Source organism: Streptomyces azureus, from assembly GCF_001270025.1.
Taxonomy (GTDB): Bacteria; Actinomycetota; Actinomycetes; order Streptomycetales; family Streptomycetaceae; genus Streptomyces; species Streptomyces azureus.
The window spans coordinates 1-50,771 of record NZ_DF968300.1 but is presented as its reverse complement, the minus strand read 5'-3'; the positions used below and the strand labels follow the sequence as shown (position 1 = coordinate 50,771).

Annotated in this window: 42 protein-coding genes and 4 pseudogenes; 18 read left to right on the top strand and 28 right to left on the bottom strand. The window is 70.8% G+C overall.

Features of this window, described 5'->3' with window-relative positions; genetic code table 11:
* The 5 genes and pseudogenes from afsQ1 to AOQ53_RS20400 all read left to right on the top strand — a co-directional run.
* Positions 1-330: pseudogene (afsQ1, locus tag AOQ53_RS20420) on the top strand (two-component system response regulator AfsQ1); the annotation flags it as partial.
* Positions 327-1,934, top strand: a complete 1,608-nt coding sequence (locus AOQ53_RS20415) for a sensor histidine kinase (protein ID WP_059419303.1) — start codon at positions 327-329, stop codon at positions 1,932-1,934. The pseudogene afsQ1 and the gene AOQ53_RS20415, both read left to right, overlap by 4 nt.
* Positions 1,934-2,551: a hypothetical protein gene (locus AOQ53_RS20410; protein ID WP_059419301.1), complete on the top strand. Its 618-nt coding sequence runs from the start codon at positions 1,934-1,936 to the stop codon at positions 2,549-2,551. The genes AOQ53_RS20415 and AOQ53_RS20410 overlap by 1 nt, the downstream gene beginning before the upstream one ends.
* A 95-nt stretch (positions 2,552-2,646) precedes the next feature.
* On the top strand, positions 2,647-3,231 hold the full coding sequence (locus AOQ53_RS20405; RefSeq protein WP_059419299.1) for a VanZ family protein: 585 nt from the start codon (positions 2,647-2,649) through the stop codon (positions 3,229-3,231).
* A gap of 63 nt (positions 3,232-3,294) precedes the next feature.
* Entirely contained in the window at positions 3,295-3,507 is a 213-nt protein-coding gene (locus AOQ53_RS20400; protein ID WP_059419308.1) for a PspC domain-containing protein, read from the top strand.
* Positions 3,508-3,591: 84 nt separating this feature from the next.
* Here AOQ53_RS20400 and AOQ53_RS20395 read toward each other — a convergent pair whose 3' ends face one another.
* Both AOQ53_RS20395 and AOQ53_RS20390 read right to left on the bottom strand, forming a co-directional pair.
* Complete coding sequence (locus AOQ53_RS20395) at positions 3,592-3,948, bottom strand: hypothetical protein (protein ID WP_059419297.1); 357 nt, start codon at positions 3,946-3,948, stop codon at positions 3,592-3,594.
* A 139-nt stretch (positions 3,949-4,087) separates the two neighbouring features.
* Positions 4,088-5,245 carry an adenosine deaminase gene (locus AOQ53_RS20390; RefSeq protein ID WP_059419295.1) on the bottom strand — a complete coding sequence of 386 codons (1,158 nt, stop codon included), beginning with the start codon at positions 5,243-5,245 and terminating at the stop codon, positions 4,088-4,090.
* Between the two features lie 123 nt (positions 5,246-5,368).
* On the opposite strand from AOQ53_RS20390, the gene AOQ53_RS20385 reads away from it, so the two are divergent.
* A complete protein-coding gene (locus AOQ53_RS20385; RefSeq protein ID WP_059419293.1) occupies positions 5,369-6,127 on the top strand; it encodes a dienelactone hydrolase in 759 nt (252 codons plus the stop codon).
* A 95-nt stretch (positions 6,128-6,222) separates the two neighbouring features.
* Here the strand turns inward: AOQ53_RS20385 and AOQ53_RS20380 are convergent, their stop codons facing one another.
* The gene (locus AOQ53_RS20380) at positions 6,223-7,185 is read right to left on the bottom strand and encodes a LysR family transcriptional regulator (protein ID WP_059419292.1); all 963 of its coding nucleotides are present in this window, start codon (positions 7,183-7,185) and stop codon (positions 6,223-6,225) included.
* A gap of 63 nt (positions 7,186-7,248) precedes the next feature.
* On the opposite strand from AOQ53_RS20380, the gene AOQ53_RS20375 reads away from it, so the two are divergent.
* From AOQ53_RS20375 to AOQ53_RS20365, 3 genes are all read left to right on the top strand, one after another.
* Positions 7,249-8,520, top strand: a complete 1,272-nt coding sequence (locus tag AOQ53_RS20375; protein WP_059419290.1) for an MFS transporter — start codon at positions 7,249-7,251, stop codon at positions 8,518-8,520.
* 99 nt (positions 8,521-8,619) lie between these two features.
* The gene (gene dnaN / locus AOQ53_RS20370; RefSeq protein WP_059419289.1) at positions 8,620-9,768 is read left to right on the top strand and encodes a DNA polymerase III subunit beta; all 1,149 of its coding nucleotides are present in this window, start codon (positions 8,620-8,622) and stop codon (positions 9,766-9,768) included.
* A 119-nt stretch (positions 9,769-9,887) separates the two neighbouring features.
* Positions 9,888-10,904, top strand: a complete 1,017-nt coding sequence (locus AOQ53_RS20365) for a sigma-70 family RNA polymerase sigma factor (protein ID WP_059419288.1) — start codon at positions 9,888-9,890, stop codon at positions 10,902-10,904.
* Here the strand turns inward: AOQ53_RS20365 and AOQ53_RS41330 are convergent.
* Positions 10,788-11,120, bottom strand: coding sequence for an STAS domain-containing protein (locus tag AOQ53_RS41330; protein ID WP_148640357.1), 333 nt, complete (start codon positions 11,118-11,120; stop codon positions 10,788-10,790). The two genes, AOQ53_RS20365 and AOQ53_RS41330, sit on opposite strands and share 117 nt — an antisense overlap.
* Before the next feature lie 197 nt (positions 11,121-11,317).
* Between AOQ53_RS41330 and AOQ53_RS20360 the strand changes: the two genes are divergently transcribed.
* Positions 11,318-12,943 (top strand): IS200/IS605 family element transposase accessory protein TnpB, encoded by a 1,626-nt coding sequence (locus AOQ53_RS20360; protein WP_059419286.1) that lies wholly within the window; start codon positions 11,318-11,320, stop codon positions 12,941-12,943.
* A 190-nt stretch (positions 12,944-13,133) separates the two neighbouring features.
* The gene (locus tag AOQ53_RS20355; RefSeq protein ID WP_059419284.1) at positions 13,134-14,054 is read left to right on the top strand and encodes an AEC family transporter; all 921 of its coding nucleotides are present in this window, start codon (positions 13,134-13,136) and stop codon (positions 14,052-14,054) included.
* Positions 14,055-14,057: 3 nt separating this feature from the next.
* Here AOQ53_RS20355 and AOQ53_RS20350 read toward each other — a convergent pair whose 3' ends face one another.
* The 10 genes from AOQ53_RS20350 to AOQ53_RS20305 all read right to left on the bottom strand — a co-directional run bounded on the left by AOQ53_RS20350 (position 14,058) and on the right by AOQ53_RS20305 (position 27,359).
* A complete protein-coding gene (locus tag AOQ53_RS20350) occupies positions 14,058-14,642 on the bottom strand; it encodes a Uma2 family endonuclease (RefSeq protein ID WP_059419306.1) in 585 nt (194 codons plus the stop codon).
* Positions 14,643-14,733: 91 nt separating this feature from the next.
* Complete coding sequence (gene ltrA, locus AOQ53_RS20345) at positions 14,734-16,497, bottom strand: group II intron reverse transcriptase/maturase (protein ID WP_059419282.1); 1,764 nt, start codon at positions 16,495-16,497, stop codon at positions 14,734-14,736.
* A 769-nt stretch (positions 16,498-17,266) separates the two neighbouring features.
* Positions 17,267-18,544: a thymidine phosphorylase gene (locus AOQ53_RS20340; RefSeq protein ID WP_174523320.1), complete on the bottom strand. Its 1,278-nt coding sequence runs from the start codon at positions 18,542-18,544 to the stop codon at positions 17,267-17,269.
* A gap of 91 nt (positions 18,545-18,635) precedes the next feature.
* Positions 18,636-19,040, bottom strand: coding sequence for a cytidine deaminase (locus AOQ53_RS20335; RefSeq protein ID WP_059419279.1), 405 nt, complete (start codon positions 19,038-19,040; stop codon positions 18,636-18,638).
* Complete coding sequence (locus AOQ53_RS20330) at positions 19,037-20,302, bottom strand: ABC transporter permease (RefSeq protein WP_059419277.1); 1,266 nt, start codon at positions 20,300-20,302, stop codon at positions 19,037-19,039. Before AOQ53_RS20330 ends, AOQ53_RS20335 begins: the two co-directional genes overlap by 4 nt.
* Positions 20,299-21,420: an ABC transporter permease gene (locus AOQ53_RS20325; RefSeq protein WP_059419276.1), complete on the bottom strand. Its 1,122-nt coding sequence runs from the start codon at positions 21,418-21,420 to the stop codon at positions 20,299-20,301. The genes AOQ53_RS20330 and AOQ53_RS20325 overlap by 4 nt, the downstream gene beginning before the upstream one ends.
* The gene (locus AOQ53_RS20320) at positions 21,420-22,991 is read right to left on the bottom strand and encodes an ABC transporter ATP-binding protein (RefSeq protein WP_059419274.1); all 1,572 of its coding nucleotides are present in this window, start codon (positions 22,989-22,991) and stop codon (positions 21,420-21,422) included. Before AOQ53_RS20320 ends, AOQ53_RS20325 begins: the two co-directional genes overlap by 1 nt.
* A gap of 212 nt (positions 22,992-23,203) precedes the next feature.
* Positions 23,204-24,250, bottom strand: a complete 1,047-nt coding sequence (locus tag AOQ53_RS20315; RefSeq protein ID WP_059419272.1) for a BMP family lipoprotein — start codon at positions 24,248-24,250, stop codon at positions 23,204-23,206.
* Positions 24,251-24,556: 306 nt separating this feature from the next.
* The gene (locus AOQ53_RS20310; RefSeq protein ID WP_063888918.1) at positions 24,557-25,600 is read right to left on the bottom strand and encodes a BMP family lipoprotein; all 1,044 of its coding nucleotides are present in this window, start codon (positions 25,598-25,600) and stop codon (positions 24,557-24,559) included.
* A 526-nt stretch (positions 25,601-26,126) separates the two neighbouring features.
* The gene (locus AOQ53_RS20305; RefSeq protein ID WP_059419267.1) at positions 26,127-27,359 is read right to left on the bottom strand and encodes a M20 family metallopeptidase; all 1,233 of its coding nucleotides are present in this window, start codon (positions 27,357-27,359) and stop codon (positions 26,127-26,129) included.
* Positions 27,360-27,659: 300 nt separating this feature from the next.
* Here AOQ53_RS20305 and AOQ53_RS20300 point away from each other — a divergent pair, with 300 nt between their 5' ends.
* Positions 27,660-28,340, top strand: a complete 681-nt coding sequence (locus AOQ53_RS20300; RefSeq protein WP_059419266.1) for a class I SAM-dependent DNA methyltransferase — start codon at positions 27,660-27,662, stop codon at positions 28,338-28,340.
* A gap of 330 nt (positions 28,341-28,670) precedes the next feature.
* Here the strand turns inward: AOQ53_RS20300 and AOQ53_RS20295 are convergent.
* From AOQ53_RS20295 to AOQ53_RS20280, 4 genes and pseudogenes are all read right to left on the bottom strand, one after another.
* Positions 28,671-29,729 (bottom strand): annotated as a pseudogene (locus tag AOQ53_RS20295) (hypothetical protein); the annotation flags it as partial.
* Between the two features lie 48 nt (positions 29,730-29,777).
* The gene (locus AOQ53_RS20290) at positions 29,778-30,716 is read right to left on the bottom strand and encodes an N-acetylneuraminate synthase family protein (RefSeq protein WP_059419262.1); all 939 of its coding nucleotides are present in this window, start codon (positions 30,714-30,716) and stop codon (positions 29,778-29,780) included.
* A 13-nt stretch (positions 30,717-30,729) separates the two neighbouring features.
* Positions 30,730-31,995, bottom strand: a complete 1,266-nt coding sequence (locus AOQ53_RS20285) for an N-acylneuraminate cytidylyltransferase (RefSeq protein WP_059419260.1) — start codon at positions 31,993-31,995, stop codon at positions 30,730-30,732.
* A 44-nt stretch (positions 31,996-32,039) separates the two neighbouring features.
* Complete coding sequence (locus tag AOQ53_RS20280) at positions 32,040-33,410, bottom strand: DUF6716 putative glycosyltransferase (RefSeq protein ID WP_099054644.1); 1,371 nt, start codon at positions 33,408-33,410, stop codon at positions 32,040-32,042.
* A 198-nt stretch (positions 33,411-33,608) separates the two neighbouring features.
* Here AOQ53_RS20280 and AOQ53_RS20275 point away from each other — a divergent pair, with 198 nt between their 5' ends.
* The 4 genes from AOQ53_RS20275 to AOQ53_RS20260 all read left to right on the top strand — a co-directional run bounded on the left by AOQ53_RS20275 (position 33,609) and on the right by AOQ53_RS20260 (position 38,243).
* The gene (locus AOQ53_RS20275) at positions 33,609-34,595 is read left to right on the top strand and encodes a glycosyltransferase family 2 protein (protein ID WP_059419255.1); all 987 of its coding nucleotides are present in this window, start codon (positions 33,609-33,611) and stop codon (positions 34,593-34,595) included.
* Positions 34,595-35,926, top strand: coding sequence for an alpha-2,8-polysialyltransferase family protein (locus AOQ53_RS20270; RefSeq protein WP_059419253.1), 1,332 nt, complete (start codon positions 34,595-34,597; stop codon positions 35,924-35,926). Before AOQ53_RS20275 ends, AOQ53_RS20270 begins: the two co-directional genes overlap by 1 nt.
* A gap of 178 nt (positions 35,927-36,104) precedes the next feature.
* Positions 36,105-37,259, top strand: a complete 1,155-nt coding sequence (locus AOQ53_RS20265; RefSeq protein WP_059419251.1) for an acyltransferase family protein — start codon at positions 36,105-36,107, stop codon at positions 37,257-37,259.
* Positions 37,260-37,322: 63 nt separating this feature from the next.
* On the top strand, positions 37,323-38,243 hold the full coding sequence (locus AOQ53_RS20260; protein WP_059419250.1) for a class I SAM-dependent methyltransferase: 921 nt from the start codon (positions 37,323-37,325) through the stop codon (positions 38,241-38,243).
* 9 nt (positions 38,244-38,252) lie between these two features.
* On the opposite strand, the gene AOQ53_RS20255 is transcribed toward AOQ53_RS20260, so the two are convergent.
* Positions 38,253-38,903, bottom strand: coding sequence for a TetR/AcrR family transcriptional regulator C-terminal domain-containing protein (locus AOQ53_RS20255; protein ID WP_059419249.1), 651 nt, complete (start codon positions 38,901-38,903; stop codon positions 38,253-38,255).
* 74 nt (positions 38,904-38,977) lie between these two features.
* Here AOQ53_RS20255 and AOQ53_RS20250 point away from each other — a divergent pair, with 74 nt between their 5' ends.
* The gene (locus AOQ53_RS20250; protein ID WP_059419247.1) at positions 38,978-40,375 is read left to right on the top strand and encodes an FAD-dependent monooxygenase; all 1,398 of its coding nucleotides are present in this window, start codon (positions 38,978-38,980) and stop codon (positions 40,373-40,375) included.
* Positions 40,376-40,540: 165 nt separating this feature from the next.
* Here the strand turns inward: AOQ53_RS20250 and leuE are convergent, their stop codons facing one another.
* Both leuE and AOQ53_RS20240 read right to left on the bottom strand, forming a co-directional pair.
* Positions 40,541-41,188: a leucine efflux protein LeuE gene (gene leuE / locus AOQ53_RS20245; protein ID WP_059419246.1), complete on the bottom strand. Its 648-nt coding sequence runs from the start codon at positions 41,186-41,188 to the stop codon at positions 40,541-40,543.
* Positions 41,189-41,227: 39 nt separating this feature from the next.
* Entirely contained in the window at positions 41,228-42,808 is a 1,581-nt protein-coding gene (locus AOQ53_RS20240) for an acyl-CoA mutase large subunit family protein (RefSeq protein ID WP_059419245.1), read from the bottom strand.
* Positions 42,809-42,954: 146 nt separating this feature from the next.
* Between AOQ53_RS20240 and AOQ53_RS20235 the strand changes: the two genes are divergently transcribed.
* The gene (locus tag AOQ53_RS20235) at positions 42,955-43,803 is read left to right on the top strand and encodes a L,D-transpeptidase family protein (protein ID WP_059419304.1); all 849 of its coding nucleotides are present in this window, start codon (positions 42,955-42,957) and stop codon (positions 43,801-43,803) included.
* A gap of 202 nt (positions 43,804-44,005) precedes the next feature.
* On the opposite strand, the gene AOQ53_RS20230 is transcribed toward AOQ53_RS20235, so the two are convergent.
* The 7 genes and pseudogenes from AOQ53_RS20230 to AOQ53_RS20205 form a co-directional block, all read right to left on the bottom strand.
* Positions 44,006-45,010, bottom strand: a complete 1,005-nt coding sequence (locus AOQ53_RS20230; RefSeq protein WP_059419243.1) for a hypothetical protein — start codon at positions 45,008-45,010, stop codon at positions 44,006-44,008.
* On the bottom strand, positions 45,010-45,684 hold the full coding sequence (locus tag AOQ53_RS20225) for an RNA polymerase sigma factor (RefSeq protein WP_020273752.1): 675 nt from the start codon (positions 45,682-45,684) through the stop codon (positions 45,010-45,012). Before AOQ53_RS20225 ends, AOQ53_RS20230 begins: the two co-directional genes overlap by 1 nt.
* 449 nt (positions 45,685-46,133) lie before the next feature.
* Positions 46,134-46,471, bottom strand: a pseudogene (locus AOQ53_RS46385) (ABC transporter permease); the annotation flags it as partial.
* 57 nt (positions 46,472-46,528) lie between these two features.
* Positions 46,529-47,299, bottom strand: coding sequence for a twin-arginine translocation signal domain-containing protein (locus tag AOQ53_RS20220; protein ID WP_059419242.1), 771 nt, complete (start codon positions 47,297-47,299; stop codon positions 46,529-46,531).
* On the bottom strand, positions 47,296-47,754 hold the full coding sequence (locus AOQ53_RS20215) for a hypothetical protein (RefSeq protein ID WP_063888916.1): 459 nt from the start codon (positions 47,752-47,754) through the stop codon (positions 47,296-47,298). The genes AOQ53_RS20220 and AOQ53_RS20215 overlap by 4 nt, the downstream gene beginning before the upstream one ends.
* 10 nt (positions 47,755-47,764) lie before the next feature.
* Entirely contained in the window at positions 47,765-50,002 is a 2,238-nt protein-coding gene (locus AOQ53_RS20210) for a glycoside hydrolase domain-containing protein (RefSeq protein WP_059419238.1), read from the bottom strand.
* A gap of 471 nt (positions 50,003-50,473) precedes the next feature.
* A pseudogene (locus tag AOQ53_RS20205) lies at positions 50,474-50,771 on the bottom strand (hypothetical protein); the annotation flags it as partial.

The following is a 50,771-nucleotide window of genomic DNA, read 5'->3' as shown; positions in this document are numbered from 1 at the left end:
CGGCGCGGCGAGCGGGAGTCCAACGACGCGGCGACGTTCGGCAGCCTCGTCATCGACCGCTCGGCGATGACCGTGACGAAGAACGGCGAGGACCTCCAGCTCACGCCGACCGAGCTGCGGCTGCTGCTGGAGCTGAGCCGGCGGCCGGGGCAGGCGCTGTCCCGGCAGCAGCTGCTGCGGCTGGTGTGGGAGCACGACTACCTGGGCGACTCGCGGCTGGTGGACGCCTGTGTCCAGCGGCTGCGCGCCAAGGTCGAGGACGTGCCGTCGTCCCCGACGCTGATCCGTACCGTGCGTGGTGTCGGCTACCGGCTGGATCCGCCTCAGTGACACAGCGGCACCACCAAGGGGGGGACCGCGGCTGGACCGCGGCGCGCAAGGGAGTTCTGTCGCGGCTGCGCTTCACCAGCCTGCGACTGAGGCTGGTCGTCGTCTTCGGCCTGGTGGCGCTGACGGCCGCCGTGTCCGCGTCCGGCATCGCGTACTGGCTCAACCGCGAGGCCGTGCTCACCCGCACCCAGGACGCCGTGCTGCGCGACTTCGAGCAGGAGATGCAGAACCGGGCGGGCGCGCTGCCCGAGCACCCGACGCAGGACGAGCTCCAGCACACCGCGGGCCAGATGGCGGGCAGCGACCAGCGCTTCAGCGTGCTGCTGGTCGCGAGCAACGCCGACGGCAGGACCGTCTACGGCAGCTCCGGCGGGCTGAGCGGCTTCTCGTTGCGGGACGTGCCGGTCTCGCTGCGCACGGCGGTGAACAAGACGCAGAAGGCCGACGGGGCCGACAAACACCCGCACCACCTGTACTGGCAGCGGGTCGTCGATCACGACACGCCCTACCTCGTGGCCGGGACGCGGGTGATCGGCGGCGGTCCGACCGGTTACATGCTGAAGTCGCTGGAGCCGGAGGCGAAGGACCTCAACTCGCTGGCCTGGTCGCTGGGGATCGCCACGGGGCTCGCGCTGATCGGCTCGGCGCTGCTCGCGCAGGCCGCCGCGACGACCGTGCTGAAGCCGGTACAGCGGCTGGGGACGGCCGCGCGGCGGCTCGGCGAGGGCAAACTGGACACCCGGCTCCGGGTGTCCGGGACCGACGAACTCGCCGACCTGTCCCGGACGTTCAACAAGGCGGCAGAGGCGCTGGAGAAACGGGTCGCCGACATGGCCGCGCGGGACGAGGCGTCCCGGCGGTTCGTGGCCGACATGAGCCATGAGCTGCGCACGCCGCTCACCGCCATCACCGCCGTGACCGAGGTGCTGGAGGAGGAGCTGGAGGCGGAGACCGGGAGCATGGACCCGATGATCGAGCCCGCCGTGCGGCTGGTGGTCAGCGAGACGCGGCGGCTGAACGACCTGGTCGAGAACCTGATGGAGGTCACCCGCTTCGACGCGGGCACGGCCCGGCTCGTCCTGGACGACGTCGACATCGCCGACCAGATCACCGCGTGCATCGACGCCCGCGCCTGGCTGGACGCGGTCGAGCTGGACGCCGAGCGCGGCATCCACGCCCGGCTGGATCCGCGTCGGCTGGACGTCATCCTGGCCAACCTCATCGGCAACGCGCTCAAGCACGGCGGCTCCCCGGTGCGGGTTTCCGTCCGTGAGGAGGGCGACTCGCTCGTCATCCAGGTGCAGGACCACGGGCCGGGCATTCCCGAGGACGTCCTGCCGCACGTCTTCGACCGCTTCTACAAGGCCAGCGCCTCCCGGCCGCGCTCCGAGGGCAGCGGCCTGGGCCTGTCCATCGCCCTGGAGAACGCCCACATCCACGGCGGCGAGATCACCGCGGCCAACTCGCCCGACTCGGGCGCTGTGTTCACACTGCGGCTCCCGCGCCACACGTACGCGCCGGGGGAACAGCCCGCCGAGGGCGAGCGGAAGGACGGGGACGACACCGGCCAGGACCAGGGCGAGGACTCGAAGGGGGACGCCTGATGACCACACGTCTCGTGTCCAGGGCTCGGATCGGTGCCGTGTCGGTGCTCGCCCTGCTGCTCGCCGGCTGCGGGATCCGGGCCACGGAGGTGCCGACGAACTTCGGGCCCGCGCCCTCGCGAGTGCGGTGTTCGCTCGCCGAGCCGGACGTGTCGACGCAGGCCGCCCGGGGGCTGCCGGTGCAGGTGTTCCTGCTGTGCGGGTCGTCGCTGGTGACCGTCGACCGGACCGTACGGGTCCCGGACGGCGCGGCCGACTCCGAGCGGCGCATGCTGGTGGCGCAGGGCCTGCTCGACCAGCTCGCGGCGCCGCCGTCGCCCGCCGAGAAGGAGGCCGGCTACAGCACGGACGTACGCGGCGGCATCACCGTGAGCGGGCCGCGGCCCGGCGACCCGGAGGACACGCTGCGGCTGAGCATGACGCCGGACAGCCTCACCTCGTACGCCCTCGCCCAGATCGTCTGCACCTTCGCCGACTCGGCGGCCGCGCAGGGCGACGGCTCCGTGGTCCTGGGCGGCCCCGGCGCCGGGCCCCCGCGCCGCTGGGAGTGCACCGACGAGGTGCGGGCCCGCCCGGGCAGCAAGGAGCCGCCGTCCAAGGACGTGGCCGGGGAGTGAGCGGGCCGGGGCTCCGCCGGGCTGTGGCGCATGCCTCACAGGCGTACCGGGGGCATCCCGGAACCGATTCCGCCGGAGACCGCGTCTACGGGGGCGTGCAGCGTCAAGGCTCCATCGGCGGCAGCGCCGCGTTCCGCATCCGTGTGACAGGAGGTGTCCTCCTCGTCGCACACCTCGCGTTCGTCGCCTGGTTCACGCTGCGGCCGCTGGACGTGCCCTGGGTGATGCCCGCCAATCTGCGGCCCTTCGACGGCATCCGGGCCGATCTCGCCCTGGGCTGGCTGGAGGCGGCCCGGCACATCGGCGAGAAGCTGGGGTTGCTCGCCCCGCTGGGCGTGCTGCTGCCGATGGCGAGCGGCAGACTGGTCGTCTCACCGCTGGCGTCCCTGCTGCGCACCGTCACGGCCGGCGCCCTGCTGTCGCTGGGCATCGAACTGCTCCAGACCGGCGTTCCGGGTCAGGTCGTCGACGTCGACTCGCTCTTCCTGAACACCGCGGGCGTGGCTCTCGCGCATCTCGCGCTCGTCCCGGCCGGCCGCTCCTGGCTGCGCCGCCGCACCACCGTCGGCCCGTCCCTCACGCCCCTCCCCGTGGAGGAGCCGGCTCAGGGTCGGACCCCGACGATTCCCAGGGTCGGGATCGCCCCGTGGAGCGACGCTTTGCCCCCTTCGTCTCCGTAGCGTGGAGTGCAGATGGGGTACTCGGACGAGAAGCCTCACGCCCCGACGCTGAAGGAGACGCACATGTCCCGCCTCGCCCGCCCCACCCACGGCCGCATGATCGGCGGAGTGTGCGCCGCACTGGCACGGCGCTTCGGCACCTCCACGACGACGATGCGGGTGATCTTCCTGGTCTCGTGCCTGCTGCCCGGCCCGCAGTTCCTGCTGTACATCGCGCTGTGGATCCTGCTGCCCTCGGAGAACAAGGTGCAGAACAAGGCACAGGCAGCCTGGTGACGACCGTTCACGAGAACGCCGATGGGGCGCACCCTGTTTCCAGGGGTGCGCCCCATCGGTGTGTGTTCCGCCCGGGCGGGAGGTTCAGCCGACCGGAACGCCGTTCACCGGCAGGCCGTGCGTGGGCAGGCCCTCCACCGGCAGACCGCCGAGCAGCCCGGCGGCCGACCCGGTCGGCCCCTCGGCGAGCAGCTGGGCGGCGACCGGCTGGGCGGCGGCGAGACCGGCACCGGCCGCCGTCTGACCCTGGCCCAGTGCCTCGCCCGAGCCCGGCAGCGTCGGGGAGAGCTGATCCGCCGGGAGCGCCTGGGTAACGGTCTCCAGCGTCTGAGCGGTGTCCGGGAGGGCCGGGACGGCGGCGTTGGCGGCGCCCGCACCGGCGGCGGCGAAGGCGGCACCGAGAGCGGCGACACCGAGGGACTTGGCAGCAGACTGCTTCATGAAATGCGTCCTCATAATGGGATGACGGGGTGTGAGCGGTCCAGCGACCGTAATCACTCGGCGCCATCCGCCGCAAACATCGAAATGCGGACGGAGTGTGAACACCGCCCGCATTCCCTGTGCGCCGAGGATTCTCGGATCAGCTCTCCGAGGGCGACAAACCGCTGGTGGAGGCGGTCTGCCGGAACAGCCATTCGGATTTCAGCTCGGCATATCCGGGCTTGATCACGTCATTGATCATGGCCAGCCGTTCATCGAATGGAATGAACGCCGACTTCATAGCATTGACAGAAAACCATTGCATGTCGTCGAGCGTATAACCGAATGCCTCGACCAGGTGCTCGAATTCCCGGCTCATGCTGGTGTGGGACATGAGGCGGTTGTCGGTGTTCACCGTGGCCCGGAAGTGCAGCCGGCGCAGCAGCCCGATGGGGTGCTCGGCGTACGAGGCCGCCGCCCCGGTCTGGAGGTTGGAGCTCGGGCACAGCTCCAGGGGGATGCGCTTGTCCCGGACGTACGAGGCGAGCCGCCCGAGCTCGACGCTGCCGTCCTCGTGGACCTGGATGTCGTCGATGATCCGCACGCCGTGCCCGAGCCGGTCGGCGCCGCACCACTGGAGGGCCTGCCAGATGGAGGGCAGCCCGAAGGCCTCGCCGGCGTGGATGGTGAAGTGGTTGTTCTCGCGCTTGAGGTACTCGAAGGCGTCCAGGTGCCGGGTGGGCGGGTAGCCGGCCTCGGCACCCGCGATGTCAAAACCCACCACTCCGAGGTCCCGGTGGCGGTTGGCGAGTTCGGCGATCTCCAGGGCGCGGGCCGCGTGCCGCATGGCGGTGAGCAGGGCTCCGACGCGGATGCGCAGGCCCCTCTCCCGGGCCCGGCGCTCCCCTTCCCGGAAGCCCTCGTTGACGGCCTCGACGACCTCTTCGAGACCCAGACCGCCCTCCAGGTGCTGCTCGGGGGCGTAGCGCACCTCGGCGTACACGACGCCGTCCTCGGCGAGGTCCTCGGCGCACTCGGCGGCGACCCGGACCAGGGCGTCGCGGGTCTGCATGACGCCGACGGTGTGCGAGAAGGTCTCCAAGTACCGCTCCAGGGAACCGGAGTCGGCGGCCTCGCGGAACCAGACGCCGAGCTTCTCCGGGTCGGTCTCGGGGAGCTGGGAGTAGCCGGTCGCGTGGGCGAGTTCGACGATCGTGGCGGGGCGCAGGCCGCCGTCGAGGTGGTCGTGCAGCAGAACCTTGGGCGCCCGGTGGATCTGGTCCGGTGTCGGGGTGTTCGCGGTGGTCTGGCTCGTCATTTCCGCACTCTAACTCCTACGCGCGTAGATGGCGCGTCCTCGTGTGCTTTACGTTTCCGTCGATACGTAACGGTGACCCCAAGGACGGGTCGAGTACACCCGCGCTTCTGACACTGTTCTGTCATGGCACACCAACCGACGCCGGTTCGCAGGGCCCGGCTGGGCAGGAGATTCGGTCCGGAGCCGTCGGCGGTGAGCGGCGTGGTGCTGCTGCTCCCCGGCGGCGACGAGGTCTCCGGCCGCAGGCCGTCCCCCATGGTGGCGACCGCCTCCGTACGCGCCCTGGGGCGCCGCCTGGCCCGCGCGGGCCGGGACGAGGGTCTCGTCACACACGTCGTGCACTACCGCTGCCGCGGCTGGAACGGCAGCGAGGCCAACCTCGCGGCCGACGCGGCCTGGGCCGCCGACGAGGTCGTACGGCGTTACGGAGACGTTCCCGTCTGCCTCGCCGGCATCGGGATGGGCGGCCGGGCCGGGTTGCGGGCGGGCGGGCACGAGGCCGTCAACTCCGTGCTGGCGCTCGCCCCCTGGCTGCCGGAGGAGGATGTGGCCGCGTCACCCGAACCGGTGAAGCAGCTGGTGGGACGGCAGGTGCTGATCGTGCACGGCACGAACGACGAGCGGACGGATCCCGAGTTGTCGTTCCGGCTGGCGGCACGGGCGAAGAAGACGAATCGGGATGTGTGCCGGTTCGAAGTGCACGCGGACGGGCACGGGTTGAGCCAGTACCGGGATGAAGTCCTCGCGTTGTCCGAGGACTTCGTGATGGGGGCCTTGTTCGGGCGGGCCTTGTCCCGGCCTGTGCGGGATGCGTTCGCCGCGCCGCCGCCGTTGGGGTTGCGGATGCCGCTGGCCGCGGGGTTCAGTCCTTCGAGGCGGTAGCGCCGTTTGAGGTGCCTGTGGTTTTCGGGGTGCGGGTTTGCCTTGGTTGCTCGCGCCCGGGCGGCGGAGCCGCATATCGACACGGCCCCGCACCCCTAGGTCGGCAGCAGACTGCCCCTTCTTGAGAGCAGGAACCTTTTGAAGGCCGCCACCGGGGGTGTGTCCGGGTGGCCGTTCAGCCAGGCCACTCCGATTTCGCGGGCCGCTCTGGGGGACGTCACCGTCAGTTCCACGACCCCGGGGCGGGGAACGGCCGGTGGGGGCAGGAGAGCGACTCCGAGGCCCGCTGCCACCAGGCCCCGCAGGGTTTCCGCCTCCTCGCCCTCGAAGGCGACGCGGGGCTTGAAACCGGCCTCCTTGCAGAGGTCGTCGGTGATGCGGCGGAGGCCGTAGCCGGGTTCGAGGGTGACGAACATTTCGTCCGCTGCCTCGGCGAGGCGGATGCGGCGGCGGGTGGCGAGGGAGTGGTCCGCGGGGACGACGAGGCGGAGCTTCTGTTCGTCGAGGCGGCGGGCGACCAGGTCGGGGGCGTCGGGGACGGGGGACGTCAGGCACAGGTCCAGTTCGCCGGCGCGGAGGCGCTCGAGCATGGCCTCGCCGTAGTTCTGGACGAGGCTGAAGCGGACGCGCGGATGGTCGGCGCGGAAGGCCTGGAGGAGGCCCGGGACCGTCTCGGCGCCCATGGTGTGCAGGAAGCCGAAGGCCACCTTGCCGGTGGCGGGGTCGGCGTCGGCCCGGACCTCCTCGGCGGCGCGCTCGACCTCGGCCAGGGCCCGCTCGACGGAGGTGAGGAAGGTGCGCCCGGCCGGGGTGAGGGAGACCGTACGGCCGTGGCGGGCGAAGAGGTCCACGCCGAGGTCCTGCTCCAGGCGGGCCATGGCCCGGGAGAGGGTCGACTGGGGGACGTTCATCTCCTGGGCGGCGCGGGTGACGTGCTCGGTGCGGGCCACGCCGGCGAAGTAGGCGAGGCGGGGCGCCAGCACCTTCGACATCTCCGCCATGTCTTCTGTGTCACTGGACGGTGACAGTCGACCCGTTGAACTGTGTTGATGCGTCATAGGAACGATTATGGCCGTTTCATGCATTGGACGGATCAGTGGGCGCGTCCGTAGGTTCGAAGCATGTCTCCCGCCAGTACCGAGGCGTCCACCACCGTGGGCGCCGATGTCCCTGTCCCTGCCGCCGACTCACGTATGTCCCCGGGCGGGCCCGGCTACCGCCGGATGAGCCTCGCCCTCTTCCTCGCGGGTGTCGCGACCTTCGCGCTGCTGTACTCCACGCAGGCGCTGCTCCCGCTGATCTCCGGCGAGTTCGGGGCGGCGGCGAGCGACGCGAGCTGGACGGTGGCCGCGGCGACGGGCGGGCTGGCGCTGTTCGTCCTGCCGATGAGCGCCCTGTCGGAGCGCTTCGGACGGCGTGCGGTCATGACGGCCTCGCTGGCCGTGGCCGTGACCGTCGGACTGCTCGTGCCCTTCGCCCCGTCGCTGGGTGTGCTGGTCGTGCTGCGGGCGCTCCAGGGGGCGGCCCTGGCCGGGCTGCCCGCGTCGGCGACGGCGTACCTCGCGGAGGAGGTCAGCCCCAAGGCGCTGGTCACCGCGATCGGACTGTTCGTCGCGGGCAACAGCGTCGGCGGGATGAGCGGCCGGGTCATCACCGGCTGGGTCGCCCAGGAGTGGGGCTGGCGGGTCGCCGTCGGTGTGATCGGCGCGCTCGCGGTGGCGTGTGCGGTGGCGTTCCGGATGCTGCTCCCCGCCCCGAGGAACTTCAAGGCCGGCTCGCTGCGGCCGCGCGTGCTGGCCCGGACGGTCCGTGACCACCTGTCCAACCCGCTGCTGTGCCGGCTGTACGCGATCGGCTTGCTGTTCATGACGGTGTTCGGCGGCGTGTACACGGTCATCGGCTACCGGCTGACCGAGGCGCCGTTCTCGCTGCCGCAGGGCATCATCGGCTCGGTCTTCCTGGTGTACCTCGTCGGCACGGTGTCGGCGTCGACGGCCGGCCGCCTGGTGGGCCGGCTGGGCCGCCGGGGCGCGCTGTACGCGGGCGGCGGTACGACGGCGGCGGGTCTGCTGCTGTCCCTGGCCGGCTCCCTCCCGTTGGTCCTGCTGGGCCTGGTCCTCATCACGGCGGGCTTCTTCGCGGGCCACGCGGTGGCGTCCTCGGCGGTGAGCAAGACGGCCACGACCGGCCGCGCGCAGGCCTCGGCGCTCTACCAGTCGGCGTACTACATCGGCTCCAGCGCCGGCAGCACGGTCGGCGCGATCGCCTTCCACGCGGGCGGCTGGGCCGGGACGGTCGGGGTCGGCCTGCTGGCGGTCCTGGGCGTCGTCACGATCACGGTCTTCGGGACGCGGGCGGCACGGATGCAGCGCCGGCTGGCCACGGCCGCCTGAGCCCGGAGCCTGGCCGTTCCCCCTGGTCGGGGCCGGTTGTCAGTGGGTGCGGATAACGTCCGCCTCCGCTGACCACCGGATCCGAGCAGGGGGATTTTCATGGAGTTCCGCATCGACCGTACGGCGTTGACCGAGGCCGTGGGCCGGGCGGTACGGGCGCTGCCCTCGCGGGCGCCGGTGCCGGTGCTGGGCGGGCTGCTGCTGGAGGCGGACGCGGGACGGCTGGCCGTGACGGGGTTCGACTTCGAGGCGGCGGTACGGGTGGAGGCCGAGGCGGAGGTCGCGGTGCCCGGGCGGGTGCTCGTCCTCGGGCGGCGGCTGCTGGACGTCTGCCGGGTGCTGCCGGACGGGCCGGTGAGCTGCGCGCTGGAGGCGTCGCGGTTCACGGTGGAGGCGGACGGCACGCGGTTCGGGCTGTCGACGCTGCCCCTCGCCGAGTACCCGGCCCTGCCGGCGCCGCCCGCGCCGTACGGCACGGTGGACGCCGTCGCGTTCGCGACGGCCGTCGCCCAGGTCGCCGTCGCGGCCGGGCGCGACGACACGCTTCCGCTGCTGACTGGCGTCCAACTGCGCCTGGAGGACGGACAGATGACACTGGCCGCTTCGGACCGCTACCGGTACGCCGTGCGGCGGCTGGAGTGGCAGCCGGGGGCCGCGGCCGACGGTGTGGTGGAAGCGTTGCTGCCCGCGCGGCGCCTGCTGGACGTCGCACGGTCGCTGGGGCGCTGCGGGGACGTGCTGATCGGGTGGGACCCGGCCGCCGGCGGCGGGCTGATCGGCTTCCAGGGCGGGCGGACGCGGACGGCGCTGCGGCTGCTGGACGGGCGGCTGCCGACGTACAAGTCGCTGTTCGACATGGCGGGGGCCGCGGTCGCCGAGGTGGCGTGCGAGGGGCTCGCGGAGGCCGTGCGGCGGGTCGCGGTGGTGGCGGAGGCGAGCAGTCCGGTGCGGCTGGACTTCTCGTCCGACGGGTCCGTCACGCTCCGCGCCGGCTACGGCGACGACGTGGCGCTCCAGCGGCTGCCGGCCACGCTGACCGGCGCCGACGAGGTGCCGGTGGCCTTCAACCCGGCCTATCTGCTGGACGCGCTGACGTCCTTCGAGAGCCCGCGCGTACGGCTGGAACTGCTGGGGGCGGGGCAGCGGGCGCTGCTGCACGCGGTGCCGGGCGACGGGGCCGCCGAGGGGGCCGGGGAGACGGCCGGGGGGCACCGGCACCTGCTGATGTCGGTGAAACAGCTGGTCTGAAGCGCTGCTCCTGCCTGCGCTTTTGTGTGCTCGGGGGGCCGTTGTCAGTGGGCTGCGGTAGCTTCCGAAGTGCTGGGCGCGATGGCGAGTGACAGAAATTCCACAGGGGTGGGTGGACGATGACGAACGGCACGGCGGCACCAACGGATCTGGACACCAGGCTGGAGGCACACCGGACCGAGCTGACGGGGTACTGCTACCGGATGCTCGGCTCCTCCTTCGAGGCCGAGGACGCGGTGCAGGACACGATGATCCGCGCCTGGCGCAGCTACGACAAGTTCGAGGGCCGCTCCAGCCTCCGCTCCTGGCTCTACCGCATCGCGACCAACGTGTGCCTGGACATGCTGACCGCGGGCAACAAGCGCGCCAGGCCCATGGACCTGACCGAGTCCACCCCGCTCGCCCAGGCGGCCCTCACCCCCCGCCCGGACAACACCTGGCTGGAGCCCATGCCGGACGCCCGTGTGCTGCCCACGACCGACGACCCGGCGGAGGCGGCGGTAGCCAAGGAGTCCGTGCGGCTCGCTTTCATGGCCGCCCTCCAGCAGCTGCCGGCCAAGCAGCGGGCCGTGCTGATCCTGCGCGAGGTGCTCGCCTGGAAGGCCAGCGAGGTCGCCGAGCTGCTGGACACGTCCGTGGCGTCGGTCAACAGCGCCCTCCAGCGGGCCCGCGCGACCCTGGCCGAGCGGAAGGAGCCGGGCGCCGACGCGACCCTCTCCGACCCGCTGGACGAGGACCAGCAGAAGCTGCTGGACCGCTATGTGGCGGCCTTCGAGGGCTACGACATGACGGCGCTGACGGCCCTGCTGCACGAGGACGCGGTGATGACGATGCCGCCGTTCGACCTGTGGCTGACCGGCGTCGGCGACATCACCGGCTTCATGACCACCCTGGGCGCGCCCTGCGCGGGCTCCCGGCTGGTGCCGGTCCAGGTCAACGGCCTGCCGGGGTTCGCCCAGTACAAGCCCGACCCGGAGAAGGGCGGCTTCACGCCGTGGGCGGTCCAGGTGCTGGAGATCTCAGACGGCCGGATCACCGGGTTCCACTGCTTCCTCGACACCCAGCGCTGGTTCCCGCTCTTCGACCTGCCCCTCCACCTCGAAGCGGAGACCGACCAGGTCGAGAAGGGCGCATAGGGCCGGGTCGGGATCGCGCAGCCTGATCCGGCCCCCGGCCCGGCGGGCGGCGAGCTGGAGCCGCGCGAGCAGGTCGACGGCGGCGAGCCCCGGCGGCCCGAGGCCTCCGACATCGCACACCACGACCCGGGCAGGGCCGGCTCGCAGCAGTGCCCGTACGTCGTCGCTCAGTCCGCTCACCTCGTCCCGGGCGACAGGGCCGGGGAGCACGAGCACGGGGGGGTATGAACTGGTACGGGATGGCTGTGCAGGTGTGCGTTCTGACGTGTGTGAGTGCGAGTGTCCGGGCCCTGTGGGGCGTCGCTCGCGGCGGGGGAACGGGAGTTCTTTCATCGAATGAGTGACCTTTGCGGGTGGTGGTCGTTGGACGCGGCGGGAAGGTCGTGGGTCTGCAGGCAAGGGGGTGGTCGGGTTTGGGCGTGCTGCGGGAGGTGGCGGCACCGTTCGTGGTGCCCGGCCCGTCCGGGGTCGCCGTCCGGGACCGGCTCAAGCAGCTGACCGCCGCCGATGAACGGGTACTGCGGCTGGTGGGTGACCATCTCGGCTCGCTGGCCTCGCGCGATCTGAGGGTGCGGTGTGCGGCCGGGCCGGAACACGACAGCGCTGCGTGGGCGGACCGTAAGCGGGCGCTGACGGGGCAATCGTCGGCGCGGTGGGCGGGGTCGATCACGAAGGCCAGCAACGACCAGTGGGGTCTGGCGCGGCGCGCCCAACTCGCACACATCCAGGGCCTCGAGGCTGGGGTGCGCACCATTGCTCGTCGGCTGTCTCTGCCGGTGGGTGAGAAGGGCAGAAAGGGCACGCCAGGGGGCTATAGGTCGCGGCGGGAGTGGCATTCCAAGTCCCGCAGGCTGCGTGTGCTGGAGAACCGGCTGGAGGCGGTGCGAGCCGACTGGCGAGCCGGTGTCGTGCACGTGGTGCGGGGCGGGAAGCAGCTGCTGAACAAGCGGCATCACCTGGATGCGGCCGGGCTGAGTGAGGCGGGGTGGCGGGCCCGGTGGGAGGCCGGGCGCCGGTTCCTGGCTGCGGACGGGGAGTCGGGCAAGCGGTACGGCAACGAGACCATCCGCGTCAGTCCCGACGGCGAGGTCTCTGTCAAGCTGCCCGCCCCGCTCGCCCACCTGGCGAACGCGCCGCACGGCCGGTACGTGCTCACCGCACGCGTGGCGTTCGCGCGCCGGGGCGAGCAGTGGCGCGACCGCATCACCGCTCACCGGGCCGTGGCGTACCGCATCCACGAAGACGTGCTCCGAGGCCGCTGGTACCTCACCGCCTCCTGGACCAACCCGCCAGTGAACTGCGTGCCGCTGGCAGCGGCACGCACGCGCGGGATGCTCGGAGTCGACACCAACGCCGACCACCTCGCCGCCTGGCGCCTGGACACCCACGGCAACCCCGTCGGCGCACCGCTGCGCTTCGGCTACGACCGCACCGGTACCGCTACCCACCGCGACGCCCAGATCCGGCACGCCCTGATCCGGCTGCTGCACTTTGCCAAGCGCCATAGCCTTGCCGTCGCCGTCGAGGACCTCGACTTCGCCGGCGAGAAGACCCGGGAGAAGCACGGCGGACGCAAGCGGTTCCGCAAGCTCATCTCCGGCCTGCCCACCGCCAGATTGCGGGCCCGGCTGGTCGGCATGGCCGCCGAACTGGGCATCCCCGTCGTCGCGGTTGATCCCGCCTACACCAGCAAATGGGGCGCCCAGCACTGGCACAAGCCCCTCACCAGCATCAATCGGGCCACCACGCGGCACGACGCCGCCGCGGTGGCCATCGGACGACGCACCCTCGGGCACCCGATCAGGCGACGGACGGCACCGCCCCTGCAGCACCAGAGTGATGCTGCAGGGCATCGGACCGTCCAGGCCGGACACGGGTCCCGGGCGCGTGAGGAAACCCGCCCCCGCATTCCCGGACCACGCACAAGATGCGTGTCGCCGGATGCGGAGCGAAAGCGGGCGACCAGTGCATCCAAAACCGTTCGGGATGCGCCAGATGCGCAGGTACGGGTCCAAGACTCACTCCTGCTCACGGAATAGGAACGGTGTCATGGCGTCCACGATCGGTAGACCGGGCGGGCGGCGGTAACTCATCGCGGCGGTCCGTCCTGTCGGCGCCGTAAGGATCACATTGACCTCGGGACGGCCTTCCCCGGAGGGTTGGCTGTATGCCCCATGCACCTGCCCCTCCGGTGCTGTCCGATGCCCGCCTCGCCGGTGAGGGGGTGTCGTGCAGGGGGTGCTGAGCGGGTTCGCGGTGATCGCCGGCGTCATCGGGGTGGGCTATCTGATCGGCCGCCGTGGGTATCTGGGCGACGGCGGACGCGAGGTCCTCACCAGGCTGGCCTTCCATGTGGCGTCCCCGGCGCTGCTCTTCACGACACTCGCCCGGGCCGACCTGTCGGTGATCTTCTCCGACCGGCTGCTGGTCACGGCGATGAGCACGGCGGCGGTGGCGGGTGTCTTCGTGGCGGTGGGTGCCGCGCGCGGCTGGGGTGTGGGCCGGACGACGATCGGCGCGCTGTGCTCCAGCTACGTCAACTCGGGGAACCTCGGCATCCCCATCGCGGTGTACGTGCTGGGCGACGCGTCACTGGTCGCGCCGGTGCTGCTGTTCCAGCTGGTCGGGGTCACGCCGGTGGCGCTGACGGTCCTGGACCTGGCGAGCGGCGGCGAGAAGCGGCCCCTGTGGCAACGCCTGCTCACGCCCCTGCGCAACCCGATAGCGCTGGGCTCCCTGGCCGGTGTGGCGGCGTCGGCGTCGGGCCTGCACGTCCCCGGCCCCTTGATGGACCCGCTCACCCTGATCGGCAACATGTCGGTCCCGGCGGTCCTTCTGGCCTTCGGCATCTCCCTGCGCGGCAGCACGCTTCCGCTGCGCGGCGCGGAACGGGCCCCTGTCCTCCTCGCCGTGGCCCTCAAGGCGGTCATCCAGCCCCTGGTCGCCTGGGCCCTGGCAGCGGGCGTCTTCGGGCTCCACGGCGCCTCCCTGCTCGACGTGGTGGTGACGTCGGCACTTCCGGCGGCACAGAACCTGTTCACGTACGCGAGCAGCTATCGGGTGGGCGAGGTGCTGGCGAGGGAGTCGATCTTGTTGTCGACGGTGTTGGCGGTGCCGGTTCTGGTGGTGGTGGCGGCGTTGCTGGGGTGACGGTCAGTCGACCGGGAACTCACCGGTGTCGATCGTCACGTCGAACGGGTCCGGCAGCTTGATGGGATCACCGAACTTCACGGCACTCAGGACACGGTAGACATCGCCCTTCGGCTCCCCGTAGAGCGTCGCGGTGGGGCCTCCGGGAGCCCAGCGGTCGACGAGGAGGTAGAGCGGAATTCCGGCCGTGGCGTAGGCGGCGGGCTTGCTGACGCGGTCGTGACGGGCGTTGGCTTTGGAGGTCACCTCGACGACGAGTTCGGCCAGGGCCGCCGGGATGTGGGAGCCCGCCTCCGCGCATTCCTGCACGGGCGCCACGAGCAGGTCCGGGATGAGCATGCCCAGACGTGACGGTACGGCGATCGCCAGTGTCTGGAAGATCTCCCAGTCCTCTGGGATCGCGGAGTAGAGGCGACGCTGGATGCGGGCCGCGATCACGTTGTGGCGGGACGCGGGAGCAGGGGACACGGTGATGATCCCCTCGATGATCTCCACCTTGCTGCCCTCAGGCCATTCCATGTCCTCCCAGAACCGGACGAGGTCGTCCCAGTTCTGGTCGGGGTCCTGGCTCACGGTGAGTGCGCTCAGTCGGGTAGCCGGAGGGCGTTGCCGCCCTCCGGCCCCCTCAGAACCGGACGTGCGGCTGTTCACCGCATCCGGCTCAAGCGGGCCCCTGGAGTCACGCGGGTCGGTCATCTTGCTTGGCCCTTCTGTGGTCGCCGGCGTGGTGCTGGCGATGGCAGTCGGCGTGTACGAGGCGAAGGTTCGTCCGCTCGTCCGAGCCGCCGTCGCGCCGGTAGATGAAGTGGTGCTTGTGCAGCGGCTTCATCGATGCCGAGAACCAGGCGGCCCACTCGCGTGGGTTGTCCGGTGTGTACTCGGCATCGGGGATCAGGGGCTGTTCACACAGCGGGCAGATCCCCTTCTGACGGGATGCGAGAGTGATGGTCCACCTGTCGGCGGTCCCGGGCATCCTTATGCGTCGGCGGTTCGCCCAGTACTCGGCCAGCGATGGATCGTCAGGGGAGTTGCCTTCCTTGACGATCACGTGCCGGACGATCCTGGTCCAGTTGAACTTGTAGAGGTAGGTGCCGGTGTCCCGGTCACCGAAGACCCACTGGTCCTTCCGGGTCGAGTTGAAAGCGCCGTAGTGCCTGGCCAGACGCCAGCCCTTCGGCTTGTTCGGGTGGGAGTGTTTGACCCACTTCTGCGTGAGCGTCCACACATAGAAATCCAGGGCCTTGAAGGTCTCCTTGGACACCACCGTCCGGTAGTAGGTGGCCCATCCCTTGATAATCGGGTTGAGCCTTCTCACCACAGCGCCAGCGTTCGACCCTCTCAGACCGACCACTTCACTGCGGAGCCGTTCCCGGACCCTCTTCACAGCCGCCTTGCTCGGCTTGATCAACAGGATGCCCTTGTATCTGCGGATGTTGAACCCGAGGAAGTCGAAACCTTCTTCGAGGTGGATGACGGATGTCTTCTCCTCGTTGAAGGCGACCCCGCGCGGGGCCATCCACTGAGACAACTGCTCCCTGACCCGGTGCGCTTCTTCCTCGCTGTGGCAGAAAACAGCGAAGTCATCCGCGTACCGAACCAGCACCGGGGCATCCCTTCGGGACCTGTTGGAGCGTCCGTCCGTGATATGTCCGGCCGCTGTCTCCATGCCGTGCAAGGCCACGTTGAGCAGCAGCGGGCTGATCACACCACCCTGGGGAGTTCCCTCATCGGTGGGCGAAAATCGTCCGCAGTCCATCACTCCCGCCTTGAGCCATCCTCGGATCGCTTCCCGTGCCGGGAAGGTACCGATGAGGCTCATCAGGTGGTCGTGGGAAATACGGTCGAACGCCGCTGTCAGATCAGCATCGAGCACCCATAACCGCTTGGCGCGTTTCTGGCCCGCGATATTGAAGATGGCGCCGATCGCGTCATGACAGCCCCGGCCGGGGCGGAAGCCGTAGCTTCGTTGCTCGAACCGGGCTTCCCACTCGGGTTCCAACGCATTCTTGACGCGGGCCTGGCGGACCCGGTCACGGATGACTGGAACGCCCAAGGGGCGCTGCTTTCCGTTGGCTTTGGGAATGTACACGCGCCGGACGGGCAGGGGCTTTCCAGGACAACGCTCCGCTGCGATTTCAGCGGCCAGTCGCCCTCGCGCGCTCGGAGTGAGCGCACGTTCTTGGTCAATCCCTGCTGTCCGACGGCCTGTGCTCTGCTGCGTCACCCGTTTCACGCTCACGAGCGTGTTCGAGTAAGACCGCAGCAACAGCTTCTGCAAGTTCCGGACCTTCTTCAGGTCCCCTTCCTGCGTGGCTGTGAAGATGCGCTGCCTCAGTCGCCGTACCGACGCCTCCGCCTTGGCCCAGTCGATGCTGTGCCAGGTCTGGGCGTAGTCCTCCGGTCCGTTCGCCGTCGTGGGAGGCATCGCCGTCATAACGGTCATTGCCACACCTGCCTTCGGCATCCAACTTGCCCTTCGGTTCAGGGTTCTTCGCAGTTCTTCATCACGGGCCTACCTGATCCGCGTGGGCTCCCTTTCGGGCCGGGGCATCGGCCCCGTATCCGACGAGTTATGGGACGCGGCGGAGGATTCCGCGTCCTTTTCCCCTGGGCTTTCGCCCTGTCGGCGTTCGCTTCTCGGATCATCCTGTCCCGCTGGAGGGTTGGTCCTTCGTTACCTCCGGCTTACCGAGATCACTCCCGGACTCCAACGGGGTTTCCACGTTCCACTCCCACAAGATGCGACCGGGGTGGGCTCCCTCTTAATCCCGGGCCCGACGGTGTCCTCCCCCTTCAGCACCAATCCTCAGGGGTCGTCGTGCGCTCTTCCGCGCCAGGGCCTGTCTGCCGCCGACAGCTCACCATCGACGCGGCACAGGAGTTACGAGATTTCGTCAAGGGTTCATTCGCATTAGCCCGTCCGGTCTTCCCCTGGCCTGTTGCGGCCCGATGGCCGTGCCGCTCTTGGGCTTACGCTTCCGGCTTCACACCCCGCCGTTGCCAGCGACGCATGCGGAAGTGGGGACGGACCTTGGACACTGGTCCGGGATGACCTGCTCATGACCGTCTTTCCTCCTGCGGGTCATCCACTTAGGTGGAGCGACTTCGTGTCGCACTGGCGGTCTCCTATCGGTGCGTCACCGATCCCAGCATGCCGAACGGGACCGGCGGGGGTCCACCGATCCCGTTCACCCGAAGGAGAAACCGCCTGGTCAGGCGATACGTTCCAGCACCACCGGCGACGCCGTGAAGTCCGTGCCCGGCGCGGCGATGTCGTACGAGCCCGCCACCGCCTCCAGCGCGTACGTGAACCGCTCCGGCGTGTCCGTGTGCAGGGTCAGCAGAGGCTGGCCCTCCCGCACCGTGTCGCCCGGCTTGGCGTGCATCTCGATGCCCGCGCCCGCCTGGACCGGGTCCTCCTTGCGGGCGCGGCCCGCGCCGAGGCGCCAGGCGGCGACGCCGATGCCGTAGGCGTCGAGGCGGGTGAGGACGCCTGAGGCCGGGGCCTTGATGACGTGCCGCTCGCGTGCCACCGGCAGCTCCGCGTCCGGGTCTCCGCCCTGGGCCGTGATCATGCGGCGCCAGACGTCCATCGCCGAGCCGTCGGCCAGGGCCTTCGCCGGGTCGGCGTCCTTCACTCCGGCGGCGTCCAGCATCTCGCGGGCCAGGGCGATCGTCAGCTCGACCACGTCCGCCGGGCCGCCGCCCGCCAGAACCTCCACGGACTCGCGGACCTCCAGGGCGTTGCCGGCCGTCAGACCGAGCGGGGTCGACATGTCCGTGAGGAGCGCGACCGTCTTCACGCCGTGGTCGGTGCCCAGGCCGACCATCGTGGAGGCCAGTTCCCGGGCGTCCTCCAAGGTCTTCATGAAGGCGCCCGTGCCCACCTTCACGTCCAGGACCAGCGAGCCCGTGCCCTCCGCGATCTTCTTCGACATGATCGAGGAGGCGATCAGCGGGATCGCCTCGACCGTGCCCGTGACGTCGCGCAGTGCGTACAGCTTCTTGTCGGCGGGGGCCAGGCCGTCGCCCGCGGCGCAGATCACCGCGCCGGTGCCGTCCAGGACGGACAGCATCTCCTCGTTCGAGAGCAGGGCGCGCCAGCCGGGGATCGACTCCAGCTTGTCCAGGGTGCCGCCGGTGTGGCCGAGGCCGCGGCCCGACAGTTGCGGGACCGCCGCCCCGCAGGCGGCCACCAGGGGGGCGAGCGGCAGAGTGATCTTGTCGCCGACGCCGCCCGTGGAGTGCTTGTCGGCCGTCGGGCGGGACAGGGACGAGAAGTCCATGCGCTCGCCGGAGGCGATCATCGCGGCCGTCCAGCGGGCGATCTCGCGGCGGTTCATGCCGTTGAGCAGGATGGCCATCGCGAGGGCCGACATCTGCTCGTCGGCCACCTCCCCGCGGGTGTACGCGTCGATGACCCAGTCGATCTGCTCGTCGCTGAGTTCGCCGCGGTCCCGCTTGGTGCGGATGACGGAGATGGCGTCCATGGCCATGGCTTGGGCTTCCTTCCGAGGGTTCCAGAAGCGTACGGCCCCCCTGAGCCGGTCGCGTGAGCAACTCAGGGGGGCCGCACGGGGATTACTTGGTGAGGTGCTCCGGGCCGAAGGCCTGCGGCAGCATCTCCGACAGCGGCAGGATCCCCGCCGGGGTCTCCAGCAGCAGGTCCGGGCCGCCGAACTCGTACAGCAGCTGGCGGCAGCGGCCGCACGGGACCAGCGACTCGCCGTTCCGGTCGACGCACGTGAAGTGCGTCAGCCGGCCGCCGCCAGTGTTGTGCAGCTCGGAGACCAGGCCGCACTCGGCGCACAGGCCGAGTCCGTAGGAGGCGTTCTCGACGTTGCAGCCGGAGATGATCCGGCCGTCGTCGACCAGGGCGGCCACGCCGACCGGGTAACCGGAGTAGGGGGCGTACGCCCGGGACATGGCGTCCCGGGCCACGGCGCGCAGCTTCTCCCAGTCGACCTCCGGGCCGGCGCCGGTCACTTGCCCTGCCCCTTCCGGTACGGCATGCCGTTCGCCCTCGGCATCCGCAGGCGCTGGGCGGACAGGGCGAGGACCACCAGGGTGATGACGTACGGCGTGGCGGAGACGACCTGGTTCGGGACCTCGTCGGTGCTCGCGTACCAGGCGAACACCAGGGCGCCGGCGATCAGGGTCGCCACGGCCGGGACGTACTTCTTGCGGACCACGAGCCAGATCGCGCCGATGACCAGCAGCAGGGCGCCGAGCAGCAGCAGGGCGTGGACGTTCGCGGAGCCGCCGCGCAGGTTGAGGCTGTCGGTGTAGCCGAACAGGCCCGCGCCGAGGGCGAGGCCGCCCGGCATCCAGTTGCCGAAGATCATCGCCGCGAGGCCGATGAAGCCTCGCCCGCTGACCTGGCCCTCCAGGTAGAAGGGGTTCGCGACGATCGACAGGAAGACACCGCCGAGGCCGGCCAGACCGCCGGAGATGACGACTGCGATGTACTTGTACTTGTAGACGTTGACGCCGAGGGACTCGGCGGCGACCGGGTTCTCGCCGCAGGAGCGCAGCCGCAGGCCGAACGCGGTGCGCCACAGCACCCACCAGGTGCCGGGGATGAGCGCGACGGCGATCAGGGTCAGCCAGGAGACGTTGGTGACCAGGCCGCCGAGCAGGCCGGCGATGTCGGAGACGAAGAACCAGCCCTGGTTGTTGAGGTCCCTGAGCGCGTCGGACAGGCCCGGCACCGTGAAGCTGCCGAGGGAGTCGACCGCCGGGGACTGCTTGGCGGAGCCGCCCGTGTGGCCCTCGAAGGCGAGGGGCGCGAGGTAGCGGGTGGCGCCGAGGGCGAGGATGTTGATGGCCACACCGGAGACGATGTGGTTGACGTTGAAGGTGACGGTCACGAAGGCGTGCAGCAGGCCGCCGATCGCGCCGCCGAGGATGCCGACCAGGACACCGGTCCACGGGCCCCACTGGAAGCCGGCCCAGGCGCCGAACCAGGTGCCGAGGATCATCATGCCCTCGAGGCCGATGTTGACCACGCCCGCGCGCTCGGCCCACAGGCCGCCGAGACCGGCGAGGCCGATCGGCACGGCGAGTTGGAGCGCGGTGGACATCTGGCTGACGTTGGTGATGCCGTCGGCGCCGGTGATGAGGCGGACGATCGAGGTGAGCGCCAGGCCGCCGGCGATGATCAGCAGCAGGACGGGCAGCGACAGGCGGCGGCCGGTCGGCGCCGCGGGCTGCAGCGTGGGCTGGTTGAGGTCGGTCACGGTGGTCATCGGCCAGCCACCTCCTTCGTGGTGTTGTTGTTGCCGAGGACGTGACCGGCGGCCAGTTCGGCGCCGACCCGGCGCTGCTGGCGGCGCAGGCCCCACTCGCGGACGGCCTCGTAGGAGACGACGACCGAGAGCACGATCAGGCCCTGCATGATGACCGCGATCTCCTTGTCGTAGCCGTGGAAGTCCAGCTCGGGCGAGGCCTTGTCGAGCCAGGCCCACAGCAGGGCGGCGAAGGCGATGCCCACGGGGCTGTTGCGGCCGAGCAGGGCGATGCCGATGCCGAGGAAGCCGATGCCCGTGGGGAAGTTCAGGCTGTAGGTGTGGGTGTCGCCGAGCAGGATCGGCAGGCCGGCGAGGCCCGCGATGCCGCCGGAGATCAGCATGGCGCTGAGCACCATGCGCCCCGGGTCCACGCCGCTGGCCGCGGCGGCGGTCTGCGAGGCGCCGGAGGCGCGCAGGTCGAAGCCGAAGCGGGTGCGGTTGAGGACGACCCAGTAGCCGATGCCGAGCAGGACGGCGAGCAGCACCAGGCCGTAGATCTCGCCTGCCGCGCCCATGCCGATGCCGGGGATCCAGCCGGAGGAGTGCATCTCGCCGGTGGTGTTGTTGTTGCCGACCTTCACACCGAAGACGTTCGGCAGCCACAGGTAGGCGATCACGGACGTGGCGATCGCGTTGAGCATGATCGTGGCGACGACCTCGCTGACGCCGCGGGTGACCTTGAGGACACCGGCGATGCCGGCCCAGAAGGCGCCGGTGAGGACGGCGGTCAGGAGCAGCAGCGGGACCTGGAGGGCGGCCGGCAGGGCGACGTGGGCGCCGACGATCGCGGCCAGCATCGCGCCGAGCTGGTACTGGCCGTCTACGCCGATGTTGAACAGGTTCATCCGGAAGCCGATGGCCACCGCGAGCGCCGCGATGTAGTACATCGACGCCTGGTTGATGACCAGCACCTGGATGTCCGAGAAGCCGATCTGCTCGAACATCAGGGCGAACGGCTCGACGGGGCTCTTGCCCGACGCGACCAGCACGATCGCGCTCAGGACGAAGGCCACGGCGAGCGCGATGACCGGTCCGGCCACCGCGAGGAGCACGCGCTCCCTGTCGAACTTCTTCATCAGCGGGCCTCGTCTTCCGGAGACTCGGGGGCGTCGGCCTTCGAGATCTCGGGGGTCTCTTCGTGCTCGAGGTGCCCGGTGGCGGCGCCGGTCATGGCCGAGCCGAGCTCCTCGGGGGTGATGGTGGCCGGGTCGGCGTCCGCGACCAGCTTGCCGTTGTAGATCACGCGCAGCGTGTCGGACAGGCCGATGAGCTCGTCCAGGTCGGCGGAGATCAGCAGTACGGCCAGGCCCTCGCGGCGGGCCTCGCGGATGTGGTCCCAGATGGCGGCCTGGGCGCCGACGTCCACGCCCCGGGTGGGGTGGGCGGCGATCAGGAAGCGCGGCTTGTGGCTCATCTCGCGGCCGACGATCAGCTTCTGCTGGTTGCCGCCGGACAGGGAGGCGGCGGTGACGTCGATGCCGGGGGTGCGGACGTCGTACTCCGTGACGATCCGGCGGGTGTCCTCCTGGGCCGCCTTCGGGTCCAGCCAGACGCCCTTGGCGAGGGGCTTCTCGGTGACGTGGCCGAGGATGCGGTTCTCCCAGAGGGGTGCCTCCAGGAGCAGGCCGTGACGGTGGCGATCCTCGGGGATGTAGCCGATGCCCTGCTCGCGGCGCCTGCGGGTGGGCCAGGCGGTGATCTCCTCGTCGGCGAGCCGGATGGTGCCGGAGTCGGGGTGCCTGAGGCCGATGAGCGCGTCGACCAGCTCGGTCTGGCCGTTGCCCTCGACGCCGGCGATGCCGAGGACCTCGCCCGCGTGGATGGTGAAGCTGATGTCGTCGAGGAGTGCCTTGCCGCCGGGGGCCGCCAGGCGCAGCTTGTCGACGCTGATGACCGGGCGGTCGGTGACCGTGGACTCGGCCGTCTCGGGCGTGGGCAGTTCGCTGCCGACCATCATCTCCGCGAGCTGGCGCGGGGTGGTCTCGGCGGGGACGGCCGTGCCGACGGTGGTGCCGCGGCGGATGACGGTGATCTCGTCGGCGACGGAGAGCACCTCGCCGAGCTTGTGCGAGATGAAGATGACCGACAGGCCCTCGGACTTCAGTTCGCGCAGGTTGGCGAAGAGGGCGTCGACCTCCTGCGGCACGAGCACGGCGGTCGGCTCGTCCAGGATGAGGATCCGGGCGCCTCGGTAGAGGACCTTGAGGATCTCCACGCGCTGGCGGGCGGCGACGCCGAGTTCCTCGACCAGCAGGTCGGGGTCGACGTCGAGGCCGTAGCGCTCGGAGAGCTCCTTGATCTTGCGGCGGGCCTTGGCGCCGATGCCGTACAGCTTCTCGCTGCCGAGGACGACGTTCTCGAGGACCGTGAGGTTGTCGGCGAGCATGAAGTGCTGGTGGACCATGCCGATGCCGCGGGCGATGGCGTCGGCCGGCGACGAGAAGGCGACCTGCTCGCCGTCGACGGCGATGGTGCCCTCGTCCGGCTTCTGCATGCCGTAGAGGATCTTCATCAGCGTCGACTTGCCGGCGCCGTTCTCGCCGACGAGGGCGTGCACGGTGCCCTTGCGGACGCTGAGGTGGATGTCGTGGTTGGCCACGACGCCCGGGAAACGTTTCGTGATCCCGGCGAGCTCGACGGCGGTCACCGATTCCTTGACCGCCGCTCCGGCCGGAGGGCTGCTGGACGCGTTGATGGCGCACTCTCCTGGGGACGGGGGTCGTCTACGCGCGTAGCGCCCCTACGGCATACAAAGGGGCCGACGCACCGCGACAACGGGGTACGAGGAGCAGCCTCCCCGTACCCCGTCGAGCGGACGTAACCCCGGGGGTTACCGCCTGCTTTCGAGGCAGTCGGTCGTCAGCTGCTCTTGACCTTGATCTCGCCGCTGATGATCTTCTCCTTGGCCGTCTTGATGGCTGCCTGGAGCTCGGCGTCGTCCGCGAACTTCGGGTTGGAGTCCGACAGGCTCACCTCGCCGGTCTTCAGATCGCCACGAACGATACCGGTCTCGGGCTTGCCGTCCTCGACCGACTTCGCCAGGTTGTACACCGCCTTGGCGACGTCCTTCATCGCCGAGGTGAGGATGAAGTCCTTGTACTTGGCGAGGGCGGCCTGCTTGTACTGGTCGGAGTCCACGCCGATGGCCCACACCTTCTTGGCGGCGGCGGCCTCGATCACGCCCTGGCCGGACAGGCCGGCGGCCGCGTAGACGACGTCCGCCTTCTTCTCGATCTGCCCCTCGGCGGCCGTCTTGCCCTTGTCGGGGCTGGAGAAACCACCCTCCTCGGCCGTCTGCGTCAGGTACTGCGAGAGGACCTTCACCTTCGGGTTCGTGTCCTTGACGCCCTGCGCGAAGCCCGCCTGGAACTTGTGGATCAGCGGGATGTCCACACCGCCGACGAAGCCGACGACGTTCGACTTGGTGCTCTTGGCGGCGGCGACACCGGCCAGGTAGGAGGCCTGCTCCTCGCTGAAGACGAGGTCGGCGACGTTCTTGGTGTTGATCGTGGCGTCGTCGACGATGCCGAAGGTGGTCTTCGGGAACTTCTCCGCGGCGCCCTTGACGGCCGAGGCGTACGCGTAGCCGACGCCGATGACCGGGTTGTAGCCCTGCTTCGCCAGCGAGACCAGGCGCTGCTCCTTGTCGGCGTCCGTCTCGCCCTCGGTGGGCTCCACGTCGGCCGTCTCGTAGCCGAACTCCTTCTGCGCCTGCTCCAGACCCGCGTACGCGGCGTCGTTGAAGGACTGGTCGCCCTTGCCGCCGACGTCGTACGCGATGGCGAGGCCCTTGTTCCCCTTCGAGTCCGACGACCCGGAGGTCGAGGTGCTGCCGCAGGCGGAGAGGGCGAGGGCCAGGGAGGCGGTCGCTGCGCCTGCGACCGTGATCCGGGAAATCCGGCGCATGTGTGGGTGCTCCTGTCGTACTACCGGGGCCGCATAGCGCCGGGACGGTTCAGCTTCGGCGCTGGCTTCGCCGCAGATTAACGCGCGTAGACCTGCCTGAAAACCCCTTCTGTCCACCTTGTTATGCGCCCGTGGCCAAGCCATCACCCGGCCTTGGCCGGGGCGTTGCCGCCTGCGAACGGAGGGTGGCGCTGGGTGATCCGGCTCGCGGTTCCCGGCCTCCGATTCCTGGTCTCCACGGGAACGGCGGAGCGGGCGGGCACCCTGGGTGCCCGCCCGCTCCGGCTGCCGCAGACCGTTGAGGTACTACTCGGTCTTGACCTTGATGGAACCGTCGTTGATGCCTTCCTTGGCCTTGTCCACGGCCTCCTTGAGGCCCGCGACCTTGGCGAACTCGGGGTTCGACTCGGAGAGGCCGACGCCGTTGACCTTCAGGTCGAAGGTCTGCGTGCCGGTCAGCGGCTTGTCGTCCTTGACGGACTTGGCCAGCGCGTAGACCGCTCCGCCGACGTCCTTGAGGGCGGAGGTGAGGATGTGGTTCTTGTACGGGGCGAGGGGGGCCTGCTTGTACTGGTCGGAGTCGACGCCGATCGCCCAGACCTTCGCCTTGGCGGCGGCCTCGATGACGCCCTGGCCGGACAGGCCGGCGGCCGCGTAGAGCACGTCCGCCTTCTTCTCGATCTGCCCCTCGGCGGCGGCCTTGCCCTTGTCGGGGCTGGCGAAGCCACCCTCCTCGGCCGTCTGGGTCAGGTACTGGGACAGCACCCGCACGCCGGGCTTGGTGTCCTCCACGCCCTGCTTGTAGCCGGCCTCGAACTTGTGGATCAGCGGGATGTCCACACCGCCCACGAAGCCGACGACGTCCGACTTGGTGGCCTTGGCGGCGGCGACACCTGCGAGGTACGAGGCCTGCTCCTCGGCGAAGACGAGGGAGGCGACGTTCTTGGCCTCGACCACGGAGTCCACGATGCCGAAGGTGGTGTCCGGGTACCTGGCGGCCGCCTTCTTCATCGCCGGGCCATAGACGTACCCGACACCGATGACCGGGTTGTAGCCCTGCTTGGCCAGCGAGACCAGGCGCTGTTCCTTGTCCGCGTCGGTCTCGCCCTCGGTGGGCTCGATGTCGGCGGTCTTGTAGCCGAACTCGTCCTTTGCCTTGGTCAGGCCGGCGTAGGCGGCGTCGTTGAAGGACTGGTCACCCTTGCCGCCGACGTCGTACGCGATGGCGACGCCACGGTCATTGCTGTCGCCGCCACCACTCTCACCGCTGGTGCCACCACAGGCCGTGGCGACGAGCCCGAGCGACGCGACCCCCACCGCGACGCGGGTCAGTTTGGAAATCCGACGCATCTTGAAGCTCCCCATTCTCCAAAGCCCCGCAGCGGGTGCTCGGTTCGGCGCACATTAACGCGCGTAGACACTCCTGGGAACGGTTCACCGCGGGGCCGTTATCCATTCGTGCCGATGGCCGGTTACGCCCTTGTGAACCACGGGATCGAACGGGGTCGAAAGGTGTACTCGGGCACACGGCGCATGCCTGCTCGTCACGCGCACCAGGCTGCCCCGGGGCTGCCCGGGGCGCAACCGGAGGGTGCGGCGGCCGGGGGATCGGTCGGGCGGGGGCGGGCGTCGGGCGGAGACGGGGCGGGCACCGGGCAACACCCGGAAGCTCCACCGGGCGAGCGCCGGCATCGGGTGGGACTCGGTCGCCAAGAGCCGCCCGCACCCACAAACCACGGACACCCACCCGCCACGCCCAGGCCCGCCCGCACTCACAAACCCGCAGTCACCTGTCCGCCAAGACAAGTGCCGACCGGGCGGGCGGGCCAAGGGCGGGTGCGTCGCGCGGGTCCTCCTGGCAACCCGGCGGTCGGCCTCAGCGCAGGCCGTTGACGAGGGCTGCGGCGGTGAAGAGTTCCACGCCTACCTTGATCGCGGACTCGTCCACGTCGAAGTCGCCCTGGTGGAGGTCGCGCACCTGGCGTTCGCCGGGGGTGCGTACGCCCAGGCGGGCCATGGCCCCGGGGACGTGCTCCAGGTACCAGGAGAAGTCCTCGCCGCCGAGGCTCTGCTCCGTGCCGACGACCGACTCGACGCCGCGTCGGGCGATCATGGCGTCGCGCAGCAGCTCGGTCACGCCGGGCTCGTTGACGACGGGCGGGACGCCGCGGACGTAGTTGATCTCCGACTTGGCGCGGTGCAGGTTGGCGACCTCGTCGATCGCCGCGACCACGACGTCGGGAGCCTGCCGCCACGCCTCGATGTCGAGGCACCGCACCGTGCCGGAGAGCTCGGCGTGCTGCGGGATGACGTTGGGCGCGTGCCCGGACTCGACACGGCCCCAGGTGATGGCGAGCCCGCTCCGGCTGTCGAAGCGCCGGCTGACCAGGGCCGGTACGTCCGTGACGACGCGGGCGGCCGCGGTGACCAGGTCGGTCGTCAGGTGGGGGCGGGCCGTGTGGCCGCCCGGGCCGTTCAGGGCGATCTCCAACCGGTCGCAGGCGGAGGTGATGGGACCCTCCCGGAGCCCGACCTGCCCCGCGTCCACGCGGGGGTCGCAGTGCACGGCGACGATCGCGCCGACCCCCTCCAGCGCCCCGCACTTGATGACGTCGGCGGCACCGCCGGGCAGTACCTCCTCGGCGGGCTGGAAGATCAGCCGGACGGGACGGGGCAGCAGACCCTGCTTGTGCAGTTCGGCGAGGACGAGACCGGCACCGAGGACGACGGTGGTGTGCACGTCGTGGCCGCAGGCGTGCGCGCGGTCGGGCACGGTCGAGCGGTACGGGCACTCGCTCTTCATGTCGGGGATGGGCAGGCCGTCGATGTCGGCCCGCATGGCGAGCATGCTGGGGCCCCCGTCCCACTGTTCGCCCTCCAGGCCGATGTCACAGACGAGTCCTGTCCCGACGGCGAGTACGCGCGGCTTGAGGCCGGCCTGCTCGAGCCGCTCCTTGATCGCGGCTGTCGTGCGGAACTCCTGGTTGCCCAGCTCCGGGTGCATGTGCAGGTCGCGTCGGAACGCGATGAGCTCGGCGCGCAGAGCGTCGGGCAGCGCGCCGGGAAGCACGGCTCCCGCGGGAAGATCGACCTCGGACTCCAATGACATCAATTGCTTCACCCTCTGAAGGGTAGGGCGCCAGGGCGGTCGTCCGACCCCCGATCAACAAAACTTCAACCCGTTCGGGGAAGAAAATATGACCGCCGAACGCATAGCTATCAACTCAGATGGGTATGCTGGCCTGCTTTTAGGGCCGAGCCGGTCACCACAACCAACGGTGTGTGACATCAACCACACCTGACTCATGGCGCCGGTATCCACCCATCCTCCTTCACGGATACCACGCCCTGCGCGGGGAACACTGCCTTGTTCGTCTGGCGGACGCACGGCCCCGATAGTGTGCGCCCCGTGCGCGCCTACAGCCCCGATTTCGTCCAGTCCACCCAGGCCTCGTACGACGCCATCGCCGAGGACTACGCTGCCGGGTTCCCGGACAGTCTGGCCGGAAGGCCGCTGGAGCGAGCCCTTCTGACGGCCTTCGTCGACCTGGTACGTGCGCCCGGAGCGCCGGTGCAGCCCCCGGTCGCCGACATCGGCAGCGGGCCCGGATACGTGGCGGCCCGGCTGCACGAGTCGGGGCTGCCGGTGTTCGGGGTGGACGTCTCGCCCCGCATGGTGGCCCTGGCCCGCCAGGCGCATCCGGGGCTGCGGTTCCACGTCGGTTCGATGACGGCCCTGGACCTGCCGGACGAGACACTCGGCGGCATCGTCGCGCTGTACTCGATCATCCATGTGCCCGACGACCATCTGCCCTCGGTCTTCGCCGGGTTCCACCGCGTCCTGGTGCCGGGTGCGCCCGTGCTGCTCGGGTTCCAGTCCGGTACCGAGGACGGCCGTGCGCACTTCACCGAGCGCTTCGGGCAGGAGATCTCCCTCGACTACTACTGGCGCACCCCGGAGACCGTCGCGGCGCACCTTACGAAGGCCGGCCTGGAGCTCCACTCACGAGTGCTGCGGGAGCCCGAGGGCGAGGAGCAACGCCCTCGGGCGTTCCTGCTGGCCCGCAAGCCGGCGTCTGCCGGAACGTGAACCCTGGCCGCCAGGTCCGCGAGGTCTGCCTGAACCGCCTGGCCGCCCGGCCGTCCGCCTGACCCCGTCGGCTCCCGAGGCGCCTCCGGTCCCTCAGCCGGCAGCCACCGCACCCGCCGGGCCGGCCATACCTGCCGAGCCTGCCGTCCCGGACGGGCCGACCTTGTCCGCCGTACCCGGCGTCCCGGCCATGCTCGCCGAGTCCGCTGTCCCGGCCGAGCCCGTCATGCCCGTGCCGGCGATACTCCCCGGGCCAGCCGTTTCCGCCGGGCCAGCCGCACCCGCCGAGCCAGTCGCGCCGGCCGGACCAGTCACATCTTCCTGACCCCCCGCCCCGGCCGTAGACAACCGATGCACGTCCCGCGCCGCCCCCGTCACCCCCGACAGGAAGCCCTGGGCGCGAGGGGAGGCGTGGTCGGTCAGCCAGGTCGGGTCGATGTCGCAGACCGCGACTCGGACCTCGGTGCCGGAGAGGGCGAGGGGGAGGGTGTGGACGACCGTGGAGGGGAAGCTGAGGATCGTCCGGCCGATGGGGCCGCGGCGGGCGATCAGTTCGAGGGGGAGTTCGGGGCGGACGATCTCCAGGCCGGTCTCGACCGCGAGCCGGCGGAGCTTGTCCGTGCTCTCGCGGCGGTGGGCGAAGTAGCGGGTGGCACCGTGGGCCCTGGCCAGGGCGCGGACGGCCTCCAGGTAGCGGTCGTCGTCGACCACGCCCGTCTCCACCAGGGACGTGCCGACCATGTCGGCGCCCTTGGTGATGCGGGGCGGGCCGAAGCGGGCCCGGGTCCAGGTGAAGTCGTTGGCGCTGACGGTGACGCCCGCCGGGGTCTCCTCCATCGGCATGGAGGAGAAGATCTCGACGTTGCGGTTGCCGCCGGGGGTCAGGCGGCGGCGGGCCGAGGCCGACACCGGCGCGAAGATCAGGTCCCGCGGGCCGGGGCGGCCGCCCTTGCGGTGCCAGCGCACCAGCCGTTCGCCCCGGGCCAGCTGGCCGACGAACTCCATGGTCGCCGTGCCGTCGTCGACGACCACCAGGTCGCGGACCCGGGTGATCGTCAGCAGCAGTTGGACGTAGCGGGAGAAGGGGTCCCCCAGCACCACCCGGCGCGCCCTGCGGAGCAGGCCGGCCAGGCCGCCGATGGTCTGGAAGGGCGCCAAGGGGCCGCCGCGCGCCTCCTCCCAGCGGACCTCGTGCCCCTCGTCGCGGGCCAGGTCGGACATCCGCCGCAGCTGGCCGCGCGTCATCGGGTCGACGGGTGACAGCACCACGAGGGTGAGCCCCACGCCGGGCGCATGCGCGTGCGCCCACTCCAGCACGTTCAGCAGCTGTACCGGACTCTCGACGAACGCGAGAGTGTGGGGGCCGGCATTCCCGGCGCGGGGGCTCATCGACGTACGACCGTCCCGTCGTAAGGGGGTTGTGTGGGGGGTGTGCGCTCAGACGCCTACCGGCTCGCCCGCCGCGTCGGCGATCTCCGCCTCGGCGACCACACCGGCGACGCGGCGCAGCTTCTTCATCGGGGCCAGCTCGGACTCGTAGACCTTCTTCACCCCGTCGCCGAGGGAGGCCTCGATGGTGCGGATGTCGCGGACGAGGCGGGTGAGGCCCTGCGGCTCCACGGAGGCGGCCTGGTCCGAGCCCCACATGGCGCGGTCGAGGGTGATGTGACGCTCGACGAACACCGCGCCCAGCGCGACGGCGGCCAGCGTGGTCTGCAGGCCCGTCTCGTGGCCGGAGTAGCCGATCGGGACGTTCGGGTACTCCCGCTCCAGGGTGTTGATGACGCGCAGGTTGAGCTCCTCGGCCTTCGCCGGGTAGGTCGACGTGGCGTGGCACATCAGGATGTTGTCGGAGCCGAGGACCTCGACCGCGTGGCGGATCTGCTTCGGGGTCGACATGCCGGTGGAGAGGATCACCGCGCGGTTGGTGGCGCGCAGGGCGCGCAGCAGCTCGTCGTCGGTGAGCGAGGCGGAGGCGACCTTGTGGGCGGGGACGTCGAACTTCTCCAGGAAGGCGACGGCCTCGGTGTCCCACGGGGAGGCGAACCAGTCGATGTTCTTGGTCTTGCAGTACTCGTCGATCTGGCGGTACTCGTCCTCACCGAACTCCACGCGGTGGCGGTAGTCGATGTACGTCATCCGGCCCCAGGGCGTGTCGCGCTCGATGTCCCACTGGTCGCGCGGGGTGCAGATCTCCGGGGTGCGCTTCTGGAACTTGACCGCGTCGCAGCCGGCCTCGGCGGCCGCGTCGATCAGCTTGAACGCGTTCTCGAGCTCGCCGTTGTGGTTGATGCCGATCTCGCCGCAGACGTAGACGGGCTTGCCCGGGCCGACCTCGCGCGAACCGAACTGACGGATACGGGAGTTGGTGCTCATGGCAGAGATGTCCTTACTTGGTGAGGGAATCGAGAGAGGGGCCGAGGATCCAGCTGGCGATCTCTCGGATCGCGCCGTCACCACCGGGGACGGTGGTGACCGCGCGTGCGGCGCCGCGCACGACGTCGTGGGCGCTCGCGACCGCCACGGGCCAGCCCACGAGGGCGAAGCACGGGAGGTCATTGACGTCGTTGCCGACGTAGAGCACGCGCTCCGGCGCGATGCCCTGCTCCTCGCACCACTGCTTCAGCGCGAGGTCCTTGCGGTCGATGCCGTGCAGCACCGGGAGCTTGAGCTTCCGGGCCCGGGCGGCGACCACAGGGTTCTGTTCCGTGGACAGGATCAGCATCTTCAGGCCGCTCCTGCGGAGGGCCGCGATGCCGAGTCCGTCCCCGCGGTGCACGGAGACGAACTCCCGTCCGTCGGAGTCGACCAGCACCCGGTCGTCGGTCTGGGTGCCGTCGAAGTCGAGGACGACCGCGTCGATGTCGTCGGCGGTCGGGAGCGCGCCGGGCCGGTCCGCGTCGAAGAGCGGCGCGAGGGCCCGGGCGCGGGCGAGGTCGTGCGGGTCGTCGACCTCCAGCACGCGCGCGGCGTCGGTGCGGACCAGTTCGGTCCGGCCGAAGAAGCGGTGCTGGTGCTTGCGGAAGCCGACCGCCTCCATGGCGTAGGCGGCGCCGGTCTCCAGCAGGTCCTGGGGGCGGTCCTGGCGGCGCGGACGGAAGGACTTGTCGTGGTTGACGCCGTAGCCGCCGCCGACGGCCGCGTCGGCCTCCGCGACGGTACCGGCCGTGACCTCGTCCTCGGCGTCGCGCCAGACGAAGCCGTGGAACGGCGCCACGGTGAGGGCCGTGTCGGCGCCGTTCTCGACGATGGCCGCGGCGACTCCGTCCACGTCCTCGCGGGTGATGAACGGGCTGGTGCACTGCACCAGCAGCACGACGTCCACAACCGAGCCGTGCAGGGCCTCGTGCGCGTCCATGGCGTGCAGGACGGCGGCCTCGGAGGTGGCCGTGTCGCCGGCGATGGCGGCGGGCCGCAGCACGACCTCGGCGCCGGCCTGACGGGCGGCGGAGGCGATGGCCTGGTCGTCGGTGGAGACCACGACGTCCGTCACGAGCCGGGCGGCGCGGCACTCGCGCACCGCCCGCGCCACCAGCGGGACGCCGCCGACGGGGAGGAGGTTCTTCGCGGGCACGCCCTTGGAGCCGCCGCGCGCGGGGATCACCGCGAGCACGCGGCGCACCGAGGCGCCTGTGCCCGCTTCCGGGTGGGACATGGGGTCTACTCCTTGGGCTCCTTGGGCGGAGGGCTCGGGGCGGCTCACAGCTCCCCCATCCGCCGGATGACGGGCGCCACGCGCTGCACGCCGTGCCGGTAGGCGCCGCGCGCCGCCCGGCGCACGATCTGCCGGACCGGGCCGGGCTCCCTGTCGGCGGCCGGCGCGCCGGGCAGCGGGGTGCCGTCCGGGCCGAGGTGGTGGCGGGCGAGGATCCCGGGCAGATAGCCGGGCGCGGTGACGGGTGTGTAGTACGGGGTGAGCGGCGGCAGGCCGCCAGGCCGGTCGAGCAGCTTGGCGATGCGTTCGCGCGCCGCGTCGAAGGCGGATTCGTAGGAGCCGTCCGCCACGACCCCTTGCCGGGAGACCCACTCCTCGTCGGGCGCCGGCCGGTGCCCGGCGTCGAGCTGGTCCCAGGAGGCGAGGCAGCCGGAGCCCACGAAGTGGTGGTTGCCGAGGGCCTCACGGACGCCGAGGTCGGTCAGCACGACGGTCGGGATGCGGCGGTGCAGCGACTCCAGGGCGGCCGTGGAGCTGACCGTCACGAGCAGGTCGGTGCGGTCGAGGACCTCGCCCATGTTCCCGTAGACCAGGCGGAAGTTGGCCGGCGGGTCGAGGCGCTGCACCAGCTTCTGGTACGGCAACTCCTCGATGTGGGTGGTGTGTTCGCCCGGCCGGGACCGCAGCTTCAGCAGCACCTCGCGCTCGGGGTGCCTGCGGGCGTGCTGCACCAGCCGGTTCAGCAGGTACGTACGGTCCTTGCGGCTCTCCGGCACGGAGGGCTGGGCGGCGAAGACGACCGTGTAGGGCCTGCGCCCTTGCTTCGCAGAGGGGTCGTGTTCGCCTTCATAGGCGTCACCGCCGAGGAACGGCAGGGCCACCTCGGTCACCGACGAGGCGTCGGCGCCCACCCCTTCGTAGACGGCCCGGAAACGGTCCGCGTCCTGACGGGAGTTGGCGAGGACCAGGTCCGCGCCGTGCCGCAGCAGCAGGCCGTCGGCGAGCTTCTCGTAGACGACGCCGACGTAGCCGGTGACGACGACGGGCCGCGAAGGGCGGTCCTCCCAGACGCGCCCCAGGCCGTGCAGCATCGCCTGCACGCCGCCGCCGACGAGGGCGAGGACGAGGACGTCGTAGGACTCCTCGGCCATGGTGCGCAGGAACTCGGCGGCGGTGACCTCCCGCAGCGAGTCGGCGCGCACGCCCACTTCCTCCAACTGGCGCGGCGTGGGCGTGGCCCTTCCGCGCAGCAGGAATCCGTCGAGGGCGGGGCCGACTTGCGCGGCCTCGCGCGGTGCGGTTTCCATGGACTGTCCCGGGGCGATGCGGTGCGCTGTGAGCGCACCCCATTTCCAACGGGTGTCGGAGTCCGCGAGGACGGCGATTCGCGGGCGCTTCGGTGTACTTGCTGGCACGTTGAAGACGCTAGGAAGCAATTCCTAGGTATGGCGGAACCACGACTCAACGAAAAGTTAACAACACCCCACCGGGAGCCGAACTGGCCCGTGGCGAACCGGGAAGTACACGGGGTGCACCGTTCTGACACATTGAGTTCACCCAGTGTATGTGCACCGGAAAGTTCCGGAGCCGGACGGCCTCCTAACGTTTTGCGGGTGCCTAAGCTTTCCGTGATCGTGCCGTTCTACAACGTGCAGCAATACGCCCCGGACACCCTCAGAAGTCTTCGGTTGAACGCCGACCGGGATTTCGAGTTCATCCTGGTCGACGACCATTCGAAGGACGAAACACCGGCCATTCTCGAACGGGCGGCCGAGGACCTGTCGGATGTCGCGCAGGTGCGTTACATCCGACACGAGAAGAACGGAGGGCTCGCCACCGCCCGCAACACCGGCCTGGACGCGGCGCAGGGCGAGTACCTGACGTTCCTGGACGGCGACGACTGGCTGGCCCCCGGCTATCTCGCCGAACTGGTGTCCGCCCTGGACGAGTTGGGCTGCGACTTCATCCGCACCGACCATGTGCAGGCCACCGCGCGCGCCCGTTCCGTGTCCCGGGTGCCGGTCGGCCGGCGCTGGGAGGCGTTCGACCCGCGGGAGGCGATCCTCCCCTCCCACCGCTCGACCTCGGTGGACTACGCCTACGCCTGGGCCGGCGCCTACCACCGCCGCCTCCTCGACCGGGGCGTGCTCCACTTCACCGACGGGCTGCGCACGGCCGAGGACCGGCCGTGGATCTGGAAGCTGCACCGCGAGGCGGAGTCGTTCGCCGTGGTGAGCCTGCTGGGCGTGTTCTACCGGCGCGGGGTGGCCTCGTCCCTGACCCAGATCGGAGATGTCCGCCAGCTCGACTTCATCCGCGCCTTCGACCAGGTGATCGAGGAGACGGCCGCCGACCGTGAGGCCGACCGGCTGCTGCCGAAGGCGGTACGGACGTACTGCGCGATCATCGCGCACCACCTTTCCAACGAAGACAGGTTCGAACCGGCCGTGGCGAGGCAGCTGCGGTCGATGAGCGCGGCGGCCATCAAGCGTATGCCGCAGGACGCGCTCGGTGACGCACTGGAGGCCATGGACATGGACCGCTCGTCCAAGCTGCGGCGGCTGCGGCGCAGGGTCACGCCCGCGGGAGCGGCCGCCTGATGCCCGGGACCACACAGATCTTCTGCGCCTCGACGCTGTACGGCGTCGCCACCCTGGCCGCCGCGATCGACTCGGACCTCTTCGAGGAGCCGGATCGCCGGGTGCTGCTGGTGTTCAACAACTCCGCGACCCCGGAGACCACTCCGGCCCTCGACGAGATGCCGGGCTTCGCGCCGCTGCGCGAGCACTTCGACGACGTGCTGTCCTGGAACGACGCCATCCGCCCGTTCCACCCCGGGGCGTGGACGCCGCGCTCCGACGACATCCCGCTCTTCGAGCGCTATCTGCGGATGCTGTGGGGCCTCGGCGACGACCGGGTGAGCCTGGTGCTGGAGTCCATCCAGGTCGCACCCGCGCTCACGGTGGCGCAGCTGTTCACCGACGCCCCCATCGACGTCTACGCCGACGGGCTGATGAGCTACGGCCCCACCCGCAACAAGCTCGACCCGCTGGTCGGCACGCGCGTGCGGCGGCTGCTGCACCTCGATCTGGTGCCGGGGCTCACGCCGATGCTGCTGACCGAGTTCGAGGTGCCGGCGCGGCTGGTGCCGTCACCCGCGTTCCTCAAGGTGCTGGGCGAGGTCACCGAGACCGTGCCCGAGCTGCCCGACCTGCCGGGCGACGCGGCGCTGCTGCTCGGCCAGTACCTGTCGGCGCTGAACATCCTCTCCCCCGAGGAGGAAGAGGACCTGCACGTGCGGATGATGCGGGGCGCGGTCGCCCGCGGTCACCGCACGGTCGTCTTCAAACCGCATCCGACCGCACCGGCCCGCTACAGCCGCGCCCTGGAGACCGAGGCCGAGAAGCTCGGCGTGGACCTCACCGTGCTGGACACGCCCGTGCTCGCCGAGGTGCTGTTCGACCGGACCCGGCCCGCGCTGGTCGTCGGCTGCTTCTCCACCGCGCTGTTCACGGCCTCGGTGTTCTACGAGCTGCCGGTCGCGCGCATCGGCACCGAGCTGCTGCTGGAGCGGCTGACGCCGTATCAGAACAGCAACCGGATCCCCACCACCCTGGCGGACGCGCTGCTGCCCGACCTGGACGGCGCCAAGGACGGCGACCTGCTCCCGACCGAGCTGCTGTCCGACCTGGTGACCGCGGTCGGGTTCACCATGCAGCCGCAGATCTATCCGGACCTGCGCCCGCAGGCGGAACAGTTCCTCGCCCGCCATCTCGGTCCGCGCACCCGGCGCTACTTCAAGAAGCGCCGTCTCACCTCGCTCGGACTGCCCGGCGGCATTCCGCAGCGGCTGGCGTTCCTGCCCCGCAACTCCACGGCACGCAGGGTGGTCCGGCGGGCGCGGGCGCTGCGCAAGGCGGTGCGCCGCTGAGGCCGGTCCGCCCGGCTGCCGGGCTCGGCGACATCCAGATGAACCCGTGGAGACCGGCGGGCGAAGGCTGACTCCGTCGAACGTTTCAGCGTCAACCTCCGCCCTAGGGTGACAGTCGGCCCCCACCCGCCCCCAGGCGGCTCAGGTGAACATACGAGCTACTACAGAGGTTTTCAGCGTGACCGAGACGGTCGTCAGCACCCCCAAGCCCCGGCCCGAAGTCACCGTGCTGGTCGAACCACCGGGCGCCACGACCGTCCCCCCGCGCCGGAAGGACTCCGGCGGCCGGCTGCGCGCCCTGGACGGACTGCGGCTGGTGGCCGCGCTGATGGTGGCGGCGTACCACTACGGCGGGCGCGACGGTGAGGTCTCCGAGGCCTGGGGCAGCTCGCCCAAGGAGCAGTTCCCGACCCTGCACGAGTACTTCGCCTACGGCTGCCTCGGCGTCCAGGTCTTCTTCGTGATCAGCGGGTTCGTGATCTGCATGAGCGGCTGGGGCCGGCCGCTGAAGTCGTTCTTCGCCTCCCGCGCCTCCCGGCTGCTGCCGGCCTACTGGGTGGCGGTCGCGCTCGTGACTGCGGTGTTCGCGCTGCCCATGGTGGCCTACAAGGCGGTCTCGCCGAGCGACGCGCTGGTGAACCTGACCATGCTTCAGATGCCGCTGGGCGTGGACCGGGTGCTCGGGGTGTGCTGGACGCTGTGGGCGGAGGTCCGCTTCTACGCGCTGTTCGCGCTGTGCGTCGTGCTCCCCGGGGCGAACCGCCGCCGGGTGATCATGTTCTGCGCCGGCTGGATGCTGGCGGCCGTGATCGCGGCGAACGCGCACATGCCGCTGCTCGACATCGTCGTGATGCCGGAGTACGCCCCCTTCTTCATCGGCGGTGTCGGCCTCTACCTCGTCCACCTCGACCGGCGGGACGCCTACGGGTGGGGCATCGTCGCCGTGAGCTGGCTGATCGGTCAGCACTTCGCGGTGCAGGGGCTGTGGCACGCCCCCGACGCGGGCGGCTTCTCGTACCGCTCCTCGCTCGGCATCGTCCTCGTCGTGACCTTCGGCTTCGTCGCGGTCGCGGCGATCGCGCTGGGCTGGCTGCGCTGGGCTAACTGGCGCTGGCTGACGGTGGCGGGGGCGCTGACGTATCCGTTCTACCTCGTCCACGAGCATCTCGGCTGGGTGGTGATCCACGCCCTGCACAGCGGCCTGGGTCTGCCGTCCGCGGCGACATTCTCGCTGACAGTGGCCTCAATGCTGATGCTGGCATGGTTGCTGAACCAGTATGTGGAGAAGCCGCTGACACCACGACTGCGGGCCCTGCTGGCCAAGACCCGCTGAGCTGTTCACGGGACGTTCAACCAACCGTCGGTTTCAGCACCGCTCAGGGAGAAGGCTCGTCTCATGACCAACGCACAAGCGACCGACACGTACCCCGGCGAACTCGCCGACGTCCCGGGCTGGTTCCCGCCGCTGGACCAGATGCTGTTCACCTGGTTCCTGGAGCGGCAGCAGAAGCAGGGGATGCGCGGAGACCTGCTGGAGCTCGGCGTCTACATGGGCAAGAGCGCGATCCTCCTCGGCCACCACCTCCAGGACGGCGAGAAGTTCACCGTCTGCGACCTGTTCGAGGGCGACGCCCCCGACGGGGCCAACCAGGCGGAGGCGACGAAGTCGTACGCCTCGCTCACCCAGCAGGCCTTCGAGCGGAACTACCTCTCCTTCCACGACACCCTGCCGACGGTGATCGCGGCCCCCAGCTCGGTGGTGTCCGAGAAGGTGGCCCCGGGCACCTGCCGCTTCGTCCACGTCGACGCCTCGCACCTGTACGAGCACGTGTACGGCGACATCGGCGCCGCCCACGACATCCTGATGCCCGAGGGCATCGTGGTCCTCGACGACTTCCGTTCCGAGCACACGCCGGGCGTCTCGGTCGCCGCCTGGGAAGCCGTCCTCAACCGGGGCCTGCGCCCGGTCTGCCTCAGCACGCAGAAGCTCTACGGCACCTGGGGCGACCCCGAGCCGCTCCAGGAGGAGCTGCTCGACATGCTGCGGCAGCGCACGGACGTCGGGCTGAGCGTGCAGGAGGCGGCCGGACACCGGCTGGTCCGCGCCCGTTCCAGGGGCATGAAGCCGCCGCCCTTCCCGCCCTCCCGGCACTACGTGGCACCGGTGCCGGCCAGTCCCCCGGCCGCCCCTGTCGCCGAGTCCCGCGCGGCACGCCCGGCCCGGCCCGCCCCCTCCCGGGCCCGCCGGCTCGCCAAGGACCTGCTGCCCCCCGTGGTCACCCGGGCCGTACGGCGGGCACGCGCGCAGCGCTCCTGACCCGGGGTGTCATGAGACCCCGTACCGCGCCGCGATCCCCTCGATCACGAGGGCGAGTCCCTCCTCGAAGTGCCCGTCGTAGTCCTCGAAGATCTCCGCGCCCGCCTGGGCCGACAAGGGAAAGTCGGCCATCAGGCGGGCGCGTTCGTTCACGTCGCAGCCCTCGCGCCGCTCGCCCGGCAGCGGCTGGACGCCCTGCTCCTCGGTGACGAAGCCCAGCGTGTACAGATACGCCGTGGTGAGCGCCCGGACCGCCTGGGCGAGGGTGAAGCCGGCGGCCGTCAACAGGCGCAGGTTGTCCTCCATCTGCCCGGCGTGCTCGACGCCGGTGAAGCGTGAGCCGCTGAACACCTTGGCTCCGTCCCGGTAGTCCAGCAGGGCGGCACGCAGCCCCCGGTTGGCCTTCAGCAGCCGTTCCCGCCAGGTGTCGCCCGGGTCGAGCGAGGCCCCGGCGACCATCCGGCGGTACATCTCCGTCGCCATCTCGTCGAGCAGCGCCTGCTTGTCCTTGAAGTGCCAGTAGAGGGCGGGCGCCTTCACGTCCAGTTCCCGGGCGATGGCGCGCAGCGTCAGGCCGTCGAGGCCCACCTCGTTCAGCAGCCGCAGCGCGGTGTCCGCGACCCGTCGGCGGTCCAGGGGCTCACGTCGTTCCGTACTCACGCTTGACAATTTAACACCGTTAAGGCGGCCCTCGGAAAGGGCAGCACTTAACAACGTTAAGGGGAGAGTGGCTCATGGAGACGGACGTGCTGGTGGTGGGTGCGGGCCCGACCGGTCTGGCGCTCGGCATCGATCTCGCCCGGCGTGTGGTGGCCGCGCGGGTGGTCGAGCGGGCCGGGGCGCTGTTCCCCGGTTCGCGCGGCAAGGGCATCCAGCCGCGCACGATGGAGGTCTTCGACGACCTGGGCGTGCTCGGCGCGATCCGCGCGGCGGGCGGCCCCTACCCGGTGGGGATGATCTGGCGGGACGGCAGGCGGGCGGGCGAGCACCGGATGTTCGACCCGGCCGAGGAGAGCGAGGACTCGCCGTACACCGGGCCGTGGATGGTGCCGCAATGGCGCACGCAGGAGATCCTCGGGGCTCGGCTGGCGGAGCTGGGAGGGACGGTGGCCTTCGGCCGGGAGCTCGTCGGCCTGACGCAGGACGCGGACGGGGTCCGCGCGGAGTTCGCCTCCGGTGAGCCCGTCACCGCCCGGTACACCGTCGCGGCGGACGGCGGCCGCTCGACGGTACGCCGGCTGCTCGGTATCGGTATGACGGGCGAGACCGTCGACCCGAACCCGACGCTGGTGGCGGACGTCCGGATCAGCGGCCTGGACCGGGACAACTGGCACGTCTTCCCGCCGCGCGGGGACGGCGACGGCCTCCTCGCGATCTGCCCACTGGCCGGCACGGAGGACTTCCAGCTGATGGCGCGGTTCCCGGACGGGACGGCCCCGGACCCCTCCCTGGAGGGCATACGGAAGGTCGTCGCCGCCCGCTCGCACCTCGCGCCGGACGCCGTGACCCAGGTGCGCTGGGCCTCGGACTTCCGCCCCCGGGCGGCCCTGGCGGACCGCTTCCGCTCCGGGCGGGTCTTCCTCGCCGGCGACGCGGCGCACGTGCACTCCCCGGCCGGCGGCCAGGGCCTCAACACCAGTGTCCAGGACGCCTACAACCTGGGCTGGAAGCTGGGCGCGGTGCTGACGGGCGGTGCGCCGGCGTCGCTCCTCGACACCTACGAGGAGGAACGGCGCCCGATCGCCGCGGACATGCTCGGCCTGTCGACGAGCGTCCACCGCGGGCAGACGCGGCGCGGCGCGGCGACCCGCCAACTGGGGCTGGGGTACCGGGACTCGTCACTCACCCGGGAGACACGTACCGCCCCGGGTGCCCTCCGGGCCGGCGACCGCGCACCGGACGGCGAGCTGGACGGCGTACGGCTCTTCGACGCCTTCCGGGGGCCGCACTGGACGCTGGTGGCGGTGGGGACGAAGACGCCGGCGCTGCCGGAGCCGGTGCACGGGGTCAGCGGGGCGGAGCAGGCGACGTACGGAAAGGGCCTGTTCCTGGTACGGCCGGACGGTTATGTGGGCTGGGCGGGCGAAACGGGCGACGGATTGCGGCAGTACCTGGGACGCGCCGGTCTCTAGTGCCGCGGCAGGCAACGTTTGCCCGTCAAGGAGCGGCGTCCGGTGCGTGCTCTCGGCGTGCCGGGTGCAAGCCCTCGTACTGGATGTACTTGGGCCTCTGCCCGGTGCGGCGAGAGTGCGTGCCGGGCGTCGCGACGGGGCGAACGTTGCCTGCCGCGGCACTAGTCACGCGCTCGCGAGGGACAACTTCACCGCGAACCCGAGGAACAGCGCGCCCGCCGCCGAGGTCACCCCCGCCGACAGACGCCTCCGGCGGCGGAAGGCCGCGGCCAGCCTGGTGCCGCCGAATATCAGCGCGCTGAGGTAGAGCACGCTGGCGAGCTGGGCGAGAGAGCCGAGGACGACGAAGGACAGGGCGGGATAGGCGTACCCCGGGTCGACGAACTGCACGAAGAAGGCGACGAAGAAGAGGATCGCCTTGGGGTTCAACAGGCTGACCACGAAGGCACGGCGGAAGGGCCGCTCCCCGGCGGGCGCGGCAGCCTCCGTACCGGCGGACCGCTCCGCACGCGTCCGCCACATGCCCCACGCGGCCCGCAGCATGCCCAGGGCCAGCCACGCCAGATAGCCGGCCCCCAGGTACTTCACGATCCCGAACAGCACGGCGTTGGCCTGCAACAGGGACGCGACCCCGGCCGCCGACAGCGTCATCAGCACGGTGTCCCCGCACCAGACCCCGGCCGCGGCGGTGTACCCGGCACGCACACCGCGCCGGGCGGCGACGGACAGGACGTACAGGGAGTTGGGACCGGGCAGCAGAACGATCAGGACGAGGCCCGCCAGGTAGGTGGGCAGATCGACGACACCGAACATGGAAGGGAGTGTCGCACGAGCGTGGGGGCGGCAGGAGGATCAGAACGCGTCGCTCGGGACGTACGTCCCCCACACCTCCCGCAGGGCGTTGCACACCTCGCCGACCGTGGCACGGGCCCGCAGCGCATCCTTCATCGGGTACAGGACGTTGTCCTCGCCCTCGGCGGCCTTCTTCAGGGCGGCCAGGGCCGCGTCCACCGCCGGCTGGTCGCGCTCCGCGCGGAGCCGGGTGAGGCGTTCGGCCTGCCGGGCCTCGATGGCGGGGTCGACGCGCAGGGGCTCGTACGGCTCCTCCTCGTCGAGCTGGAAGCGGTTGACGCCGACGACGACCCGCTCGCCGGAGTCGGTCTGCCGGGCGATGCGGTAGGCGCTGCGCTCGATCTCGTTCTTCTGGAAGCCGCGCTCGATGGCGTCGACCGCGCCACCCAGCTCCTCGACCTTGACCATCAGCTCGACGGCCGCGGCCTCCACGTCGTCCGTCATCCTCTCGACGACGTAGGAGCCCGCGAAGGGGTCGACGGTCGCCGTCACGTCCGTCTCGTGGGCGAGGACCTGCTGGGTACGGAGGGCCAGGCGCGCGGACTTGTCCGTGGGCAGCGCGATCGCCTCGTCGAAGGAGTTGGTGTGCAGGGACTGGGTGCCGCCCAGAACCGCCGCCAGTGCCTGGACCGAGACGCGGACCAGGTTCACCTCCGGCTGCTGGGCCGTCAGCTGGACGCCCGCCGTCTGCGTGTGGAAGCGCAGCATCAGCGACTTGGGGTTCTCCGCGCCGAACTCCTCCTTCATCACACGTGCCCAGATCCGGCGCGCGGCGCGGAACTTGGCGACCTCCTCCAGGAGCGTCGTACGGGCGACGAAGAAGAAGGACAGGCGGGGCGCGAAGTCGTCGACGTCCATGCCGGCCGCCACCGCCGTGCGGACGTACTCGATGCCGTTGGCGAGGGTGAAGGCGATCTCCTGCACCGGGCTCGCGCCCGCCTCGGCCATGTGGTAGCCGGAGATCGAGATCGTGTTCCACTTCGGGATCTCGGCCTGGCAGTACTTGAAGATGTCGGCGGTCAGGCGCAGCGAGGGCTTCGGCGGGAAGATGTACGTCCCGCGGGCGATGTACTCCTTCAGGACGTCGTTCTGGATCGTGCCGGTCAGCCGGCCGGCGGCGACGCCCTGTTCCTCAGCGACCAGTTGGTAGAGGAGCAGCAGCAGGGCCGCGGGGGCGTTGATCGTCATCGACGTCGAGACCTGGTCCAGCGGGATACCGCCGAACAGCACCCGCATGTCGTCGATCGAGTCGACGGCGACGCCCACCCTGCCGACCTCGCCGTGCGCGAGCGGGGCGTCGGAGTCGTGGCCCATCTGGGTGGGCAGGTCGAAGGCGACCGACAGGCCCGTCGTGCCGTGGGCGATCAGCTGCCGGTAGCGGGCGTTGGACTCGGCGGCCGTGCCGAAGCCCGCGTACTGGCGCATCGTCCAGGGCCGGCCGGTGTACATGGTCGGGTACACGCCGCGGGTGAAGGGGTACGCCCCCGGCTCCCCCAGCTTCTGTGCCGGGTCCCAGTCCCGCAGGTCGTCCGGCCCGTAGACCGGTTCGATGGGCAGTCCGGACTCCGACTCGCGCGCCATGGTCTGATGCCTCCCGCAGGACGGACTGTAGGGACCTCGCTCACCACCATGCCCCCTGGTTCGCGAAGGGTCACCCCAGGGGAACATCTCAGGTGACATCCGGGCACACCGGTGAGACGACGGAGGGCCGCGTGCGTACCACGGGCATGGGGAGAGCAGTGATCGCGGTGGCAGTCGCCGGGGCGGCCGTGCTGGCCGGCTGTACCGTGCAGGCTCCCGACGGCGACGGGAAGCGCCGCTCACCGGTGCACATCGAGTTACCCGGCGGCACCCCGTCCCCGGACCGCACCCCCGACGACGACGGCGGCGGGCCGAGCACCGCTCCGCCCGGCGACGACAAGCCGAGCGCCGCCCCCGCCCCGTCCCGCGTGTTGTGGTCCCGCGGCGACACCGGCCGGGACGTCCGCGAGCTCCAGGCCCGGCTGCGGCAGGTCGCCTGGCTCTTCGCCGGGCCGACCGGGACGTACGACGAGTCGACGGAGCGGGCGGTCAGCGGCTTCCAGGGCAAACGGGGGCTGCCGCGCACCGGGCGGACCGACACCGTCACCTGGCAGCGGCTGCTGGGCATGACCCGCGAGCCGGGCACCTGGGACCTGTACCTCATGGGCGGCCAGCCGGCCGATCCGCCGGACCCGCGCTGCACGACCGGGCGGGTGCTGTGCATCGACAAGACCAGCAGGACGCTGCGCTGGATGATCGACGGCCGGACCGTGTCGACGATGGCGGTCCGCTTCGGCTCGAAAGGCACACCGACCCGGGAGGGTGTGTTCTCCGTCTACTGGAAGTCCCGCGACCACGTGTCGACGCTCTACGACTCGCCCATGCCCTACGCGATGTTCTTCAGCGGCGGCCAGGCCGTCCACTACTCCCCCGACTTCGCGGCCCGGGGCTACGCGGGCGCCTCGCACGGTTGCGTCAACGTACGGGACGAGGGGGCGATCGCGGAGCTGTACGCGCAGGTCCGCGACGGCGACAAGGTCGTCGTGTCCTGGTGAGGACGCGGAAGGGGGATTGGGGCGCGGGCGGGACCGGGGGAACGTGTCCCGCCCGCGCTCAGGTGCACGAGCCGTAGGTACGGGGGGAACCCCGGCTCTGTGCGACGGCCGATGACCAGTCGGCTCACTCATTACTGCGCCGGGGCGACCGAAAACGTCACACCCTCGGCGAGGAAATTTCCAAGGAGTGCGAAACCGCAGGTCAAAGGGGTGCGAGAGACCGCGTGGACCGGCCGCGGTCCGCGGCGTCAGCGTCGCCGGCCTGCCTGTCGGCGCGCTTGTCGGCCCGCTTCCCGGCTTTCTTCCCGTCGTCGTCCCGCTTCGGGTCCTGCTTCCCGGACCTGTCCTCGCGGTGGCGCCGGTCCGTGTCCTCGTCCTGCCGCTCACCCGAGCGGCCGCCGGACCCGGACAGGACGCCCTTGCAGTACTTCCAGAGCCGGGAGCCGCCCGCCGCGTCCCGCAGGGCGCGCCTGCGGTCGGCATCCAGCCGCTTTCCGTCGCGGAGGTCGCGGCAGGCGGAAGCGATCTTCCCGCGGCTGTCGCCGGGGTGGTCTCCCCGGTCGCCGGAGTCGGGCTTCGGGGCCGGGTCGTCGCCTGCCACGTCCCGTCCGGGGTCACCGGCGCCGCCCGTCGAGCCGCCGCTCGGGGCGTCGTCGGGCGTGGACCCGCCCTGCGCGGCGTCGGTCGGGGAGGGCGACACCAACGGGCGCTCGGGAGGCGTGGCAGCGGCCGAGACCGAGGAGCCGGGGTGGGGGTCGTCGTTGCCGAACGGTGCCCGCAGGGCTCCGGTTCCGGCCGCGAGGGCGGCACCGCCGGCCATGCCGACGGCCAGCACGGCGGCCAGGGCGAGGCGCGCGGGGCGGGCCCAGCGCGGCCGCCGGACGTCGCCGGAGCCGCTGCCGCGCGGGGTCGCGATCCGGACCAGCCCGGCGTCGGCGACCTCGGTACGAGCCTGTCCGCCGTCGGCCGCAGGGGCCGCTCCGGTGTCGGCGCGTTCCGCGCGCGCCTTGCGGAAGGCGGCCATCGCCGCGGCCTCACCGGGGAGTTCCTCGCTGGTCGGCGGGGGTGAGACGGAGAGCGCGCGGAGCGCTGCGGCGAGACGTTCGGCCTCGTCCGGCGCGGCGCCGTCGACAGCTTCAAGTGGCTCTCCGCTCAGCAAACGCTCCGCCGTTTCGCGGTCCAGCCACCAGTACTGCTCGTCGGCCATCACACATCCTTCTGCGTCCGCGCGACGCTTTGCGTCACACGTGCGGACGCCATGGCACCACCGCGCGGTTCTCGCTGCGGCGGCAGAGCGTCGAGCACCCCGGCCGATTCCGGATCGGCCTCCGGATCGTCGCCGAGCAGTTCGGCGAGCCGCTTCAGGCCCCGGTGGGCCGCCGTACGGACGGCGCCCGGGCGCTTGCCGAGGGTCTCCGCGGCGGTCTTCGCGTCGAGCCCCACGACCACGCGCAGCACGACCGCCTCGGCCTGGTCCTGCGGCAGCCGGGAGATCAGGGAGAACGTGCCGTCGGTGGCGAGCGCCTCGATGGCTTCGTCGGCGGTGTCGGACTCGGCGGCCCGGCCGGTCAGTTCCGTCTCGTCGCCGCCGATCGCGGGGCGGCGCCCGCGCATGCGTATGTGGTCCAGCGCGCGGTTGCGGGCGATGCGGGCGGCCCAGCCGCGGAAGCGGTCCGCGTCGCCGGTGAACCGCTCCAGGTCCCGGGCGATCTGCAACCAGGCCTCGGACGTCACGTCCTCGGCGTCGGGGTCGCCGACCAGCGTCCGCACATACCCGAGCAGCCGCGGGTGCACGGCCCGGTACACAGTCCGGAACGCGGTCTCGTCTCCGTCCTGTGCCGCGCGCACCGCGGCGGTCAGCTCCGCGTCGTCCCCCAGCACCGCGCGCCCTTCTGCGCCTAAGCCGGCGCCGCTTTCGCGGGCCGGGTTCTCGCCGTCGTGGTTCCTCAACTGATGGTTGCGGTAACAGGACCGCAGGTGGTTGCGGTAACAAGACCGCAGGTGGTTGCGGTGGTCTTGGTGCCTCCGCGTTGGCGCGAAAGGCACGTTACGACCTGAAACCACTCCCCGTCCATGTCCGCCCAGGATGCAACTAAGCCGTGACACGGCGAGGTGTGACAGAAAACGCACCCCGGGCGCTGTAGGTAGTACGGGCCGCCGCGCGGCCCGTACCGCGCGACGGCCGGGGCCTCTCCTGTGGGGGGTGGCGGCCTCGGCCGTCTCCGCGCATATCGCTTCGACCGCCGGCCGTCAGCTTGTGGGCGCCTTCGAAGCGGCGCTTCCCGCACTGGTCCATGGTGTGGTCCGATGAGTGCTGTCTCACATCGGCATCAACGGCGCAGCGCTTGGACGGGTGGGATTCGGGATGCTCTCCAAGCCGGGTACATGCCGGCGAGCAGACCGGCGGCCAGGCCGAGTGCCGGGGCGACGGCCAAGGCGGCGGGATCGATCACCGGCGGCCACTGCCTCGCCGCGGCGACAGTGACCACGACGACAGTGCCGATCGAGGTGCCGACGAGGCCCAGCGCTGCGGAATCGGTCAGAAGCTGCAGGGTGATGTGATGCCACGCGCGCCCAGAGCGCGTCGCAGACCGATTTCTCCGGTTCGTTCCAGCACCGCCACCAGCGTGGTGTTGGCGATTCCGACTGCCCCGGTGATGAGACACACCCCTGGTCGCCTAGCCTTCAACTTTGCACCCGGAATTCGATACGGATCGCGGCGGCGTCAGGCCGCTTTCCGCTGGTGGCGGGCGAGGGCGTCCGCGGCTGAGCGGCGGCGCTTGTCATGGACGTCCACGAGGGTGCCGGCGCCCTCGCCGGCGGTCGCCTCGCCGACGCGGAGGCGTTCGGCGACGACTGTCAGGCGGGTGTCCTCGGGGCCGACGGCGAGATAGAAGAGGGCCTCGTTGACGGCGCGGTCGTCACCGCCCCAGCGGACCACACCGTCGAGTTCGGCGAGGATGTCGCGCAGAACCGCGAGTTCCAGGGGGAAGTAGCCGCCCTTGGTGCCGGGCGGGTAGTGGCCGGGCCGGATGCGGACGGCGGTGCCGGAGGCCAGGTTGCGGGCGGGCCCCCTGAGCCCCTTCGGAGCGGTCCAGCCGACGGCCTCGCCGGGCTGGAGCTCGGCGATCTCGTAGTGGAAGCGGCGGACGAGGTGGACCAGCACGGTCTCGGGAGCGCCGAGCCGGACCTGGAGGTCCGTCACCGGCGTGCCCGGCACGGGCCGGGCAGCGATGGATCCGCCCTGGTCGGCGGCGGTCTCCATGTCCCACCCGTTGGCCGAGCGGGCCCCGGCGAGGAGTCGCTCGTTACGGGCCTCGGCCCGTGCGACGCCCTCGCGGACCGCCTTGGGGAAGGTGTAGTCCCGCGGCTCGGCGGCGTACGCAGGGGAGGCCAGCGCCTGCGAGTGCGGGAGCGCCGCCGCGGCGGCGGTGACGGCGGCGGCACGCAGCAGGAAACCTCTGCGGGACAGCGGGCGGGCGGGAGTGGCGCTCACGTGGTCCTCTTCTCGGAATGCTCGGGTGTGGTGGTCCGGCGGTGTTCGGCGACGGCGATCAGGGCGAGCGTCACCGCGATCACCGCACAGCCCGTCATCACGGGCGTAAGGAAGCCGGGGACGGCTGCCGAGTACGAACCACCTGACGACATGCGGCAGTTGAGGGCAGGCGGCAGATAGGACACGCTGTAGCCGCTCACGTGCCCGTACAGCGAAGGGTTCGCGTCCTGGCAGGCCTGGGCGGTGCCGCTCTCGTCGAGGAAGAGCGACACCAGGCCCCAGGCGTAGGCGACTGCGGCGAGGGCTCCGGCGAGCGCGGCCCCGCCGCGTGCCACGGCCCCCGGGCCGCCCGTGCCGATCGCCGAGAAGCCGTATCCGGTGAGACCGAAGGCGGTTACAGCGGCGGCGACGATGCCGATCAGCAGGGGCAGGGCGGCGGGATACGAGGAGGTCATGGCGACCACCTCACCCGCCGGCGAGCTGCCGGACAAGGTTGTTGTACTTCTCGAAGATGTGGTACAGCCCCATCCGCTTGGCGGCATCGGCCTCGGCCTGGTCACCCCACCCCTGGTAGCGGCGGATGATCTCGAAGATCTCGCCCTCGGTGTAGTTCAGGCTCATGGCGCGCAGGGTGGTCTCGCCGGCCGGCGGGTTCTTGCCGCCGGGCTTCCCCGAGACACCCCACAGGTGGATCAGCGGCACGGTCCTCATGGTGAAGGCGTTGTCCTTGTTGACCTTCTGCCACATCGCCCAGATGTCGGCGTCCTTGGTCGGGTCGGTGCGGGTGCCGGTGACGAAGCCCTTGTCGATGCAGTGGTTCCAGGCGCGGATGCCGACCTCGCCGCTGATCTGCCCGATGCCGGTCGAGGAGTCCTTGACGATGCCGACGCCATTGAGGTGGTAGGAGGCGACCTGGTGGTCCACGCCCTGGTCGATCAGGTCGTAGTGCCGCATCTCCCAGTACGCGGAGGTCTGGATCAGCGCCTTGCGCATGTTGTACGCACGGGACAGCTGGGTGGTCTGTGCGTCGTGCGACATGATCGTCTCGAAGCACTGCGTGTGGGTGAAAAGGCGGGCGTCGGTGCCGGTTCCGCCGTCGTCCTCGAAGCCGATGCTGCGCATGTAGCGGCTGAGGTCCTCGTGCAGCGCGTTGAGGAAGGAGCCGTCGAAGCCGACGTCGGGGCGCGGCGGCCGGGGCGCGTTGAAGGAACCCTGGCCGGTGTCGCGGCCGGAGGCGATGTTGACGTCGATCTCGATGGAGCCGGTGCCGGAGCCGACGGTGCGGGTGACGATCTGGTCGTACGCCCAGTCCGCGGGCAGCGGGTAGCCGAAGTTTCCGGAGAAGCCGGAGGACATGTCGGAGACGAACGAGGCAGTGGAGTGACCGGCCTCGCCGACCCGGGTACAGACGTTGCGCGGCCCGTACACACCGATCCCGAACCGTCCGCCGTCGGCGGCCAACGCGTCCACGATGCCCTTGAAGTGCGGCAGGACGTTGGACGTCACCTCGTGGTCGAGCGCGTCGAAGTCGACGGCGAAGAAGATCCGCGTGCCGGACTTGAAGCCGTGGTCGAGGGCGGCGTTGGCGGCGGCCTGGCCGGCGGCCCGCCCGGCCGCGTAGTTGAAGCCGTCGGCGTCCCGGCCGTAGGTCTGGTAGATCGGGAAGCAGCGCAGGCCGTTCGCTGCGATGGTGGCCAGCTCGCCGGGCTGGATGGCCTTCTCGGGGAGGGAGGTGGCGCTGGGGTTGGTGAGATAGCGGCCTATGTACTTCACGCCGGCCGCCTTGAGGGCGGCGGCGCGCGCGTCAGTGATCTTGGTGACGCCGTCGCAGGCCTCGCCGTTGCGGCTCTGGTCACCGTAGGAGACGAGGAGGGAGGCCCAGGTGGAGAAGTCGCCCTTGCCGGTGACCGGGAGCTTCGCGAACGACTGGAAGCTCTGGACGGCGGTGGAAACCGCGCTGGTGAAGTTGCCGAAGGCGACCGACCGCTGGTTGAGGATCATCGCGCCGGTGAAGAGCCGTGCCCAGTTGCCGGAGCTGCCGACCGACAGGGTGTGCGATTTGAGGCCGGACTGGGTGCCGGGGCCGAAGACACCGTTGGCGACCCCGTCCGCCATCCCCAGCTCGTACTGGACGGCGAAGAGCATCGACTTGGCGACGTCGCGCGAGTGGTGGCCGTCGCAGGGGATGATGTAGAAGTCCTTGCGCAGGACGTACTTGCCGTTGAGCCACTGCTGCACCGAACGGACCGCGCTGGAGCCGCCGCTGACGGTGACGTACGCGTCCATGTTGAACAGGCCCTTGATGACCTTCGGCCACAGCGCGCTGCCCGGATAGACCGCGCTCAGCCCCATGTCGGCGTTGAGCTCGGCGACGGACTGCTGGACCCGGGCGCTGTACGTCCCGTCGATGGCCCCGCCGTCGTAGCCCTTGCAGTACAGGGCGGACTGGAGGATCCGGCAGAAGTCCGCGGACGGCACGTTGGACGCGTCGATCTTGCCGTACTTCTCCGCGATGGCCGCCAGGGTGGCCGGGCCGAAGCTGTTCGACAGGTTGGTGATGCCCAGCTCGTACTGGAGCGCGCGGGTCAGGGCGTACATGGTGGGCCAGCCGGTCTGCCCGTTCTCCTCGACGGTCATGCCGATGCGGCTGCCGTAAGTGCGATTGATGAAGACCTGGGCTTGACGCACCATCTCGTCGGCCATGAAGTGCCCTCTCAGCAGGAGGATGCGGGGCCGCTCCTGGGATCGGGCGGCACTTGGTGGGTGGAGCGAGCGGCACTGGGCGGGTGAGGTCCCGCCGTCCGGACTCTTTGGCGCCTGAGGTATCCCGATTCCGCACAAAGGGAGAACGGAGATGCACGGGTGGAATCAACGCCCGTCAAGAAGCTTTCACTTGACCATTTCATGGCCCAAGCATCAGACGATCTCGGATCGATCCCAGCAATAGCACTCAGATCGGTCCCGGCGAGCGGCCTTTTGTGATGAGTCTGTGCCCAAGGTGACGCCGAACGTGCACACAACCTTTCGCCCGCCCATGCGTCTCAACTGCACTGCGGCAAACGGAATGTGTTGGACCGCCACTTTTAAGCGGATACCTGGCTGCGACATTGCGGCGGAACTCGGTGCGGCCGGGCGGCCGACACGTGGCTCTCCGGCTCCTGTTGCGGAATTCCGCTACGGACGGCGGTCGTCGGGCTGGGCGGGCTTGCCCTGGCCCTCGGACGAGGAGCCGTCGGCAGCGCCGCTCCCGCCGCTCTGCGCGGTACCCGATCCGTTCTCCGCGTTGCCCGCGCCGTTGTCCGCGTTGCCGGCGCCGGTGTCCGCGTTGCCCGAGCGGTTGTCGGCGCCGTTGGAACCGGGGGCTTCCGCGCTCTTCTCCGGTTTGGCCGTGCTGCCGGGCCTCACCTCGACCCGGGCCAGTTGCTCGGCGCAGTACGCCGTGACGTTCTTCTCACTGCCCGCGGCCTCGACG

Bases quoted from the DNA above. Each gene is read 5' to 3' on its own strand.
- AOQ53_RS20410 (WP_059419301.1), top strand. From the start codon at position 1,934: ATGACCACACGTCTCGTGTCCAGGGCTCGGATCGGTGCCGTGTCGGTG.
- AOQ53_RS20400 (WP_059419308.1), top strand. From the start codon at position 3,295: ATGTCCCGCCTCGCCCGCCCCACCCACGGCCGCATGATCGGCGGAGTG.
- AOQ53_RS20395 (WP_059419297.1), bottom strand. From the start codon at position 3,948: ATGAAGCAGTCTGCTGCCAAGTCCCTCGGTGTCGCCGCTCTCGGTGCC.
- AOQ53_RS20390 (WP_059419295.1), bottom strand. From the start codon at position 5,245: ATGACGAGCCAGACCACCGCGAACACCCCGACACCGGACCAGATCCAC.
- AOQ53_RS20385 (WP_059419293.1), top strand. From the start codon at position 5,369: ATGGCACACCAACCGACGCCGGTTCGCAGGGCCCGGCTGGGCAGGAGA.
- AOQ53_RS20380 (WP_059419292.1), bottom strand. From the start codon at position 7,185: ATGACGCATCAACACAGTTCAACGGGTCGACTGTCACCGTCCAGTGAC.
- AOQ53_RS20375 (WP_059419290.1), top strand. From the start codon at position 7,249: ATGTCTCCCGCCAGTACCGAGGCGTCCACCACCGTGGGCGCCGATGTC.
- dnaN (WP_059419289.1), top strand. From the start codon at position 8,620: ATGGAGTTCCGCATCGACCGTACGGCGTTGACCGAGGCCGTGGGCCGG.
- AOQ53_RS20365 (WP_059419288.1), top strand. From the start codon at position 9,888: ATGACGAACGGCACGGCGGCACCAACGGATCTGGACACCAGGCTGGAG.
- ltrA (WP_059419282.1), bottom strand. From the start codon at position 16,497: ATGACCGTTATGACGGCGATGCCTCCCACGACGGCGAACGGACCGGAG.
- AOQ53_RS20340 (WP_174523320.1), bottom strand. From the start codon at position 18,544: ATGGACGCCATCTCCGTCATCCGCACCAAGCGGGACCGCGGCGAACTC.
- AOQ53_RS20330 (WP_059419277.1), bottom strand. From the start codon at position 20,302: ATGACCACCGTGACCGACCTCAACCAGCCCACGCTGCAGCCCGCGGCG.
- AOQ53_RS20325 (WP_059419276.1), bottom strand. From the start codon at position 21,420: ATGAAGAAGTTCGACAGGGAGCGCGTGCTCCTCGCGGTGGCCGGACCG.
- AOQ53_RS20315 (WP_059419272.1), bottom strand. From the start codon at position 24,250: ATGCGCCGGATTTCCCGGATCACGGTCGCAGGCGCAGCGACCGCCTCC.
- AOQ53_RS20310 (WP_063888918.1), bottom strand. From the start codon at position 25,600: ATGCGTCGGATTTCCAAACTGACCCGCGTCGCGGTGGGGGTCGCGTCG.
- AOQ53_RS20305 (WP_059419267.1), bottom strand. From the start codon at position 27,359: ATGTCATTGGAGTCCGAGGTCGATCTTCCCGCGGGAGCCGTGCTTCCC.
- AOQ53_RS20290 (WP_059419262.1), bottom strand. From the start codon at position 30,716: ATGAGCACCAACTCCCGTATCCGTCAGTTCGGTTCGCGCGAGGTCGGC.
- AOQ53_RS20285 (WP_059419260.1), bottom strand. From the start codon at position 31,995: ATGTCCCACCCGGAAGCGGGCACAGGCGCCTCGGTGCGCCGCGTGCTC.
- AOQ53_RS20270 (WP_059419253.1), top strand. From the start codon at position 34,595: ATGCCCGGGACCACACAGATCTTCTGCGCCTCGACGCTGTACGGCGTC.
- AOQ53_RS20260 (WP_059419250.1), top strand. From the start codon at position 37,323: ATGACCAACGCACAAGCGACCGACACGTACCCCGGCGAACTCGCCGAC.
- AOQ53_RS20250 (WP_059419247.1), top strand. From the start codon at position 38,978: ATGGAGACGGACGTGCTGGTGGTGGGTGCGGGCCCGACCGGTCTGGCG.
- leuE (WP_059419246.1), bottom strand. From the start codon at position 41,188: ATGTTCGGTGTCGTCGATCTGCCCACCTACCTGGCGGGCCTCGTCCTG.
- AOQ53_RS20240 (WP_059419245.1), bottom strand. From the start codon at position 42,808: ATGGCGCGCGAGTCGGAGTCCGGACTGCCCATCGAACCGGTCTACGGG.
- AOQ53_RS20235 (WP_059419304.1), top strand. From the start codon at position 42,955: ATGGGGAGAGCAGTGATCGCGGTGGCAGTCGCCGGGGCGGCCGTGCTG.
- AOQ53_RS20230 (WP_059419243.1), bottom strand. From the start codon at position 45,010: ATGGCCGACGAGCAGTACTGGTGGCTGGACCGCGAAACGGCGGAGCGT.
- AOQ53_RS20215 (WP_063888916.1), bottom strand. From the start codon at position 47,754: ATGACCTCCTCGTATCCCGCCGCCCTGCCCCTGCTGATCGGCATCGTC.
- AOQ53_RS20210 (WP_059419238.1), bottom strand. From the start codon at position 50,002: ATGGCCGACGAGATGGTGCGTCAAGCCCAGGTCTTCATCAATCGCACT.